Genomic DNA, 55,724 nt, shown 5'->3' with positions numbered 1-55,724 from the left:
ACCTCGACGACCCCACCGATCTCGAGTTCGACTACATCCGCAGGATCGCCGACGTCGTCGACTGCCTCGGCGAAGGCCCGCTCGACGCGCTGCACGTCGGCGGGGCGGCATGCACGCTCCCCCGCTACCTCGCCGCGGCGCGGCCGCGATCACGGCAGCTGGTCTTCGACGCCGACGGTGAGCTCGTCGCGCTCGTCCGCGAGCAGCTGGGCCTGAAGGGGCTGAAGGTCCGTGTCGGCGACGGCCGCGAAGGCGTCTCCGCCAGGTACGACGCTTCGGCCGACCTGGTCATCGTGGATGCTTTCGAACGCGGGATCCTGGCTGGCGGGCTCGCGACCGTCGAGTTCACGAACGAGATCGCGCGGGTCCTCCGCCCGGCCGGTACCTACGTCGCCAACGTGTCGGACGGGCCGAACCTGCCGTTCCTCCGCCGGTTCTTGGCGACGCTGGCGAGTTCCTTCCCCCACCTGGCGATCTTGGCCGAGCCGGGCGTCCTGCGGGGCCGCCGGTTCGGGAACATCGTGGTAGCCGCTTCCCGCGTCGAGCTTCCCGTCGCGGACCTGACCCGGCGCGCCGCTTCGTCGGCGTACCCGGCGCGCTGCGTCGCGGGAGAAGACCTGCGGCAGCTCCAGGGCAAGGCGAAACCCATCACGGACGCGGAAGCCCTGCCGTCGCCCGTGCCGCCGAAGGATGTGTTCGGGATCTTCTAGCCCCAAAAAAAGGGGACCCCGCGCACCCGTCAGAGCTTGCTTATCCTTGCTGCCTTCCGGCCCTGGGGAGGTTCACAAGATGGACGCCGCGCGGGATCCGAGGACCAGTGTAGTCACTCCCGTCCCGGCATGGAGGACAGTGGGGGGTATGAGTACTCCGACCTGGGAAGATGTCCTCAAGGCCGCCGAGGCCGTTCATCCGTTCGTGCGGCGCACGCCGGTGTTGCGCGCGGAAGTCGACGGGCGGCCGCTGGTCCTCAAGCTGGAGCATCTGCAGCGGAGCGGATCGTTCAAACTGCGGGGCGCGGTGAACGCGCTGGTGAGCGGCCCGTTGCCGGAGCGGGTGCTGACGGCGTCCGGCGGCAACCACGGGCTGGGCGTGGCGACGGCGGCTTCGCTGCTGAATCTGCCTGCGACGGTGTACGTGCCGGAGTCTGCTCCGCGGGCGAAGACGGTCCGGATCGAGGCCACGGGCGCGAAGCTCATCCGCCACGGAGCGACGTACGCCGAGGCGGCCGCGAAGGCGCTCGAAGCCGCCGCTGAGCCGGGTACGCGGTACCTGCACGCGTACGACGATCCCGCCGTCGTCGCCGGTCAGGGCACCGTCGCGGCCGAAGTGGTCCAGGACGCGCCGGACGTCGACGCGTTCCTGGTCGCGGTCGGCGGTGGCGGGCTGGTCGCGGGGACGTCGCTGGCCGGGTTGCCGACGTTCGCCGTCGAGCCGGAGCGGTGCCGCGCGCTCGGCGCCGCGCTGGAGGCGGGCGAGCCGGTGGACGTGGAGATCGACTCGGTGGCCGCCTCCGCGTTGGGCGCGACCAGGGTCGGGAACGTCCCGTTCGCCGTGCTCCGGGATCGGGTGACGTCCGTGCTGGTCAGCGACGAGGAACTGCTCGCCGCGCGGGACCGGCTCTGGGACGAGTTCCGCCTCGCCGTCGAACCGGCCGCCGCGGTCCCGTTCGCCGCGTGGCTGGCCGGGCGGACCGAAGGCGAGCTGCCCTGCATCATCCTCTGCGGCGCTAACAGTGAGTGGAGGCCCTGAGCATCACCCGGAACTCCGTGTGTCCCGGGCGGCTGGCGACGCCGACCTGCCCGCCGTGCGCGGCGACGACGGCCGCGACGATGGCCAGCCCGAGCCCGGTGCTGCCCGCAGCCCGCGACCGTGAGTCGTCGCCGCGGGCGAAACGTTCGAAGACCTCCGGGAGGATCTCCGGCGGGATCCCCGGCCCACCGTCGACAATGGACAGCGTCACCGTCGAGTCCACTATGGACAGCGAGGTGGTGACCTCGGTGCCTGCCGGGGTGTGCGTGCGCGCGTTGCCGAGCAGGTTGATCACCACCTGATGCAGCTGATCCGCGTCACCGAGGACGGTGATCGGCTCCGGCGGGACCTCCAGCAGCCATTTGTGCTCCGGCCCGGCGACATGCGCGTCGGCGACGGCGTCCGCGACCAGGCGGGAGAGGTCCACCGGCCGGCGCACCACCGGACGGCCGGAGTCGAGCCGCGCGAGCAGCAGCAGATCCTCGACCAGGCCGGTCATCCGCGTCGATTCCGACTCCACGCGGCCCATCGCGAACGCGATGTCCGGCGGCACCTCGGAGCCGGAGCGCCGGGTGAGTTCCGCGTAGCCGCGGATGGCCGCGAGCGGCGTCCGCAGTTCGTGGCTGGCGTCCGCGACGAACCGGCGCACCCGGCTTTCGCTGGCCTGCCGGGCGGAAAGCGCGTTCGAGATGTGGCCGAGCATGCGGTTGAGCGCGAACCCGACCTTCCCGACCTCGGTCCGCGGATCCGTGTCCACTTCGGACACTCGCTCGGACAACGCGACCTCGCCGCGATCCAGCGGGAGTTCGGCGACCCTGGTCGCGGTGGCGGCCAGGCGGTCGAGGGGTTTCATGGTGCGCCGCACGGTCACCGCGCCGAGCGCGCCCGCCAGCAGGATGCCGCCGACGGCGACCCCGCCGAAGATGAAACCGAGGTTCCACAACGTATCCGTGACGTCCTTGGTGGGCAGGCCGGTGATCGCGACGCCGCCGCCCGCCGTTTTCTTCGCCACCACGCGGTATTCCCCGAGCGACCCGAGGTTCACGTCGGTCGGCTTGTCACCCGTCGTCGACCGCAGCAGGGTGCCGATCTGGGTGGGGCTGATCTCGTCGTGCGGGAACGGATCGGTGACCTTCGCGTCGTAGCTGGACCGCAGCACAGCCGCGAGCACGCGTCCGTCCGGGAACACGTTCACGAACAACGAACCGGTGCTCTGCCCATACGCGCGAAGGCCCTCAGGAACCCTTTCCCCGCCGGGGCGGCCCGGTGGCGGCGGGCGGCTGGCACGCTCGCTGGTCTCGGCGAGGCGGGCGTCGAGCTGGTCGATCAGGAAGTTCCGCAACGCCAGTTCGGTGACCACGCCGACCACCAGGCAGACGAGCGCGAGCAGGCCCGCGACCTGCGCGATCAACCGTCGCCGCAGGGACCACGGCCGCCTACCCCGCGGGTTTGAGGACATACCCGGCGCCGCGCATCGTGTGGATCATCGGTTCCCTGTCGGCGTCGATCTTCTTGCGGAGATAGGAGATGTAGAGCTCGACGATATTGGCCTGGCCGCCGAAGTCGTAGCTCCACACCCGGTCCAGGATCTGCGCCTTGGACAGCACACGCTTCGGATTGCGCATGAGATAACGCAGCAGTTCGAACTCAGTGGCGGTCAACGGCACCAAGTCGCCACCCCGGTGCACCTCGCGGCTGTCCTCGTCCAGGGTCAGGTCGCCGACGACGAGCGTCGACCCGCTCGGCCCGGCGACCCCGCCCGCGCGGCGGAGCAGCGCGCGCAACCGCAGCGCGACCTCCTCCAGGCTGAACGGTTTGGTGACGTAGTCGTCGCCACCCGCGGTGAGACCGGCGATCCTGTCCTCCACCGCGTCCTTCGCGGTCAGGAACAGCACCGGCAGGTTCGGCACCTCGGAACGCAGGCGGCGCAGGACTTCCAGGCCGCTCATATCCGGCAGCATGACGTCCAGCACCACCGCGTCCGGCCGGAATTCCCGCGCGACGCGGACGGCCTCGGTGCCGTCGGCGGCGGTGCGGATGTCCCAGCCCTCCATGCGCAGCGCCATCGACACGAGTTCGGACAAGGTCGCCTCGTCGTCGACGACCAGCACCCGTACGGGGCTGCCGTCGGCACGGCGCAGGCCGGCCTTCGCGGAACCGGACGAAGGGACGTTCACACTGGTCATGGTGCCATCCTGGGCGGCGCCGATGAGGCTTCTCTGTGTGCCGCCTGTGCGTTTCCTGTGAACGATCACCCTGCCGGGGTGCGAAACACAGCGCGTGCCCACCGGCGGCACAGCTTCCGCACAGCGACGGCGCCGACCATGGCCGCAACCGAGTACAGGGAGGCGTCCAGATGACCGAACCGACCGAACCCGCCGAATGGGGTGCGCCCGCCCCGGAAGGCGAACCGAAGAAGACCTGGTCGGGTCGCAAGACCGCGATCGCGGCCGGGGCGGCGGTCGTGATCGCCGCCGGCGGTGGCGCCGCGATCTGGGCCGGGACCGCCGCGAACGGCGCCGAACGGGGCACGATGACAGGCGGTCCCGGCGGCGGCCGGGTGCTCATGGGCCCCGGCGGGGGTATGCCTCGCGACACACTGCACGGCGACTTCGTCGTCTCCGACGGCAAAGGCGGCTACAGCACCGAGCGGACGCAGACCGGGGAGGTCACCGAGGTCAGCGCGACCTCCGTCAGCCTGACCAGCAAGGACGGCTACAAGCAGGTCTACACGATCGACGCGTCGACCATGAAGACCGGCGAGCCCAAGGTCGGAGAGACGGTGATGGTGACCGCCAAGGTCACCGGGAACACCGCGACGGCGACGACCATCGGCAAACCAGGACAGAACCAGCGCGGTGGGCCGCCCGGACAGGGCCAGGACGGTCAGCGGCGCTACTGAGCCAGCTCGGCGAGCAGCGCGGCGGCCGTTTCGGCGGGTTCCTGCCCTGAGGTGTCGAGGACGACGCGATCGCCGCCGGAGCGCCGCATCCGCGCCGCTTCGGCGACCGCACGCGCGGCCACCCGGTCCCGTACGCCGGGTAGCGCGCCGCGAAGTTCATCGCCCGCCAGCAAGGCGGACTCGCCTTCGGCCCGGCGCCGGACTCGCTCGGTGAGCGTGGCGTCGTCCGCGTCGAGGTGGACGACGGTGACCGCGTCGAAGGCCCGCCGGTGCTCCGGGCGGAATTCCCGGGCCACGACGATCAGCCGCTTCGCTCCCGCGTCGCGATAGCCGCGCCAGACGGCCGAAAGGAGCGCAGCTTCCAGTGCCGGATCCGGGCCGGGGTGCGCGAAGCCGAGTTGCGCGAGATCGACGTAGGCCACGGGCATCCCGCGCTCCCAGAGATCGCGGAGCGCGCTGAACGCGGCGGTCGACTTGCCGACCGCCGTCGGGCCGGTCACCACGGTCACCGGTCCGGGCTGAGGCTGTCCCGCGTCCGGCGTGCGAACGGTTCCGGCGTCCAAGGTGCAGCGGCGGAACAGCGCTTCGACGGTCTGCTCGGGCCGCTGTCCGGTCGTGTCCATCGCCTCGCCGAAACCGGCGCGGTCGTAGACGTCCGCCACCGCGAAGAGGTCGGGCAAGGCCGCGGCGGGTGAGCCACGGCCGAGGAAGCGGCTCCGGAGTTCGTCGCGATCGCACGTCAGCCGGATGAGGGTGAGGTCGAAGTCCGGGCCCTCGATGTGCGGCTTCGCCGGGTCCACCACCCCGGACACGACGATCTGCGCGGTGCCTCGCAGGACTTCCAGTACGCGCAGCAGATTGGCCGCCTTGATCGCGTGCGCGGCGTCCCCGCCGCCGGGCGGCGGGCCGATCAGCCCGAGCTGGTCGATGTCGACATACGCGACGCTGCCGCCCGCTTGCGTCAGGCGGGTGTACAAATCCCAGGCGGTGGTCGATTTCCCGGTTCCCGGTGCCCCGGTCGTCCAGAGCACGGGTGTCTTCGCTGCCCCCATGGGTTTCGATCTTAGGAACCCCTGTCCAGCGAAATAGGGCAGAGTTGAGCGCGTGCGGGACATCAGCGGTTCGTTGGCGAGGCAGGCGTGCGCGGTCGCGGCGGTCTGCCTGATCGCCGACGCCGGGCTGTTCCTCATCGCCGGTCCGCCGCTCTCGCTGGGCTGGCAGGCTTGGGTTCTCCTGATCGGCGGCATCCTCGCGAACGCCGCGCTCGCCGGGCCTTCGCGGTATTCCGGCTGGGTTTCCGCCGCACACGGCGCGTTGCTGGCCGCCGCGCCGCTCCTGCTGTTCCCGTACGACCATTACCTGCAGGCCACCAACGCCGGCGTGCTGATCGCGGGTTACCGCGCGGGCGCCTGGCTCGCGACCAGACCCGCGGTGGCCGCCCTGGTGACGATGCTCGCCGGGCTCGTCGCCTGCAATCTCATCCCGGTCGACCGCGGCGACCGGGACTGGCGCCTGCTGGTCATCGACGTCGGCGTGAGCGGTTTGCTGCCGTGGATGGTCGGCCGCTACACGACCGCGCGGCGCGCGTACATCGCCGATCTCCAGCGCGCGGAGGAACAACGGCAGCAGCACGAAGCGGAGGCCGTCCGCCGTGCCGTCGTCGAAGAACGCACGACGATCGCCCGCGATCTGCACGACGTGATCTCCCACCACGTCAGCGCGATCGGCGTGCACGCCGGTGCCGCACGGCTCGGGCTGCCGGAGGGCGAACCCGCCGTCCGGCGTTCGCTCTCCGCCGTCGAATCGTCGAGCCGGGCCGCGATGGCCGACCTGCGGCGCCTGCTGGATCTGTTGCATGGCAAGGAGAACGGTGCCGTGCAGCGACAGCCGGGGCTGGACAACCTCGACGAACTGCTCGACAACCTCCGCACCGCCGGGCTGCCCGCGCGGCTGACCAGTCACGGCGGACCGCGCGAACTCCCGGGTTCGGTGGACATCGCGTTGTACCGCATCGCGCAGGAGGCGCTGACGAACGCGCTCCGGCACGGGGCCGGTGGGATCGTCGAGATCGACCTCGCCTACCGGCAGACGGAAGTACTCCTCACGATCACCAACGAGATCGGCCGCCCGAACGCGTCGGCCGAGTCGACGAAACGCGGTCTCGCCGGGATCAGGCAGCGGGTCGCGTTGTTCGGCGGACAGGCCGAATGCGGACCGCTCGACGACGGGCGGCACTGGCGGGTTCGAGTCGGTTTTCCTTTGGAGGCACAGTGATCCGGGTTCTGCTGGCCGACGACCACGCGATGTTCCGGTCCGGGATGCGCGCGGTGCTCGACACTCAGGCGGACTTCGAATGCGTCGGCGAGGCGGCGGACGGACGCGAGGCCGTCGCGCAGGCGGCCTCGCTGCGGCCGGACGTCGCCGTCCTCGACGTCCGGATGCCCAAATTGGACGGTCTGGCCGCGACCGAGGCAATCATGTCCGCGCGCGAGCTCGACACCCGGGTCCTCGTGCTGACGACGTATGACTCCGACGAGTACGTGTATCGCGCGCTTCGCGCCGGTGCGAGCGGGTTCCTGCTGAAGAGCCTCGCGCCCGAAGAACTCGTCTCGGCCATGCGGGTGGCCGCGCGTGGCGACGCGCTGATCGACCCGACGGTGACCCGGCGGCTGGTGTCGACCTTCGCCACCAGCATCGAACCCGCGGCCGCCGAACCGGCCGAACTGGAACGGCTCACCTCACGCGAACGCGAAGTCCTCCTGCTCGTCGCCGACGCCTCCAGCAACGCGGAGATCGCCGTGCGCCTGCACGTGGGCGAGGAGACGGTGAAGACCCACGTCTCGCGGATCCTGGCGAAGCTCGGGCTGCGGGACAGGGTGCACGCCGTCGTCTACGCCTATCGCAACGGCTTGGTGGGGAACTGACCCCGCCGGGCTTGATCGGTTCGCCGGGCGGGACACCCGATGCCAGAATCGCCACAGGGCACGTCGACGCGGGGAGCTGTGGATGAAACGCTGGGTCACGCTCACGATCGGGCTGGTCTTCCTGCTGGTCGGCGGTGTCTGGGTGCTGCAGGGCGCCGGTGTGCTGACCGGCAGTTTCATGACCGGGCAGAAGCTGTGGTTCCTGATCGGGCTCGTCGCGTTCCTGGTCGGGGTGGTGCTGGTGGCGGCCACCGCCCGCCGCACACGGCAGACCTCCGGTGAGGACCGGGCCGACTAGCCGGGGCCGTCACCGCCGGACACGCGTGCTCAGGCGATCTTGAAGATCGGGTAGCCGGGCGCGATCTCCAGCAGCTTCTCGTCCGACGCCTTCGCGTCGACACCGTCGAAGAACACCCCGACCTCGAACTTCCAGCGCTTGAGGTACGCGCGCAGGATCTCGGGCTTCTCGTGGTCGGCGAGTTCGGTGTAGGTGAACGTCTCGGTGCGGCGTCCGACGCTGAGCTGCCCCTCGCCGGCGACGCGCAGGTTCCGCACCCACTGCGTGACACCGCGCGGAGCGACCAGGTAGCGCTCGCCGTCCAGCTTCAGCAGGTTGACCGGGACGGAGCGCAGTTCGCCGCTCTTGCGACCGCGGACCGAGAGCACCCGGCTGCCCAGGACGCTGACGCCGAGCTTCGTCAGCTTGAGCACGAACTCGTTGAACGCGTTGGTCGCCTTGGCCGGCTTGACGTAGCGGATCGCGGCGGTCTCCGGGGCGGCTCCGGTGGTGGCGGCGGCGTTGGTGGTCATCTCGTCTCCTCGAAGTCTGCGAGAGCAGTGCTCTCTGTTAAGAGCAGTGAACACCAGGGCGGTGCGCCATGTCAAGAGCAGTGCTCTCATTTAGGTGCGATGCTCTACAGTGAGAGCATGGCCGCCACTCAGACCGCGCGCGAACGTGCCCGCGCCGAACTCACCCGTGAGATCAAGGACGAAGCCCGCCGCCAGCTCGCCGAAGTCGGCGCGCTCGGCCTCTCCCTCCGCGCGGTCGCGCGCGAGCTGGGCATGGTGTCGTCCGCGCTCTACCGGTACTTCTCCAGCCGCGAGGAGCTGCTGACCGCCCTGATCGTCGACGCCTACAACGCCGTCGGAGAAGCCGCGGAGGCCGCCGACGACCCGAAGAAGAGCCCGCTGGCACGGTGGGACTCGATCTGGCACGCGGTTCGCGCCTGGGCGAAGGCGCATCCGCACGAGTACGCGCTGATCTACGGTTCGCCGATCCCCGGCTACCAGGCTCCGCAGGACACCGTCGCCCCCGCCGGTCGGGTGGCCTTCGCCCTGGTCGCGGTCCTGCGCGACGCGAACCTCCGCGTCGAGACCGAGGTCGGCGAGATGCCGGTCGAGCTGCTGCACCAGCTCGACGCGCTCACCGAAATCCTCAAGGTCAACCTGGGCCCCGAGACCGCCTCCCGGCTGATCATGGCCTGGACCCAGCTGTTCGGGATGATCAACTTCGAGCTGTTCGGCCAGTACGTCGGCTCCGTCGACCCGGCGGACGCCTTCTTCGCGCACGGGGTCCGTCAGATGGCCGAGTTCACCGGGATCAAGATGACCGGCTGAGCGCGGTCCACGAGCGCATCAGCAGCTGGACGGCGTCCACGACGTCCTCGTCGCCGGTTCCCTCCGGGCTGAGGAAGCGCTGCAGCAGGAGACCGTCCTCGAGCGCGTGCAGGATCATCGCGAGGAAGGCCGGATCGGCGGGCGGTTCCGCGCCCCGCGCGGCGAGCTCGGTCCGGATCGAAGTCTCCAGCAGCGCCCTTGTCGACTTCTCGCCTTCGCCGACGAGCGGGCGGGCATCGGGATTCCGCAACGCGTAGAGGGCCAGCTCGGTGCGCAGCGTCAGCCAGCCGGCGAGGTGTTCGGCGCGCTCGACGTTCCAGGCGCGCAACCGGTCCATCATCTCGGCGAAGGACCCGACGCCGTCACGCAACGCGGCGACCTCCTCGGCCTCGCGCTGGGTGCGGCGGCGCAGCAACTCGACGACCAGCTCGTGTTTGCCGTCGAAGTTGCCGTAGAAGGCGCCGCGCGTGAAACCCGCCCGCTCGGCGATCTGCTCGACGGACGTGCCGTTGACCCCGCGTTCGGAGAACAGCTCGGCGGCCGCCGCGAGCAGGCGCTGCCTGGTCTGCTCGCGGCTCTCCTCCCGCGTCAAGCGTTTCGCCGTCACACGGCGATCTTAGAGTTCGGTCGCGGGCTTCCGTCCGGACAGCCAGACCCCGCCCGCGAGGACGGCGGCGGCGACCACGACGGCCAGTGCGGTGAGCGACCACAACGCCTGGCTCGCCAGGAACGCGGCGACCGCGCCGAAGAGAACGGCGACGAGGAGCAACGGCGTGGTCCGGACGGCTGCGGCGGCGGGGACGGTGGCCATGGGAGGTTTCCCTTCGGGGGTGGTGCGCGGAACACTCGGTTTTCGCGGAGGAGACCTCGGCGGCTCGGTGGCCTTACGCCGAGTGGCGCACGGATCACCCGTCCGGGCGAGATACCGGCGTGGCGGCTAGCGTCACGACGGGACTACATCGACGGAAAGGCGGCTCGCGGTGGAGAAGTGGGCGGAGCAGGTCGGCAGGATCCGGGTCATCGGAACCGGGGTGATGGGCCGGGGCATCGTCCAGCTCGCCGTGACGGCGGGGCTCGAGGTCGAGCTCGCCGACGCCCGGCCGGAGGCGGTCGGCGAGGCCATCGACCACGTCGGCGCGATGCTGGGCAAGCTCGCCTCGAAGGGCAAGATCACCGAGGAGGCAGCCGACTCGGCGAAGGGCAGGCTGATCGCGGCCGAAGGCCCGCTGGCCCCCGCCGACGGCGTCGACCTCGTCGTCGAAGCGGTTCGCGAGGATCTGGAGATCAAACGCGCGCTGTTCGCCGAGCTGGAACGCGTGTGCGGCCCGGACACCGTGTTCGCCACCAACACCAGCTCGCTCTCGGTCACCGAGATCGGTGCCGCGCTGACCGATCCCGGCCGGTTGCTCGGCCTCCACTTCTTCAACCCGGTCCCGCTGATGCGGCTGGTCGAGGTCGTGCCCGGCGCGCGGACCGCCGCGTGGCTGCCGCCCGCCATGACCGAACTCGTCCGCGGCTGGGGACACGAACCGGTCCTCGCCCGCGACGCACCGGGGTTCCTGGTCAACCACGCCGGCCGCGGGCTCGGCACCGAGGCGCTGCAGATCCTCTCCGAAGGGATCGCGAGCCCGGCCGAAGTGGACCGCGTCGCCCGTGACGTGCTCGGCCTGAAACTCGGCCCGTTCGAACTGCTCGACCTCACCGGTCTCGACGTCTCGCACGCCGTGCTCGAAAGCATCTGGAGCGGTTTCCACGGCGAACCGCGGTTGCGGCCGTCGTGGCTGACGCGCCCCCGCGTCGCCGCTGGGCTCTTCGGCCGCAAGAACGGTGAAGGCTTCTACAGCTATGTCGACGGGCAACAACAGGTCGAGCCGGAACCGGCCGCGCCGGAGGCCCCGAGCACTCCGGTGTGGGTCGACGACGAACGCCTCGGCACGCTGCTCTCGGCGGCGGGTATCCAGGTGGTGCACTCCGCCTACCCGGACACGGTCCTGATCGTCAGCCCGATCGGTGCGTCCACTGTGGACACCGCGCTCGCGGCGGGTCTCCCGCCGGAACGGGTCGTCGGCGTCGATCCCCTCGGCGGCTACGGGAAACGTCTGACGCTCTCGGTCCACCCCGCGCTCGACCCGGCCGCCGGCCGCACCGCCTGGGGCGCGCTCGCCGCGACCGGACTGCCGGTGACCGTGGTCCGCGACGGCCCCGCGCCGATCGCGCAGCGGCTCCTCGCGTCGATCGTCAACACCGCCTGTTTCATCGCCGGGCAACGCCTCGCGACGCCGGAGGACATCGACACCGCCGTCCGCCTCGGCCTCGGCTACCCGCGCGGGCCGCTGACCTGGGGCGACGAAGCGGGCGCGGATCTCGTGTTGCGTGTGCTGCGTGGTCTCGTCGCGAGCACGGGCGACCAGCGCTACCGGCCGAGCGCCTGGCTCACCGAACGGGTCGCGCTCGGCCTGCCGCTGACGTCGACGGGCACGTCACCGGCGGACCTCCTGCGCTAATACGTGAAGGCCCCCTTCCCGCGGCTCAGCCGAGGGAAGGGGGCCTTCACGCGCGTTTACCGCCTACCAGGCGCCGTCGGTCACGGTTCCGTTGGAGGCGTTCCAGAACACGTAGCCGCCCTGGAAGTTGTTCTGCCGTCCGCCGGTGACGACCATCTCGTCGGTGGTCGGGTAGCGCAGGTACGAACGCTCCCAGCCGCGCGCGGCCCAGCGTTTGCGGATCTCGCCCCACACGCCGTGCGCGTCGGTCGCCATCGACCAGTAGATGGAACCGGCCTTGGTGAAGTGGGTGTACCGGCCGGCACCGTCCGGCGTCGCCGCCTCGTCCATCGTCGGATAGCCCATGGGACCGGATTCCCAGCCGAGCGCCGCCCACCGGACACGGATCCGGCCGTAGATCGCCCGCGCGTCCGTCTGGACCGTGTAGTAGATCGACGCGGCGTTGCTGAAGTGGTTGTACCGGCCGAGCCCGTCAGGAGTACCCGCCTCATCGGTGCTCGGGTAGCCCAGCGGTCCCCGCTCCCAGTCGAGCGAAGCCCACTTCTGCCGGATCCTGCCGTAGATCGGGTGCGCCCCGGTGTTCACGGTGTAGTAGATCGACGTCTGCAGGACGCCGGGCCAGACCGGGAAGTGGTTGTACCGGCCGACACCGTCCGGAGTGGACTGTTCGTCGGTCGCGGGCGGCCCGAACTTCACGTGTCCGCCGGCGGCGAGGTACTTCTTGAGGATTTCGCCCTCGATCTGCTTCACGCCCGTGTCCTTCGACCAGTACAGCCGCCCGCGCTCGTAGGTGCGGAAGCGGACCGTGCCGTCGACGGCCTCGGGCGCGGTCGGCGCGCCGAGTCGTTGCGCCAGCGCGGGTTCGTCGCGGTAGCGCTTGTCGATCGGGGTGATGTAGTTCGCCGTGATCGTCAGATCCGTGGTGCCCATGGTGATCTCGGTCAGCCGCCCGGTCGCGCCGTTCGACCAGCCGGTGAAGGTCGAAGCGCCGTCCGAAGCGACCTCGGCCGCCTGGATCTCCACCTTCGCGCCTTCGACCACCATCGCCGACGAGGCCCCGCCTTCCGGCGTGATGCCCAGTGCCGCGGCGACGTTGCTGGTCAGCGTGAGCCGGTGCTCGCGAGGCTTCGCGACGTAGGTCTTCGAGACCTTGACGCCGGCGCTGTCGGTCGCCGTCGCGGTGAACTCCAGGTTGGAGTCCGTGTGATCGGTGAACGGCATGGCGAACTCGGGTCCGGTGCCGCTGTGGTCCGGATGCGCGTGGCAGACCGCGTTCTCGGGGCAGTGCCGGACCAGGGTGGTCCAGGTGACCGGGAGTGCGCCGTCCTCGGTGTCGGTCACGGTCGCGCCTACCTTGACCTCCTCGCCGACGGCGAACAGCCGCTCGCCGGGGTCGGTCATGGTCAGCTTCGGCGAGTGGTTCCCGGGCGCCACGGCGATGTCCGTGCTCCCGGACGCCTGCAGGCCGTCCTTCACCGTCAGCTTGGCGGTGAACTTCTCGGTGCCCGCCGGGTAGGCGTGGCTGACCTTGGCGCCGGCGCCGGTGGTGCCGTCACCGAAGTCCCACTCGTAGGTCAGCTGGTCGCCGTCGAAGTCGTAGGAACCGCTGCCGTCGAACGTGACCGTGCGGGTTTCGGGATTCGTTTCGGAAGTGGCGACCGCGACGGGCGCCTTGTTCCCGGTGGTGTAGCTGAGCCGGCGCAGCAGACCGCTGTAGATGTCGGCGTAGACGATGTCGCCGTTGGCCGCCGCCAGGAACTTGACCGGGCCACCGATGCCGGTGAACTTCGGCGGCGTCTCCTGCGGGCGGACGACGCGGCCCTGCGTGTCGTACTTGGCCGTCCACAGCTTCTGGGTGGCGTAGTCGCCGAAGAAGTACGCGCCCCGGTATTCCTCCGGGTACGACTCTCCATTGTAGACAATCCCGGCGGTGATGCTGTTGCCGTTGTCGACGCCCTGCCCGTGGCTGATCGCCAGCATCGGCGGGGTGTTCACGGCCGAAGCGCACTGCGGCATCGCGGAGAAACCGTCCGCGGGCTGGTTGCCTTCGAAGCAGGGCCAGCCGAGATTCGCGCCCTTCTGGACGAAGTTGATCTCTTCCCAGGTGCCCCAGCCGACGTCGCCGACCACCGGGAGACCACTGCTGGCGTCGAGGCTGAACCGGAACGGGCTGCGGAAGCCGCTCGCGAACACCTTGGAGCGCAAGGAGTTCGGGTTGGCCGCGGTGTAGTACGGGTTGTCGGGAACGCCCGCACCGTCCGCGGTGATGTGGAAGATCTTGCCGAAGATCTTGTCGAGGTCGTACACGTTGAGCGCGAACGGGTCGGCCGCGCCCTGGAACCGGGAGCTGTCGCCGGTCGAGACCCACACCGTGCCGTCGGGGGCGGCCACGACACCGGTGATGCCGTGGATGTCGGTGTTGGCGGCGCCCTCGATGAGCACCTTCTCGGCGGTCAGCCCGGTCGGCTGGGCGGTACCGGTGACCGTCCAGCGCGAAGCGCGCAGCGCGATCCCGCCGCCGGCGACGTCGACCGCGCGGGCCGTGTAGATCGTGCGGGAGGTGGCGTAGTCGGGCGCGATCGCGATTCCGACGAGCCCCAGGTCGCCTGTGCTGCGCACCGGCAGGGTGGCGATGCTCTGGGCCTGCCCGGTGGTGGACACCCAGGCGACGTTGCCCTGCTTTCCGGTGGTCAGCATCGAGCCGTCGGGCAGGTAGGCGAAGTCGGTCAGGTCGTACGGAGCCTGCCCGCTCTGCTGGTCACGCAGGACGAAGCCGGGCGGGAGCACCGGCGCCGCGGACGCGGATGTGGACGTCAGCGGCACCAGCAAGGTCACTATCAGCAACGTCACGAGGGCGTGACAGAGCGCACGGAATCTCGAAGGCATGCAAGGGCCCCTTTCCCCAGTCGAACGTCTCATCGAAGGGGCCTAGGTGGACATTTCACACTTTCGAGTGCCTTTATCGAACTGTGATCACCACCGTCGGTCGATCACCTGCCCCGTGGTCCGGTTCCAGGTGATGCAGCCGCTCTGGAAGCTGCTCTGCCGTCCGATGGGGATGCCGAACTCGTCCGTCGCCGGGTAGCGCAGGTACGACCGCTCCCAGCCGAGCGCGGCCCACCGCTGCCGGATCGCACCGTAGACCGCGTGCGCATCGGTGGCCATCGTCCAGTAGATCGAGCCCGCCTTGGTGAAGTGGTTGTAGCGGCCGACGCCGTCCGGGGTGGCGGATTCGTCCGTCGTCGGGTAGCCGAGCGGGCCGGTCTCCCAGCCGAGCGCCTCCCACCGGACCCGGATGCGGCCCCAGATCGCGTGCGCGTCGGTCTGCACCGTGTAGTAGATGGACGCCTTCTTGCTGAAGTGGTTGAACCGGCCTGCCCCGTCGGGAGTCGGGAGCTCGTCGGTCGTGGGGTAGCCGAGCGGGCCCGCCTCCCAGCCCAGCGCCGCCCATTTGACCCGGATCCGCCCGTACACCGGATGCGCGCCGGTCGACGGCGTCCAGTAGATCGACGACTGCATGGTGCCGGGCCAGGTCGGGAAGTGGTTGTAGCGGCCGACGCCGTCCGGGGTGGCGGTCTCGTCGGTCGCGGGCGGCCCGAACTTCCGGTGCCCGCCCAGCGCGAGGTACTTCTTGAGGATCTCGCCCTCGATCTGCTTCACGCCGGTCTCGGCGCTCCAGTAGAGCCTGCCGTTCGCGTACGGCCGGTAGCGCACGGTCCCGTCGGCGACCTCGGGCCCGACGGGTGCGCCGAGTCGTTGCCGCAGCGCGGGTTCCGCCTGGTAGCGCTTGTCGATCGGGGTGAGGTAGTTCGCGATCAGGGTCAGGTCGTTCGCCGGAACGGTCACGGTCACCGTGCGCGACGCCCGCCCGTCGGACCAGTTCGAGAACGTCGAGACGCCGTCCGCGGCGATCTCCTCCGCCACGACCTCGAACGTCGCGCCTTCGGTCACCATCGCGGTGCTGACCCCGCCCTCGGCCGGGATGCTCAACGCCGCCGCCACGTTGGCGGTCAGCGTCAACCGGTGCTCACGCGGCATGGCGACGTACGTCTTGCTCGCCGTCACCCCCGCACTGTCGGTCACCGACGCGGTGATCTCGACGCGGGAGTCCTGGTGGTCGGTGAAGGGCACGGTGAACGCCGGTCCACCGCCCGGCGAGCCGGGATGCGCGTGGCAGGTCGCTTCCTCCGGGCAGTGCCGGATGAGGGTGGTCCACGAGACCGGCAGCACGCCGTCCTCCGCGTCGGTCGCCGTCACCTCGACGACGACCGGTTCCCCGACCGCGAACGTCCGGGCGCCGGGATCCGTCATCACCGGTTGCGGCGAATGGTTTCCCGGCACCACGACGACGTCCGTACCGCCGGACGCGCCGAGACGGTCCGTGACGGTGAGCCGCGCCGTCGCTCTCGTGAGCCCGGCGCCGTAGGCGTGGGTCACGCGGACGCCGGTCTGGCTCGTGCCGTCGCCGAAATCCCAGTGGTAGGTCAGCGGATCGCCGTCGAAGTCGTAGGAACCGCCGCCGTCGAAGGTGACCGTGCGGGTTTCGGGGTTCGTTTCGGAAGTGGCGACCGCGACCGGTTCCGCGTTCGTCCCCGGATAGCTGAGGCGCCGCAGGTTGCCGGTGTGGATGTCGGCGTACACGATGTCGCCGTTGGCCGCGGCCGCGAACTTGACCGGACCGCCGACGCCGGTGAACTTCGGCGGCCGCTCCGGCGCGCGCACGAGCCTGCCCTGGCTGTCGTACGTCATCGTCCAGATCTTCTGCGTGACGTAATCACCGAAGAAGAAGGCGCTTTTGTATTCGTCCGGATAGGACGATCCACTGTAGACGATCCCGGCGGTGACGCTGTTACCTTCGTCGACGCCGGAACCGTGGTGGTACGCGGTGATCGGCGGCGTGTTGACCACCCCGGCACAGCCCGCCAGCCCGGAATACCCCGGTGTGGGGGCGTTTCCTTCCCAGCAGGGCCAGGCGTGGTTCGCCCCCGGCCGCACGACGTCCACCTCTTCCCAGGTGTTCCAGCCGACGTCGCCCACGACCGGCAGGCCGAGCCGCGGGTCGAGGGAGAACCGGAAGGGACTGCGGTAGCCACTGGAGAAGACCTTGGAGCGATTGGCATCCGGGGCCGCGGCGGAGTAGTACGGATTGCCGGGAACGCCGGCGCCGTCCGAGGTGACGTGCAGGATCTTGCCGTAGAGCTGATCGAGGTCGAGCGAGCGCAACGCGCCCGGATCCATCCTGGTGAAGTCGGCGGCGTCGCCGATGGAGATCCACAACGTGCCGTCGGGCGCCGTGACGAGCCCCGTGATGCCGTGGACGTCGTAGAACCCGGGAAGATCGACGAGCACCCGTTCGTTCGCGAGACCGGTGGGGACGTCCGTTCCGGTCACCGTCCAGCGCGCCACCCGCATGGTGAACGCGCCGCCGGCCGTGTCGAACGACCACGCGAGGTAGATCCGGTGCGACGTGGCGTAATCCGGCGCGATGGCGAGACCGACCAGTCCGAGGTCGCCGCCGTCGTGGACGGGAAGGTTCGCGATCGTCCTGGCCGGACCGGAGACCGGCACCCAGGCGACCTTGCCGCTCTTGCCGATGCTGAGCACGGAACCGTCCGGCAGATAAGCGAAATCGGTCAGATCGAAGGCGGCCTGACCGCTGGGCTGGTCGCGCAGGACGAAGCCGGACGCCCACGTGGGCGCTCCGGTCGCTTCCGGAGCGCCCACCCATCCCGGGAGAAGCAGGATGGAAACCGACAGTGCGACGAGTACCCGGCTCCAGATCATCGGCACTTCCCCATTTCCGGCGTGTCCTGGGCACGTCGCCGGGAGCGGGGAAGTCATTGCCGCCGGGAGCTTTCCTTTATCTCAAAGCAACCGAACCGCAATGATCCGCAGGAGAACGATGGCGCATGGCGATTCGGGTCAGGGCCGACGGCTTCTCCGGCATCTACTGGATTTGGGTGCGGCTTGATCGCGGGCCAGGTCGCCACACTCGCCCCAGATACACCAGCAGCCGCAACGGTCACAAGCGCCGCGCGTGAAGGACCCCATCCCTCGGCTCAGCCGAGGAAACTCGACCTTCACACCTTCCCCAGTACATGAAGGCCCCCTTCCTTGCGCCTAGCGCAAGGAAGGGGGCCTTCATGTACTGGGGCGTGACGTGACGCCCAGCGGTCCCGAAGCGGATCAGGCCACGACCTGCACCACATCGCCGTTCTGCAAGGTCGTGAAGTACTTCTGCGAAGCCGCCGCCGACAGGTGGATGCAGCCGTGCGAGTACACCGAGAGGCTGCCGGTGTGGAACGCGATACCCGGCAGGAAGAACACCGAGTTCGGCATCGGCGCGTCGAAGGCCTTCGAGTGGTAGTTCTTGACCTTGGCCGAGACGTGGAACACACCGGTCGGCGTGGCATGCCCCTTCTTGCCGGGCAGTTGCTTTACCGGCCCGTAGATGACCTTGCCGTCCTGCAGGAGCCACGTCTTGAGCGCGGAGAGATCCACGCAGGCGCTCACGCCCGGCGAGGCCAGTGCGGCCTTGCAAGGCACGTCGGCGGCGTTCGCGGCGGGCTTGGGCGCCGGTTTCGGCGTGGGCTTCGGCTTGGGCTTCGAAGACGTCGGCTTCGGCGTGGAACTGCTGCTCGGCGTCGGCGTCGGGGACGACGTGGCCGGGGTCGAAGACGGCGCCGACGTGGTCGTGGGCCCGCCGGCCGGGTCGCCTTGCGCGACGGCTCCGCCGCCGGGCGCGCTGCCGCCGGCGTTGCCCGAACACGCGGTCAGCACCAGCGCGGTGGCCAGTGCGGTCACCCCCACCAGGAACTTCTTCACGACCCGTACCCCCGTTTGTCCGTAGTCCGTCTGACATGGGTAAAGACGGAGCTCACCCGGTCGGGGTTGTTGATCGGCAGGTCACGATCGAGTCTCAGGGCACGCGGCCTACGACCCTCGCGTACATCCGGCCCGGGTTGGCACCCTCGTCCAGATATCCGGGCAGCGGCGGCAGGTCCCGCGCGAACACGGCCAGCCGTCCGAACAGTTCGTCCGCGTCGCGGGGCCGCCGTTCCGGGTCCTTCTCCAGCAGATCCGCGAGCAGCACGTTCAGTCCACCCGGGACACCGTCCACTTCGGCCGGGCTCTCCTTGACCTGCTTCTCGAACACCGCGTACGCCGTCGGCCCGGTGAACAGCTGCCTGCCGGTCAGCATTTCGTGCAGGACACAGCCCAGCGCGTACAGATCGCTGCGCGGCCCGGCGATCCCGCGCTGGATCTGCTCCGGCGCCATGTACGCGGGGGTGCCGAGGATCTGCCCGGCGCGGGTGAACTGGGCGACGTCGGTTTCCCGCAGCATCGCGAGCCCGAAGTCGAGCACCTTCACACTGCCGTCGGGGCACAGCATCAGGTTGGTCGGTTTGAGATCGCGGTGGCAGATGGACAGCGCGTGCGCGGCGGACAGCACGGCGCACGCCTGCGCGGCGATCGCGGCCGCCCACGGCACCGGCAGCGGCCCGTGTTCGGCGGCGAGGTCGGCGACGGTCACGCCCTCGATGAACTGCATGACCTGGTACAACCGCTCGTCATAGGTGCCGAAGTCGTACAACGTCGGCGCGCCCGCGTGTTCCAGGGTGGCGAGGATCCGCGCCTCCCGGATGAAACGCTGTTCGAGTTCGGCGTCCGGGCCGCCGGGAAGCCCGAGGAACTTCACCGCCACACGGCGGCCGAGATGCCGGTCGTGGCCCGCGTACACCGCGCCCATCCCACCCCGCCCGAGCGGCAGCTCGTCGAGTTCGTAGCGATCGGCGATAAGCACTAGTTCTCCGGGATCAACTGTCCTTCGGTAAGCCCCGCCAAGCCTAGCCTCACCAGCTCCAGACCCGATTCGGCCGCCTCGCGCAGGGCGTCCTCGAAGGCGGCGAGCCGGGTGAACGCCGCCCCGTGCGCGCGTTGCGTCTCGATCGGCAAGCGCGGGATCCGGGTGCGTTTGAGGTCGATCCTGGTCGAGGAGGTCGGCGCGATCTGCCCGGCCGCGCGCAGACAGCCGGCGAGGAACGCTGCGTCCAGCCGTTCGGGATCGGTGCGGTACTTCGACATCGTCGGCTCCGCCGTGAAGGTCTCTCCATTGTGGACATACGCGGGCACGGCGGGCGACGCGACGACGTCGCCTTCCTCCACCGATTCCGGCACGGTGAGCACCCCGGACTTCAGCAGCTCGCCGATCGTGACGTACGAGGGCTTCTCGTCGGACACGACCAGCGATGGCGGTTCCGGCCGAACACCCTCGAAACGCTTGAGGACTTCAAGGAAGGCTTCGCCCGCGTGTTCACCGCGCGCCTGATGGCGAACCGGGGAAAGGTCGATCTCCTCGTCGAGCAGATCGATGATCCGGACCGTGCCAGGTACGTCGGCACCGCGCAGATATCCCTCCACAGTGGACGGGTCAGTCGTCAGAAGAAGCCGGGACGGCGGTCGTTCCCCGGATTCCGGCCGCCGCAGCAACCAGAGATCGGCGCCGCCGACCGTGACCACGGCGCGCAAAGCACCGGCACGCAACAGGTTCCCGCGAATCCTCCGCCCCGTGCGACGGCCGGCCGCGGCGGGGGGCATGCGGATCGCGACGAGCCCGCCGGGTTTCACATGCGCGAGACAGTGCTGCACCCAGGCCAGTTCCGGCTCGCCGCGCGGCGGCTGGCCGTACACCCAGCGCGGGTCGCCGATGAGTTCGTCGTACCCCCATTCCCTTTCGTTGAACGGCGGATCGCAGACGACAGCGTCCGCGAGAACCCCTTCGTAGGAGTCCATCGACAGGGCGTCCGCGCCGTACATCTCCATGTCCGCCCCCGCGAGCAGGAGCCGGTGCGCGGCGATGCACGAAGTCGCCGGATCGTCGACCTGGCCGAGCAGCCGGGTCCCGCCGGAGGCCAGCAGCAGCGTCCCGAGCCCGCACGCGGGATCGAGCACGACACCGGGTTCGGGGCCGATGAGCCGGGACATCAACGCCGCCACCGGTTCCGGCGTGACGGACAGCTGTCGCGAGTGCGCCTCGACGTAGCGTTCGCACAGGAACTCGTAGGCCTCGCGCGCTCCTCGCTCCTCGGCGAAGCGGTCCAGCAGTCCGAGCAGTTCCGCGTCGTCGTAGCGCGGCGAGAAGCTCCACACGCCTCGACGCGAGAGATACGACCCCACCCGGCCGACGCGGTCGCCGAGCGCCAGATCGTCGCCGAGGTTTCGCAGCCGCTGCCAGACCCGGTCGCCGAGCGAGATCTCGACCGGTTTTCCCCGCTCACGCAGCCAGCTTTCGACGGCGAACAGGGAAAAGAGGGGGCTCGACGCCGTCCCGCCGACAGGCGGCGGAAAATCGCCGTAACGTCGGCGCCAGTTGCTGACGGCGGCGCGGCCGACGCCGGCGATGCGCGCGATGTCCGCCGCGGTGACGGTGGCTTGCTCCTCCATCGCCGCATCGTAACCGACAGCTGGCTATTCCAGCCCTTTGTTTGTGAACTCAGTACACAGCTGCTTTACTGGGGCTCATGAGGTACACCCTTCGGTACGCCGCCGGCTCGGACGTCGGACGGCGCCGCCAGGTCAACCAGGACTCGGTCTACGCCAGCGCCAGGATGCTGGCGGTCGCCGACGGCATCGGCGGGCAGCCGCACGGCGAAGTGGCCAGCGCCGCGGCGGTCGGCGTCCTGTCCCGGCTCGACACGGACCTCCGCGGCTTCGACCTCGCGGACGTCGACCTGGTCGAGGTACTCACCGGCGGCCTCCGCACCATCGACGACCGGCTCGCCGCGACGGCCGAGCAGGAGCCCGAGACGCGGGGCATGGGCACCACACTGACCGCCCTGCTGTTCGACGGCTCGCATTTCACGGCCGCCCACATCGGCGACTCGAAGGGTTACCTCCTCCGTGGCGGCACACTTCAGCGCTTCACCCGCGACCACACGCTCGCCCAAGCCCTCGCGGACGACGGGCGCATCGACCCGTCAGAGGTCGAGGGACATCCCCGCGGCTCGCTGTTGATGAAGGCACTCCTGAGCACCGGCAGCGGCGAAGCGGACATCTGGACCTTCGACGCCATCCCCGGCGACCGTCTCCTGCTGTGCTCGGACGGGTTAACGGCAACGGTTGTCGAAACCGTTATCAAGGACGTCCTCGGCGCCTTCCAAGATCCCGCCGAGACCGTCCCGAGGCTGATCGACCTGGCCAACGAAGGCGGCGGGCCGGACAACATCACCTGCGTCGTGGCCGACGTCCTCACCCCTGCGGCCGCCTGAGTCGCCGAAGCCGCAAACGCAGGTCAGACCCACCTTCGAGGGGGCGAAACGGCATCCGGTATCGTTCCCCACGGAGGATTGGCCGAGCGGCCTAAGGCGCACGCTTGGAAAGCGTGTTGGGTTCACGCCCTCGCAGGTTCGAATCCTGTATCCTCCGCCGTCAGCAAGGCCCCGGACGTTCCGACGTCCGGGGCCTTGTTGATTACTTAGCAGGACCTTCACTTAACAGAGTCAGTTGATCACGCTAAGTTTAATAGTGGTCGTTCCAGCCCCCGACGTCCCAAGGAGTCCGCCAAAATGGCCGGAGTCGAAGAGATCCGCGCTGGTATCGCGCTCGCGAACGAGAAGGCATCCGCGAGCATCGCCGCACTTCAGCAGGCAGCGCAGTCTCTCGAAGAAGCCCAGCTTTCGCTTTCCCAGGCCACCCAGGGCAGCACCCAGCACGAGGTGAGCCAGGCACACGGGCTTCTCGCCGAAGCCCTGCAAGGCATCACCGGCATGCAGAGCACCATCCAGGCGGGCATCTCGTCGGCCGAGTCGTACTCGACCCGTCTCTGACATGTACCTCGAGGAACTGCACCAGCTGCTGACGGCCGTCCAAACCGGCCTCGCCGACGGACGCGCCCATGCCGAGCGGGCCAGGGGCCTGCTCGAAGAGTCCAGACGCGCCATCGTGGAACCCCAGGCCCAAGCCGTGCCGTGGGTGCCGCCGCAGCTGGCGCAGGCCGACGAGGGAATGGAAAACCTCCTGACGCGCCTTTCCGCCGCTGACGACCTGGTCAGCGGTTACCAATCCCGTCTCTGAGATTGGCCAGCCGGTATGGGCAGCAAAGCGAGTGAACAGCGCAATCGGGTCGCCACGGCGCTCGAACGGGTCCGGCATCAGATCGGGCTCGTCCTCGGCGCCGCTGCCGGCGCCCGCCAAGCCGCCGAGGCGGAACTGGCCAAACTGCAGCTGGAACAGCACATCGTCCGGGTGGGGATGAACAACTCCACCTCGGAGCAGTACACCGAATGGTCGCGGCATCCCGCCGCGAACGAGGTGTTCGGCCTGCTGGGCAGCGTGCGCGGCCAGTTCTACGCCGACTGGGAAGCGGGCCCGAACGCGTTGCGCGAACTCGTCGCGAACAACGCGCCGGGGCCCGCGAGCCAGCAACCGGGCAACTGGCTCGGCCGCGTCGGCGGGAATCCCGGCATCACCGCGCCCGGGCTGTGGTGCGTCGGCTCGGCGACGGTGCCGGGCCAGGATGTCCCGCGCACCTTCGACGTCGCGATCCCCTTGCTCGACGAGTCGCATCTGTCCATCACGTCGGCACCGAAGACCAGGGCCGCGGTGGACGGCATCGTGCAGAACCTGCTGATGCGGATCCTGAGCACGTTCGAACCCGGCGCGGTGCGTATCCATCTGTGGGACGTCGGGCAGCTGACCGCGATCCTCCCCGACCTGTATCCGCTGAGCCGCACCAGTGCGCTCACCCTGTACGACCCAGGACGGCTCGAGGACCTCCTCGACGAACTGGCCGGGCACATCCGCCGCATCCACGCGACCGGGATGCAGGCGGGGCACACGTCGTTGCGGGAGATCCGGCGGGCGAGCGGCCAGCGCGTCGAACCGTTCCGCGTCGCGGTGCTCTACGGCAACGGCGAAACCCTCGAACCGGAGCGCGCCCGCGAACTGAAACGGGTCGCCACCGGGGCGCTGGCGGCCGGGATCTGCCTGATCCTGATCGACGTGCCGACCATGCTGTCGACGTCGGTCGAATCGCTGAGCCTGCACGACGAACGGCACGCGACGAGCAGCATGACCGGCCCCGACCTCGTCGTCGACCTCGATCCGCCGATGCCGTCCGGGCAGGTCATCCGCGCCGCCGGGCGGATCGCCGAGGCGCTGATCGCCAAACAGGGCGGGCCGCGCGCGTTCGCCGACCTCCTGCCCACCGAACTGGGCAAGGAGAGCTCGGCGCGGGAGCTGCGGGCGCCGGTCGGGTTCTTCGAGGGCGAGGCGGTGGAGGTCGTCATCGGCGACGCCAGCCCGCACGTGCTCATCGGCGGGCCGAGCGGTTCGGGAAAGACGAACTTCCTGTATTCGCTGCTCGGCAGCCTCGCGGCGCGGTACTCGCCGGACGAACTCGCGCTGTACCTGCTGGACTTCAAGGAAGGCGTGTCGTTCGCCGGGCTCGCGCCGGGGCGGCGGGACGCCAGCTGGCTGCCGCACGCCAAGCTCATCGGGGTCAACGTCAACACCGACCGCGAGTTCGGCCTGGCGCTGCTGCGGTACCTCGCCGACGAGCTGCGCCGCCGGTCGGCCGCCGCGAAACTGCACGAGGTCACCAATCTCGCGGATCTGCGCGAGCAGGACCCCGGCGGGCACTGGCCGCGGATCGTCGCGGTGATCGACGAATTCCAGTACCTGTTCGCCGGCCGCGACGGCGTGACGGCGACCGCGACGCAGCTGCTGGAGGACATCGCGCGGCGAGGCCGGTCGCAGGGCATCCACCTGGTGCTGGCGAGCCAGGACGTCGCCGGGATCGAGGCCTTCTGGGGCAAACCGGCGGTGTTCGAACAGTGCACGCTGCGGATCGCCATGCCGAAGGCGCGGCGGGTGTTGTCCGAGACCAACAACGCGGCCGTCTCCGCGCCGAAGTGGCACGCGGTGATCAACCACGATTCCGGGGTGGCGCACGGGAACCAGCTCGCCCACGTGCCGGACGCGAGCACCAAGGACGTCTTCAACAAGCTGCAGCACCGGCTCTGGGAGCAGTACTCGGAGTCGTTCAAGCGGCCCCGGTTGTTCGACGGCGCGCATTCCCCGGTGCTGGAACAGTTCCCGGCGTTCACCGATCTGAAGCCGACGGACAAACCGCGGGCGTTGCTCGGCCAGTCCATCGACGTCGACGAGGCCGCCTGCGGGGTCGAGCTGCCGAAGGCACCAGGGCGGAACGTCGCCGTCCTCGGCGCGGCCACGGCGGAGGCACTGTCCATCATGGACTCCGCCGCTCGTTCGCTGGCCCGCCAGTATCACCGCGAGTCGGTGGAGTTCGTGCTCTCGTGCCCCATCGAGGCGTCCGTCCCCGCCGTGGCCGAACTGGCCGAGCGCCTGCGCGCGGAGGGACACCAGGCGACCCTGGTCGACGATCTTCCCGCCCGGGTAATCGATATCGCGGAGAATCTGTCCTCTTTGGACAAAGCGCGGGTACTGCTGCTGTACGGCGTCGACGCGTCGATCCCCGCGCTGGAGGCGAAGGCGCCCGGACAGCTCAAGAGCGGTTTGGATCAGTTGCGGGTGCTGCTGAAGCAGGGCCCGACGCACGGTGTCCACACCATCGGCTGGTGGCGCAGCATCGCCCGGCTGAAGGACACGCTCGGTTTCGCGGGCACCGACGACATCGGATCCTGGGCGGCGTTGGACGTCCAGGGCAACGAACTGTCGCCGTTCGCCGCCGGGCAGGTCGTGCACTGGTCACCGCGGCCGGGCCGCGCGCTGTTCTTCGACCGCACCACGCACGGCGCCCCTGAGGTGATCATCCCGTTCCAGCGTCCGGAAGGGCTTCTCGATGGATGACGGCATCACCGCGGCCATGCGGTACAAGGAGATCGTCGGCCTCGCGCGCGCTTCGGCGGAGAACCTCCGGAACTGGGAGATCGGCCGCGCGGACGAACTGGAGGCCCGGCTCGCCGAGGTGCACCAGGCCGTCGCGGACGCCGCCGAACGCGAGCAGCGTGCCGTCGACCGGTGCACGCGCTGGTGGAAGATGGCGCAGCACAACGTCGAAGGTCTCTCGTGGCTGCCGGAGGACGAGGAACCGCGTCCGGTGCCGACCGCGCGGGCCGGGTACCTGGAGAAGTACCTGGAAGAGGTCAAGCCGAGCTACCAGGAACTCGTCCAGGCCGTCCTTTCCCTCGGGTGGCGCGCCAAACGTTCCTGACCGCACCCGCGTTTCGTCCTCTGGATGCGGTACTTGCGCGTGCAAGTACCGCATCCAGAGGACTAATTGCGGGTCAGGGGCGCCCGAAGATCTTCTCCAGGTAGTCCGCCAGGTCCCAGAACGCGTCCTGGACCGGGTTGCCCGCGCTCGGCCGGAAACGCAGCACCTGCGGGTCGTGGTCGCTCGCCTGCTTCGCGAACTCGGCGTTCAGGTGCACGACGTCGTAGTCGAGACCGCGTGGTGCGTTCGACGCCAAGATGTGGTCGAGCACCTGCGACTGGCCCTCGAAAACGTAGCTGTACCGCTCGTTTTCGGGCAGCGACGCGATGAGGTCCTTCAGCGCCCCACCGGCGGTCAGCGTCTTCACGGCGGGAGAGAACGGGTAGTCGTTCAGGTCACCGGCGACGACGATGTTCGCGTTCTTGTCCGAAGCGAGCAGCTTGTCGACGAAGCCGCGGAGCAGGGTCGCCTGCTTGGCCCGCTGCACCTCGGAACTCCGGACCGGCGGCTGGTTGCGGCCGTGCGTCGGCTGGTCGCCGCCCTTGGAGTTGAAGTGGTTCGCGATGACGAACACGGTGCGCCCGTGGAAGACGAACTCGCCGACCAGCGGTTTCCGGCTGGCTTCCCACGCCTCGTTCCCGGGCTCGACGCGGCCGGGCGAGACGGTCAGGTGGGTCTTGCCGCGCTCCTTGACCACGCCGACCGGGGTGGTCGCGTCGCCGCCCGCTCGGTCCACAAAGGACACCCGAGTGGGGTTGAACAGGAAGCCGACACGGATGTTCCCGCCGGGCTGGCCGCCGTCCTTGCCGTTCTCCGGGTCGATCTGACGCCATTCGTAGCGCGGGCCACCGGCGGCGACGATCGCGTCGGTGAACTTCTTCAGCGTCTGGTCCGCGGCGACGGTGCCGTCGTTCGTCGGCCCGTTGTTGTCCTGGATCTCTTCCAGGTTCAGGATGTCCGGCTTCGCGAGGTTGGTGGCGATGGCCTTCGCCAGCTCACCGAACTTCTCGTCACTGTCCAAAGCGGACAGATTCTCGACGTTGTAGGTCGCCACGGAGAGCTCACCACTGCGCTGCGCACGGGTGCTCTCGCGCTGCAAGCCGTTGTCCTTGGCGGCGCCGAGCTTCGTCGCGAACAGTGTGTAGCCGCCGAAGTTGCTGTACTCGACCGGGCCGGACGTCTCGCCGGTGAGCACGTCACCGGTGTTGACCTTCGGGAACGGCTGCTGGGCGAACGGGATCAGCGAAGCGACCTTGAGTACGCCGGTGTTGAGCCGGTCGTAGTCCAGGTACACCGCGCCACCGCGGACGCTCGGGTTCTGCTTCGGCTTGGTGGTCACGTAAAGCTCGTTGAACGACGACGTCGGGCCGACGACGCGTGCGTCCGAGACGCTGACGATCTCGCTCTCGTGCGTCTCCCAGAAGTCCAGCGAGTACTTCGCGGGCTCCAGCGGCAACGGCTCGATGCTGCCGCCCGGCGCGGGCGCGACGGTGTCCGGGACCGTGTCCGGAGTGACGACGGTGGGCGCGGGCAGGGCGTTCCCGCTGGAGCCGACCGTCCACTGTGCACTCGTCAGCTCGGTGAGCGACTGGTACGGCGAGCTCGCGGGCGCGTCCGGGTAGAACTCGCGGACGGTGCCGGTGGCGGTCACCGCGTCACCGACGGCCACGGCGGGCGTGGTCGAGCCGGTGAAGACGAACAGCCCCTCGCTGGTGCGCGGGTCGGCGTCGGGCGCGAGGTCGGTGATCCAGAACCCGCGCGCCGAGCCGAAGCTCCGGATCGCGGTGACGACGCCGGTGACCCCGGCGACCTTCCGGTCCTTGAGCGGCGAGATCCGCGTGGTGCCCTGGATGTCGTGGATCTTGGCGTCGACCGGCGGCGGGCCGGTCTCGCCCGGCGTCTCACCCTTGCCGTTGGTCGGCGTGGGCGCGCCGGAGGTGAAGTCGGCGGCGTTGTCGTCGGTGTCCGCGAGCGTCGTACCCCTGGCGACGGACGCGGTGTTGGACGGCGCGGGCGCCGCGGCACCCTCACGGATGACGGCGGTGGAGCCGAAGCCCACCAGATCCTTGATGCGGCTGTCGGCGGCGCAGTCGGCGGCGGTCTTGCAGGTCAGGGCCGTGGTGCCCTGGACGAGCGCGATGGTGCCGGCGGTCGCGGACAGGGCCAGCGAACCGGTGGCGTCCGGCGTCGGCAGCGCGACCGTGCCGCCCGAGCCCTTCGCCTGCGCGATGAGGTACCGCGCGCCCGGCGCGACGCTGCCGGTCAGCGGCGTGACCTGCCAGCTGTTCCCCGACGCGGGCGCGTACTGGACGCTGAAGCCGTCGAGGCTCACGGCGGCCGCGCCGCGGTTCGCGAGTTCGACGAAGTCGTTGGTCAGCGTGGCGCCCGAGTTGCCGCCACCGCCGTAGACCTCGGCGATCACGGCGTCGGCGCTGGGCGCGGCGAGCGCGGCCGGAGCGGTCATGCCGCTCACGACCAGGCCCGAGGCGACGGCCACGGTCAGGGCCCGTCTCCGGGCAGCACGTCGGGATGTGGTCACGCTGAGTCCCCTTTTCGCAAGATCGGTCGAGGCATACTCCCCCGAACAAGTGAAATGAGGAAGACGTCAAGACAACGATTCGTCACCACTAGCCCGTTCGGATCCTCGCGTGAGAAGATCGAACTCCGCCGCCTGCCACACACCAGGAGGCGTTTTTCATGCGCGGACTGCTTTGCGCGCTCGTCGCGGCCGGTCTCGTGATCCCGGTTCCCGCGGCGACCGCCGCACCACCACCCGGCAAGGTCGCGTTCGACGTGATGACCCCGGCGAGCACCGTCGCGTCCCGCACCGACCGGCGGCCGAACGCGGGCGGGGTCTTCGACCCGGTCGCGCGCAAGACCTTCATCTCGTGGTCCGGCAAGGCCGCGGACACCTACGTCCAGGCCTACGACCACCGGACCGGCGTCTGGACGGCGCCGAAGAAGATCGCCGACGGCGAGTCCGATCCGCACAACTACCCGACGATGCTGCTGGCGGGCGACGGGCATCTGCTGATCTTCCGCGGCATGCACAACACGCGGACCGTGATCAGCCGCGCGCCGCGCGCCCATTCCCTCGACGGCACCTGGACCGACACCGAGGTGCCCGAGGGCGATTCGGCGAGCTACCCGATGCCGGTGAAGACCGTCGACGGCACGCTTTTCCTGTTCTACCGCGAGACCACCAACGAACTGGACCCGGCGGCGAACTCCGACTTCCGCCCGATGAAGTACCTCGTCTCCCGCGATCACGGGAAGACGTGGAAGAACTCCGTGCAGCTGACGGGAAAGCCGTGGGCGTTCGGCTCGCTGGGCCGGGCCGACCACATGGACGAGATCTACGTCGGGCAGCTGCGGTACGTGCCGTCGTCCGGGCGGATCCACTTCGCCTACACGCTCGCGGGCGGCGGGCCGTCGCAGCACAAACACGACGTCTACCACCGGAACGTCTACCACCTGTCGTTCGACGTGCGGAGCCTGCACTTCTTCTCCGCGGCCGGCCGCGACCTCGGCACGCAGGTCGACGACGCCGAGCAGGAGCGGTATCTCAAGGTCGTCGAAACGCCGCTCGAACTCCCCGGCGGGCTCAAGTCGCCGGACTACATCCTGCAGGTCGGCACCCAGCGCGACGGCAAACCGTTCGTCACCTGGTTCCAGTTCGACGCCGCGGGCTCGCCGCGCGATTTCGCGGGCGCGTGGAACGGCCGCAACTGGGAAGTGCGCGAAGTCGCGAACGGACTCCGATTGCGTGAGATCGAGCAGCTCAATGGCGGCACTTGGCGCGTTTACGGAACACGCGACGGACAACCGGGCATCGAAACGTTCTTGCTCGGGAACGGTCGCGGCTGGACGCCGGAAACCTTGATCACCACGCCGAAACCGGTCCAGCGCGTCGAAGTGATCACCGGTTTCCGGGACCCCGCCCGCATTCTGGCGACCGGCGCGTCCAGTGCCCGTGACGTCTCCGTGGCCGACGGTGACATTTATGTCGCGGGAGCCCCGCGGAAATAGCCCATTGGTGTTCCGCTGCCTTAAATGAACCTCAAGTCCGGGTCCAACCCGGCATTTCCGGAGCTACCTTGGCGACGTGAGCGAGGACACAAATCCTCCCTCACGTCGCCGGAGGAGGTGTCCGATGAACTGGCTCATCGTCGGTACGGCACTGGTTCTGCTGCTGACCACCGCCTTGGCCGTCGACCTGCGCGACCGGAAACGCGGCGGACGCCCGGTGGCCCCGTTCGGCGGGGCACGGCTCGACGCCGTCCTGCGCGAGGCCGACCTGGGCGAACGACTTCTGGACGCTCACCGGGGAGGGTGAGCCGGGGGAACTGGGGGCGCACCGCCGGTGCACGGGACCCGTCGGGGGAGGACGGAGCCCGTACACCGGCGGTGCGTCATTTCCGCCTCGCGGCACACGCGTGACTGAAGACGTGACTCGCGTGATCAGAGCCGGATCTCGCGTGCTTGGGCGCCGCACACACGAGATACGCCTCCAAGCAGTCGAGCTCTCCGGATCCGTCATGTCCATCGAGGCTGATCCGGTTTTTGAACCGCCGGAAGGTCACAGCCGTATCACAGGGCGGAGGGGCCGGTTTTCCCTGACTACGGAGGTATCGATGCGACGGCGACTGCCGATGGCCCTGTTCGCGCTGGTCGTCTGGGTGCTCGCGGGCTGCTCGACGGCCACGGGCGCCGCCCCGGCGACACCGGGCGCCAACCAGGCCGACATCACCTTCTCGCAGCAGATGGTGCCGCACCACCAGCAGTCGATCCAGGTCGCGAACCTGGCCGCGGAACGCTCGGCGTCCGAGTACGTGAAGGCCACCGCGGCCAAGATCGTCAAGGCGGAGTCGGCCGAAGTCCAGACGATGACCGCGTGGCTCCAGTCGTGGAACGCGGCCGTGCTCCCCGCGGCGGGCCACGCCGGGCACGCGATGCCGGGGATGATCACCGAAGGGCAGGTCGCGTCGCTGCAGAACCTGACCGGCGCCGAATTCGACAAGATGTGGCTCCCGCTGATGGCCGAGCATCTGCGCAACGGCGTCGCGATGGCCAAGACCGTGCTCTCCTCCGGCGAGCACGCCGAGACGAAAGCGCTGGCACAGGAGATCGTCGAGAACCAGACGGCGGCGATCGACGAGATCACCTCGCAGCTTTCTTGACCCCCTGAAGACACCGGAAGGCCCTCCGGTATTGTTCTCGGCGGTGGCGTGTCCGAGCGGCCGAAGGAGCACGACTCGAAATCGTGTGACGGTTAATACCCGTCCGTGGGTTCAAATCCCACCGCCACCGCAGCGAAGAGCCGGTCTCCACGGAGACCGGCTCTTCTGTGTTCGCGGCTACTTGTTGAACTTGTCCTTGAGGTCCTGCACGCCGCCTTCCGCGCGGTCGCGGAGGTCGTGCCCGGCCTCCTTGACCTCGCCCTCGGTCTGGTCGGCCCGGCCGGAGTTCGCGAGGTCCTGGTTGTCGGTCTTCTCGCCGAGCTTCTCCTTGGCGGCGCCGATGGCCTGCTCGGCCTTGTCCTTCGCCTTGTCGAAAACGCTCATGGCGGATGTTCCTCCTTCGACTGCGGCCACCGTCTGCGGCCACCTCTCCGGAGGGTTACCCGTGTCCCGGGGTCCGACACATCCTTCACCCGGTGCGGTTACCCCGCTGCCCGTGGAAGAAGTCTTCGAGCAGGGCCGCGCATTCGGCCTCCAGGACCCCGCCGACGACCTCCGCGCGGTGGCTGAGCCGCCGGTCGCGGACGACGTCCCACAGTGACCCCACGGCCCCGGTCTTGGGCTCCCAGGCGCCGAAGACGACCTTCGCGACCCTCGCCATCACGAGGGCGCCGGCGCACATCGTGCACGGCTCCAGCGTCACCGCGAGCGTGCAGCCTTCGAGCCGCCAGCCGTCGCCGTAGATCTTCGACGCGGCCCGCAGCGCGAGGATCTCCGCGTGCGCCGTCGGGTCGCCGAGTTCTTCGCGGGCGTTGCGCGCGGAAGCGAGCGGGGTCCCGTCCGGAGACAGGACGACGGCGCCGATCGGCACGTCTTCGCCCGCACCTCGCGCCGCGACGATCGCCGCCCGGACGGCGGCGATGTCGGCGGTGGAGGCGGCGGGGCTCAGATCTCGTCCAGGATCTTGGTGAACTCGGCGGCGAAGCCGCATCTCTGCGCGACCATCTGGAGTTGTTCGTCCGGATAGAGGTCGACCTCGCCGACGATCACCTGCAGCTCCGCCCCGGGCAGTCCGAGGTCGGACAGGATCTCCAGGTCGCCTTCCGGCCAGACCGCGTCGTCGTCCTCGTCCGGCGGGTCGACTCTCAGCACGTCGAGGACGTCGGCGGCGATGTCGTAGTCGAGCGCCGCGGCGGCGTCGGACAACAGCAGCGACGGGCCTCTGGGGCTCGGCCGGACGATCACGAAGAACTCGTCGTCCACCGCCAGCAGCCCGAACGCGGCCCCTGTCGAACGCAGTTTGCCGAGCTCGGTGATCGCAGCGTCGAGCTCGCCGAGCGCCCCCGGATCAAGGGAACTGCACCGCCACCGACCGTCCTCCCGCACCACGGCCACCGCGAACCCCGTGATCGGCTCTTGCACCGCCATGCGCACACCGTATTCCGCCCGCATTCGGAACGCACGCACGGTGCACCCGAAGCGCCGCATGCGCCACTATCGAGACATGACCGGACCCACCGACCTGCCCACCCTCCCCGACGCGCGCTTCGCCGGTTTGCTGGACGAAGCCCGCGCTCTCCAGACGAAAACCGTAGAGCTCCGCCGGGAGATCCACCGGAATCCGGAGATCGGCCTCGACCTGCCGAAGACCCAGGCCTCGATCAAAGCCGCCCTCGATGGCCTGCCGCTGGAGATCACCGAGGGCAAATCGACCACCTCGCTGACCGCCGTCCTCCGCGGCGGGAAGCCGGGCCCGGCGATCCTGCTCCGCGGCGACATGGACGCGTTGCCGCTGCACGAGGACACCGGGCTCGACTTCTCTTCCGAAGACGACGGCGCGATGCACGCCTGCGGGCACGACACCCACGTCGCGATGCTGGCGTCGGCCGCGCGGCTGCTCTGCGAGCACGTCGACGAGCTGGCCGGGTCGGTGGTGTTCATGTTCCAGCCCGGCGAGGAGGGCGAGCACGGCGCGCGCCACATGATCCACGAGGGCGTGCTCGACGCCGCGGGCGAACGTGCCGAGAAGGCGTTCGGCCTGCACATCTTCACCTCGGCCGCGTCCGGCGTCGTGCAGACGCGACCGGGCCCGATCATGGCGTCGGCCAACAGCTTCCACGTCACCGTCACCGGCAGGGGCGGGCACGGCTCGGCGCCCCACCAGGCGATCGACCCGGTGCCGGCGGCGGCCGCGATGGTGAGCGCGCTGCAGACGATGGTGACCCGCAAGGTCAGCGTGTTCGAGCCCGCGGTGGTGTCGGTGACCCGCATCGAGACGGGCACGACGACGAACATCATCCCGGAGACGGCGTTCCTCGAGGGCACGATCCGCACGCTGTCCGAGCGGACGCAGGCGTTCGTGCGCGAGGAACTGCCGCGGGTGTGCGAGGCGGTCGGCGCGGCGCACGGCGTCAAGGTGAGCGCCGAGGTCCTCCCCGGCTACCCGGTCACGGTGAACGATCCCCAGGTCGCGGCCCGGGTGCTGGAACTGGCGGGCGAGGTCCTCGGCGCCGGGAACTCCGAGCTCATGGAGAACCCGGTGATGGGCGCGGAGGACTTCTCGTACGTCCTGCAGCGGGTGCCGGGCGCGTTCGCGTTCCTGGGGGCCTGCCCGCCCGGCGCCGATCTGGCCACGGTGGAGGCGAACCACTCGAACCGGGTGGTCTTCGACGAGGACGCGATGGCCAACGGCGTGGCGATGTACGCCGCGTTCGCCCTGGACGCCCTTCGCTAGTCATTACACAACAGCGTTGATTTAATGGGTGCCATGAGCGATGACACCCTGGCCGTCCTGGCCGCACAGGAGGAGCGTCTGGTCTTCAGCCGGTTCGACAACGAGACCGCGCTGAAGCTGGGCGCCCACCTGCTCGCGGCCGCACGGGACCGCGCCCTCCCGGTGACGGTCTCCGTGCGCCGCGGCGGGCAGCGGCTGTTCCACGCGGCGTTGCCGGGCACCTCGGCCGACAACGACGCGTGGATCGACCGCAAGAGCCGCGTCGTCGACCGTTACGGGCACAGCTCGTTCTTCGTCGGCGAACAGTTCCGCGCGAAGGGCACGACGTTCGAGGCCGACTCCCGCCTCGACCCGGATCTGTACGCCGCGCACGGTGGCGTGTTCCCGGTGATCGTCGAGGGAGTCGGCCCGGTCGGGACCGTCGGCGTCTCGGGGCTGCCGCAGGCCGACGATCACGCGTTCGTCGTCGAGCAGCTGGAGATCTTCCTCGCCACATTGTCCTAAGTGGACTGTCCGGCTCCGTATGGTGGGTCGTGAGTGATGGCGCGACTCGCGTGATCAGGGACGTGACTCGCGTGACCGGAAGCCGCACTCGGGGTGTTCCGCCGCTGATCACGCGACATCCGGCTCCAAACACGCGAGTTCCGGCTTCGATCACGTGGATCCGGCGCCACTCACGACCCACTTGAGTCAAGCGTCCCAAGATTCAGGACAAGCGTCCCGTCGTGCTACCGTGGGACGTCACATCATATATCAGATCGGACATGCCAGTGACCTCACGGTTCGACGAGCGGAAACGGCGGCTATCCGGGGTCGTGGCCATCCCGGTGACCCCGTTCGACGCCGGCGGCGCCGTGGATTCCGAGGCCTACGGGCACCTCGTCGACCGCGTGATCAGCGCCGGCGTCGACGTCGTGACGCCGAACGGGAACACCGGCGAGTTCTACGCGCTGGACGAGACCGAGGCGCGGCACTGCCTCGAAGTGACGGTCAAGGCCGCGGCGGGGCGGGCGAGTGTGGTCGCCGGGGTCGGGCACGACGTCCGGACGGCGATCGGCGCGGCCCGGCACGCCGGGGACGCGGGCGCCGGCCTGGTCATGATCCATCAGCCGGTGCATCCGTACGTCTCGGCGGAGGGCTGGGTCGAGTACCACCGCGCCATCGCGGCGGCGGTCCCGGAGCTGGGCGTCGTGCTGTACGTGCGCGACGCGCGCATCGAAGGCGAGCAGCTGGCCAGGCTCGCCGATGCCGCGGAGAACGTCATCGGCGTGAAGTACGCGGTGCCGGATCCGGTGCGCTTCGCCTCGGTCGCGCGGGGCGCGGGGATCGACCGTTTCGCGTGGATCGCCGGGCTGGCGGAGCTGTCGGCGCCGGGCTACTTCGCCGTCGGCGCGACCGGGTTCACCTCCGGGCTGGTGAACGTCGCGCCGTCGCTTTCGCTGGAGATGTTCCATGCGCTGCGAAACGGCGACTTCGCCGGGGCGATGGTGGTTTGGGAGCGGATCCGGCCTTTCGAGGAGCTGCGCGCCGCGGACGGCAACGCCAACAACGTGAGCGTGGTCAAGGAAGCGTTGGCACAGCTGGGTTTGTGCCGTCCCGACGTCCGGCCGCCGAGCCGCGCGCTGACCAGCGCGGAGCGAGAGCGGGTCTCCTCGGCGCTGGACGGCTGGGGCGTTTTCTGACCGTGTCCGCGCCCACTGGGGCGGGCGCGGACACGGTGACAGGTCAGAGGTCGTGGCCATCGACGATCGCGGCGTGGCCCTGATGGGCGCCTCGGGGCGCGCCGTGCGGCGCGGCGGGCGGCTGCTCACCGGCGAAGCCGGTGGGACCATGAGCGCGAAGAACGATGTCTGGCCGGTGCTCCTGTCTCCGATCGATTCTCGCGACCGGACGGAACCGGGGGAAATTTCCCTCGATGTCTTCGACTGTACGCCAGATCGTGCTGCTTTGGTGAATTGCTTCCGCTCCGCCGTCGTGGGACGCTGGAAGAAGACCACGGAGCGTCCGTGGCGTGTTGCGGTACCAGTGCCTCTTCTCGGCCGAACCAGACCCTTTCGGTGTCTTGAAACCCGTTGCTGGATTGCCCACCTTCACGAACCAGAACGGTGTGATCTCCCATGACCTCCACACAGACGAGGCAGGGCAGCGACTTCGCCGAACTGTCCAAATTGGTCAAGGAAGCAGGCCTCCTCGATCGGCGGCGCAAGTACTACGCGGTGAAGATCGCCTTGAACCTGCTCGCTTTCGCGGGCGGCTGGGTCGCCTTCGCACATCTCGGGGACTCCTGGTGGCAGCTGTTCATCGCCGCCTTCTTCGCGATGATGTTCACCCAGCTCTCCTTCATCGGCCACGACGCCGGGCACAAACAGATCTTCCGTGGCCGCAAGGCCAACGACATCACCGGTTTCGTCCACGGTGGACTGACCGGGCTGAGCTACGGCTGGTGGATCGGCACGCACAACCGCCATCACGCCAATCCCAACCACGAGGACGAGGATCCGGACGTCAACCTCGCCGCGCTCATCTTCACCAAGGCGCAGGGCGCCGAGCGACGTGGTTTCCTGCGCTGGATGGCGAAATACCAGGCGTTCCTGTTCTTCCCGCTGCTGTTGCTGGAAGGCCTGAACCTGCACGTCTCGAGCGTGACGGCGATCTTCCAGCGCGGCTTCAAGCGGCGGAAGATCGAATCGGCGCTGATGCTGGCCCATGTCGCCGCGTACCTGACCGCGGTGTTCGTGGTCCTCTCGCCCGGTGTCGGCTTCGTCTTCATCGCCGTGCACCAGTGCCTTTGGGGCGTGTACATGGGCTGCTCGTTCGCCCCGAACCACAAGGGCATGCCGACGCTGTCGGCCGGTCACAAGCTCGACTTCCTGCGCAAGCAGGTGCTCACCTCGCGCAACGTGCGCGGCGGTCCGGTCGTGGATTTCGCGCTCGGCGGGCTCAACTACCAGATCGAACATCACCTGTTCCCGAACATGGCGCGGCCGAACCTCAAGCACGCGCAGGTGATCGTGCGCGAGTTCTGCGCGAAGCACGGCATCGACTACGCCCAATGCGGCTGGGCGGCGTCCTACGGCTACGTGCTCCGGCATCTGCACGCGGTCGGGGCGCCGTTGCGCGGTCACCCGGTGGCGGCACGATGACCTCCGTCCAGTCCCTCGGCGACGTCGCCGAGCCGGCCGCCGACGACCGCTGCCCGGTCTGCCCGCATCCGCTGTCCGCGCACGACACGATCGCCCGCCGCTTCTGCACCGCGACCGCGGCAGGCCACTTCAGCCGCGGCTGCACCTGCGCCACGAACCCCGAAACAACCGAATAGAGGATCACCATGAACGCCGACACCGTCCCCGTCTCCCGCTACGAGATCCGGGTCGACACCGTGAAGAAGATCGTCAACGAACACACCGACCTCGACAACGAGGCGGCGTTCGCGCTGGCCGTGCACATGGTGCGGGCGCTCGACACCGTCCCGGAACCCGTGCGCTGACCCTGTGGCCGGGGTTACTCGCGCGTTAACAAGGCGTCAGCGAGGCCTCGCGAAGCGTCAGGGAGACGTTGCCGCGGCGGCCGGGCCGGGTCGATCGGAGTTGTGCTGAGGAGGCACTGACCGATCGACGCGGAGGTAACCGTGACGCTCAGCGAGCTCCTGCCCAGCCTCGGCTGCGAGGCCGCCGACCACCTCGAACCCGGGATCTGGCCACGGAGCACCCGGCTCGGGCCCGGCGGGGAACTGCTGTTCGCGGGCGCGCCGGTGTCCCACCTCGCCGCGAGGTTCGGGACACCGGCGTACCTGCTCGACGAGGACGAGGTCCGGCAGAACGCCCGCGCGTACCGGAAGGCACTGCCCGACGCCGAGGTGGCGTACGCGAGCAAGGCCCTGTGCACCCGCGCGGTCCTGCGCTGGGTCGCCGAGGAAGGCCTTTCCCTCGACACCTGCTCGGCGGGTGAGATCGCGGTGGCACGATCGATCGGCTTCCCCGCCGAGCGGATCCTGCTGCACGGCAACGCGAAAACCCCCGAAGACCTCAAAGCCGCGTTGTCCTACGGCGTCCGCCGGATCGTGGTGGACTCGCTCGACGAGATCGAGCAGCTCGGCGCGCTGGCCACCGGCGCGCAGCAGGTGCTGATCCGCGTGACCCCCGACGTCGCCGCCGGCACGCACGCGGCGATCACCACCGGCACCGAAGGGCAGAAGTTCGGCTTCTCGCTGCGCGAGGAGGTCCGCGACAACCTCGGGCGTGCCGTGTCCGCCGTGCTCGCGCAGCCCGGGCTCCGCCTGGCCGGGCTGCATTGCCACATCGGTTCGCAGGTGTCACGGGTGGACTTCTACGAACTGGCCGCCCGCAAGATGATCGGGGTGCTCGTCGCACTCCGCGAGAGCCACGGTGTCACCCTGCGCGAACTGGATCTCGGCGGCGGGCACGCCGTGCGCTATCTGCCCGGCGACACGGGTTTCGACATCGACGGTTATGTGCGCCGTCTGCGTGTCGCGCTCGCGTACGAATGCACCTCGCACGGCTTCCCCCTGCCGAAGCTGACGATCGAACCCGGCCGCGCGATCGTCGGTCCGGCCGGGATCACCGTGTACCGGGTCTGCGCGGTGAAACGCGGCTCGCGCACTTTCGTCGCCGTCGACGGCGGGATGAGCGACAACGCGCGGCCGGCGCTCTACGGGGCGGCGTACACCGCGCGTCTGATCGGCAGGCGCAGCCGTTCCGCCCGTCGGCCGATGACGGTGGTCGGACGGCACTGCGAATCGGGCGACGTCCTCGCCGACGGGCTCTCGCTCCCCGACGACGTCCGCCCCGGCGATCTGCTCGCCGTCCCGTGCACCGGGGCATACCACCACTCGCTCGCGTCGAATTACAACCTCGTCGGCAGGCCGCCGGTGGTCGGCGTCTCCCGCGGCACCGCGACGCTGCTCGTCCGCCGCGAAACCGAGGAAGACCTGCTGAAACGCGACCTCGGCTGACGCGTCATCCGAAAACCTCGGCACCCGCCCTATCGCACGACAGAATCCTTCGCGCGAAGGCGCCGAGAAAGAGAATCACGACAAACAACTTAACGGCGGTAGCATTCTGGACACTTATCGATACGCTGCGCGACAAGAATCGCATGCCGAAACAAAGGGAGGGACGGCATGGGTGACGAACCACGCGCGCAGATGGAGCAGCGCACACCTAGAGGTTTGGACAATACCGATCGCACTCTGATCGCTCTACTGCAAGTCGACGGGCGGGCCTCGTTCACGGCCTTGGCCAAGGCCGTCGGGCTGTCGGAGGGCGCCGTGCGGCAGCGCGTCCAGCGACTGCTGCGGGACGAGACGATGCAGATCGTCGCGGTCACGGATCCGGCGAACGTCGGGCTCGGCCGTCAGGCGATGGTCGGGATCAAGGTGCAAGGCGATCCGCGGGCGGTCTCCGACCAGCTCTCCGGAATGCCGGACGTCCACTACGTCGTACTGACCGCGGGAGGCTACGACCTGCTCGCCGAGGTCGCCTGCCGGGACGACGAACACCTCTTGAGTGTGCTGAACGACGACATCCGGCCCATCCCGGGTGTCGTCAGCACGGAGACCTTGGTCTACTTGAAACTCGCAAAACAGACATATGCCTGGGGCAACCTGACCAGATAGGCCCTGTTGGGTCGTGAGTGGCAAGGACGGTTAGAACCGTCCTTGCCACTCACGACACGTTGGCACCCGCTAGACGCAGTGCAGGTAAGCGTCGGGAGTCCGCCGCCCGGAATCAAGACCGCGGAGGACTTTCGGCAGCAACCCGCTGTACAGGACCCCGAGCCGCTGCGTCGCCCGCGTCAGCGCGACGTACAGCTCCGCCTCACCGCTCGGGCCTTCCGCGAGGATCCGCTCCGGCTCGACCACCAGGACGGCGTCGTACTCCAGCCCCTTCGTCGCGGACGGCGCGATCGCACCGGGCACTCCCGGCGGCCCGATGACGACCGACGTCCCCTCGCGTCCCGCCTCTTCGCGGACGAACTCGGCGACGGCGTCCTCCATGTCCACTTCGGACAGTCGGCGCGCCCACGGGCGAATTCCGCACGAGCGCACCGATTCCGGCGGCACGACACCCGGCGCGAAACTCGCCAGCAGTGACGCCGCGACCGCCATGATCTCCGACGGCGTCCGGTAGTTGACGGTCAGTTTCCGGTACACCCACCGATCGGCGACGTACCGGGAGAGCATCGCGTCCCACGACCGCGCGCCGGACGGCGACCGGCGCTGCGCCAGATCCCCGACGACGGTGAACGACCGGCTGGGACAGCGCCGCATCAGCACCCGCCAGTCCATTTCGGACAGTTCCTGTGCCTCGTCGACGACCACGTGCCCATAGGTCCATTCCCGGTCGGCGGCGGCGCGTTCCGCCAGATCCCGCTCGTCGCGTTCGGCGAACCGGTCCGCCAGTTCCTCCGCCATCAGCACGTCCGTCGGCCGCAGCGCGAACTCGTAGTCGTCGTGGTCGTCTTCGACCTCGACGATTTCCAGCACCCGCTCGGCGTATTCCTTGCGCGCCAGCCGCCGCCGTTCCTCCGCCCGGCGCTCGGCGGTGCGGTCCCGGCCGAGCAGTTCGACGGCTTCGTCCAGCAACGGCACGTCGGACACCGTCCACGCGTCCGCGTCCTCACGGAACAGCGCCGGATCGGCCCCGGCGGCCCGCAACCGCTCCGGCGACGCGTAGAGGTCGGCGAGCAGCCGCTGCGGCGTCAGCGACGGCCAGAGCCGATCGAGTACCGCGCCGAGCTCCTCGCTCGCTTCCAGGTCCCGGCGGGCGTTCTCGAGCATCTCCGGCCGGGTGTGCCGATCGTCCTCCGGGAGCCAGCCCGCGCCGATCCGGTCGACCGCGCGCACGGCGAGGGAGGCGATCACCGTGCGTTCGAAGACGGCCTTGGCCTCGTTGTGCAGCAGGCCGCTCTCCCTGGCCACCCCACGCGCGGCGGCCGCGATCCCGGCGTCCAACGGCACGGTGACGTCGTCGAGCTCGATCGGCTCCGGTTCGGCGGGCAGTTCCTGCCGGTCCGCCACCGCGGCCGCGAGCACGTCCAGGATCGCCAGCGAACCCTTGATCCGCTGGACCGCCGGCGGGTCCTCACGTTCGGCGCGCAGACCGGCGACGAGGTCGCCGGGTGTCGCGAAGACGGCGCTGGTCTCGCCGAGCGACGGCAGGACCCGGCCGATGTGGTCGAGGAAGCCGCTGCTGGGCCCGACCACGAGCACGCCGCGGCGTTCCATGCGCTCCCGTTTCGTGTACAGCAGGTACGCCACGCGATGCAGCGCCACCGCCGTCTTGCCGGTGCCGGGACCGCCTTCCACGACGACGACCCCCGGGTGATCGAGCCGGATGATCTCGTCCTGCTCGGCTTGGATCGTCGCGACAATGTCCCGCATCCCCTCGCCGCGTGGCGCGTTGACCGCGGCCAGCAGCGCGACGTCACTCCGTTCCCCCGCCGTTCCCGGACGGCCGAAGACCTCGTCGGTGAAGTCGAGGACCTCGCGCCCGAGGGTGCGGAATTGACGGCGCCTCGCCATTCCTTCCGGCGACGCGCCGGTCGCGCAGTAAAACGCGCGCGACGCCGGCGCACGCCAATCCAGCACCAAGGGTTCGTAGTCGTTCTCTTCGTCGAAAAGGCCGATCCGGCCGACGTACGAACGTTCTCCCGAAAGGGCGTCCAAACGGCCGAAACAAAGACCCTCGTCGGCGACCTTCAGCCTGGCCATCTCGCGAGCCTTCGCACCGACGGACACCTCGCGGTCGGACAGCGCGAAGCCTTCTCCGCGCAGTGCACCGGCATACGCCTCGCTCACGCGCACGCGTTCGGTGTCCAGCCGCCCGTAGAGCGACGCCACGTACTGCCGCTCGGATCGCAATTCCTCGTCGTACCCCTGATTTGACAAGTTCCCCTCACAGCGGTTAGACTGACAACACATTCGGCGTACTGATCAGTGAATCTGAATCAGGCGCCGATTTTTTATTGTCCCCCGCTTGTCAAGAGACCCCCCGCATTCCCCCGGAAACGACCGTGCGCGATAATGGGGACGGTCGTCCACCATTACCGCGCACGATCCGCGCGAAACTCAGCCGAGCATGAACTCACGGGGGTCCAGCGCCCTGCCCACCACGCGCACGTCGCCGAGCCAGCCGTGGAACGCCTGCTCGACGATCGAGTCATAGGCGTAGGCGCCGATCAGCCACGAGCCGCCGGGGTTCGCGATCCCCGCCGCGGTCGTCTTCGGATTCCGCAGCACCGGGCAGCCGTCGACGTAGAGCGTCGTCCGCCTGCCGTCGTTGACGGCCGCGACGTGGATCCATTCCCGCAACGCCAGTTCGTGCCCCCAGCAGGTGGAGATCCCGTTCTGGTTCACCGGGAACACCGCCCACTGGAACGCGGCACCGTCCGAAAGGGACAGTGTGGCCGACGGCTCGCCGGGATCGTCGCCGGTCTTGCCCGCCTTGCCGCCCGAGCCCTGCCTGCCGAAGATCGCCGCCCAGGAATGCTTGCCGTCCTTGAAATCCTCGGGCAGTTTCACGAACGCCTCGACGGTGTAGCCGCGGGCGAACGTCTCCGCGTTCATCGGCGCCGAGTCCGCCGTGCGCAGATACCCGCCGCGAGCCGGTTTCTTGCCGCCGTCGAACCGGAGACTCGACCTCGACGGCTGCCGCGTGGAGAACTCGCCGGAGAACCGCAACGCCTCGGGCGCACTCCCGGGCAGGGTCACCCGGACCAGGTCGTTGCCCCGGCCCGAAAGGTCACGGACTCTGTCGACAGGCGCGCCGTCACGGCCCTCGAACCGCCAGTACGCCACGGTCCCGCGGATCAGCTGGCGTTCGGCAGGCCGCGCGGGCGGGACCGGGACCGGCGCGAACCCCGCGAACCTCGACTCGAAGTCGATCTCCAGGCTGAAGTAGTCCGCCGGGCCGGTGCGTTCGATCTCCTGCCGCTGCAGCTCGTTCAGCCGCGGCGCCTGGTCCGCGAGCCACGGCGAGACCGTGCGGACGTCGATCACGTTGCGCGCGAGGTCGAACCGGTAGAGCCGGATCATCGCGCTGCCGCCGTAGTACCGGTCCTGGTAGTTGGTGATGTGCAGATGGACGTCGTGGCCCGCATTGTTCTGCTTCACCATGCGTCCGGGCGGCCAGTAGTGCCCGTTGAGCGTCAGGAAGATCTGGTCGTTGCCCGCGACCAGTTCGTCCCACACCTTCTGTCCGAACTCCGAGAACTGCGCCTGCCCGGCCTCGTCGGCCCATACCAATTCATGGATGGTCAGGATCGCCGGAAGCCGCGGATTCCGCGCCAGCACCGACCGCGCCCACTCCAGCCCGCCCGCCGACGGCCGCCAGTCGAGCGCGAGCAGCAGCCACTCACGCCCGCCCGCACGGAAAACGTGGTGGCTGTTGTAGCCGTCCGGGCTCGCGCCGCGAAAGGTCCGCGAACCGCGCTGCCGCTGCGGCCCGAAGGCGTCGAGGTACGGCGTGCGGCCGCGCTGGTCGTCGGTCGAGGACTTGATGTCGTGGTTGCCCGCGAGGGTGCTGTACGGGAACCGGCGCCGGTCCAGATGCTGGAAGGACCGGCTGATCTGGTCGAACTCGCCCGGCTGCCCGTTCTCGGTGAGGTCGCCGAGATGCGCCAGGAAGACGATGTTCTCGTCGCCGCCGGTGACGTACCGCAGCGTGGCGTCCAACGGCGCGGGGTCGCCGCGGTCGGCGTCGAAGAGGTACTGGGTGTCGGGCAGGACCGCGAGGGTGAAGCGGCCGTCTTCGGTGTCCGGGCCGCGACCGAAGGCCGCCGAGGCGGCGGGGGCACCGAGCGCGGGTAACGCGGAGACCGCCGCACCGGCGCCGAGCAGGCCCGCGCCGCGCAGGAAGGTCCGTCTGGATGAGTCGTTCACGGCCGCAACCTACGGTCGCGGAGGCAACGTGTCCCGAACCGCGGGTGAACACTTGCCCCGCTCGGTAGCTTCGTCCCATGGGGAACGTCAAACGCTGGCCCGTGCTCGCCGGGGTCGGTGTGGTGGTGGCCGCGGCAGGCTGGTGGATCGTGGACGAGATGCCGACGGTGGACGACGCCGTCGCCCGCGAGGCGCTGCCGCCGATCGACGAGCATCTGCGCGCGTGGACGACGGCGGCCGCCCACTCCGACGACCCGGACGTCCGTTGGGTGTGCACGCAGAAGGTGATCGAGACCAGGCCGGACGGCGACCGGGTCAAGATCGGCCTGGTCGCGAGCTGCGACGAGGTCGCGAAAGAGGGCGGCGGGCTCGTCACGCGCGGCGGATTCCGGCGGCAGGCGATGGTCTACCGCGTGGAACGGACCCCCGGCGGGTTCCGCGTGCTCGACCGGAAGTTCGCGGAGGACGGCGCCGGCTACTCACGTTCGGTCAAGGAGATGTTCTCCTGGGTCGGCGCCCGCCGGGTACTCGACGGCGCGAGCCCGGACGATCCGAAGTCGGTGTCGGCCGCCGCTTTCGGCCTGCCCGAAAGCACGCCGGTGCGCACGGGGCGGTGATCAGTCGCCGTTGCGGTCGATCTTCTTCGGCACGACGAACCACATGACGACGAACAGCACCGCCGACACCACGCCGAGGATCGTCATCGCGATCGGGCCGTAGACGACCTTGGCGATGAGCGCGACGGTCGTGGTGATGGCGGCCGCCAGGCAGGCGAGGCCCGCCAGCACGGAACGGTTGCCGACGGTGAGGATCCGCTCACGGTTCCCGGTGCGGAACAGCAGCCGGTGCCACGCGGCGGGCGCTGTCAGGAGCACCGTCGAACAGACCGTGAGCAGGACCGCCGTCAGATGGACGGCCTTCTCGAACCCGCTCGCCTCGTGGAACTCGTCCGTGAACACCACCGTGAGCAGGAAACCGAAGAGGATCTGGACACCGGCCTGCGCGACCCGCAGCTCCTGCAGGAGCTCACTGACGTTGCGGGTCAGGCGTTCGTTCTTCGTCTCGCCGGTGTGCTCGACCATGCGGCGGCTCCAAGACCATCGGTTGACGCCTGACCTTTTCATGCCAGCCGAGCGACGTGACCGACACGACCACCACGGCGAGGCCCAGCCACTGAGTACCCGACAAATCGGCGTTCAAGCACAATACGCCGATCACGGCCGCGGTGACCGGGAACGCGAGCTCGGCCAGCGTCGCCCTGGCGGCCGGAGTCGACCGCAGGCCCAGGTAGTACAGACTCAGCGCCAGCAGGCCGGGGACGAAGGCGAGCAGGCCGAGCCCGAGCGCGTTGTCCCAGCCGACCGCGAACTCGCCGCCCTGGTAGGCCACGATGCCCGCCGCGACCGGGAGCCCGACGGTGAAGCGCAGGGTGGTGACCTCCTTCGGTGCCAGTTCGGTGGAGAGCAGCCGTCCGAGCACCGTGCCCGCCGCCCACAACGCGGCCGCGCCGATCGCCAGCAGCGCCGCCTTGGCCGCGGCGAGCTGGATGTTCAGCGGATCCTTGAACGCCAGCAGCCAGGCGCCGAGCAGCGCCGGGATCGCGAAGAAGGCGTAACCGGGGCGGACCCGCTCACTGAGTACGAAATACGCCGCCAGCACGGCGAACACCGGCTGGAGCTTCTGCAGCACCAGCGGCGTCACCGGGTCGCCCAGTTTGAAGGCCGCGGTGAACATCGCGGTCGCGAGCGCGGAGGATCCGCCGCCGATGGCGAGCACTGCCAGCCATTCCCGCGGTCCGGTCCGGCGCAGCGCGCGGAAAGCGCCGGGAATGAAGGGACTCAGCACGAGCACCACCAGCAGGTGCTCCCAGAAGACCACCGTGGCCGCCGGAAGCGCCTCGGCCAGCGGAAGCCGAAGAAGCCCGTCGGTACCCCAAAGCGCGGCGGCGACCGCGACCAGCCAGGTGCGATCCGGAGGATTGCTACTCACTTGTCCTGCCCATAGTTTGAGAATGATCGCCCGACGGAGTGACCGCTCTGGCGTGTCCGATTCGTGCCGACTAGGCAAGGGGCATGCGCCCCGTCCCCGCACTCGCCCTCGTCCTGTCCGCGGCCGCCTTGGCCCTGACCGCCGGCGCCGGGCCGGCCACCGCCGTCCCCGGCTCCCGGGTCCACGTGATCACCGCCAAGAGCGGTTTGACCATCTACAAACCCGAACTGGTGCCACCCGGCGCCCGCGCGCACGTCTTCGGGTTGACGTCCAAGGCCCATGGCACGTCGACCGCGGTCCTCGTGACCGGCCTGCTGCCCAACCGCGAATACGGCGCCCACGCGCACACGAAGCCGTGCGGCGCCACCGGTGATCTCGCCGGCCCGCACTACCAGAACGTCGAAGACCCGGTGAAGCCGTCGGTGGACCCGGCCTATGCCAACCCCCGCAACGAGATCTGGCTCGACCTCACCTCCGACGCCACCGGCCGCGGCGTCGCCGTGTCCAAAGTGGACTGGACGTTCACCGACCGGCGCGCGAACTCGATCGTGATCCACGAAACGCATACGCACACCGACCCGGGCCACGCCGGGACCGCGGGGGCCCGGCTGGCCTGTGTGACGGTCGGCTTCTAGCAGTGTTTTCTAAAAACCCCAGGTACGTTCGGGCCGGATCCTGATCCGGACGCTGTACTCCCGGTCGAACTTCGGGACGTCGTAGTCGATCGCCGGGTAGTGCTTCTCGTACTTGGCGAGGAAGCCCGGCTGCTCCGACGCGAGACCGTCCGGCAGGATCTCGGCCTTGCCGCCGATCACCAGGATCGAGCCCCCGTGCTCGTCGCTGTTGAAGTGGAGGCTGACCTCGGAGTTGGCTTCGATGTGGCGGGTCTTCGCCGTGTCCGGCTGGCTGAAGACGATGAAATCGTCACCGTCGAGCACGAACCACACCGGGCGGGGCGAAGGGCGTCCCTTCGGGCTGATCGTGGTCAGCCAGGCGACGTTCTCCTTCGCCCGCTCGGCGAGCCGCGGATCGGGTTGGTAGGTCATGAACCGACCAACCACGATCCCGCGGCTTTTCTTCCACGTCCGCTCAGCGAGACGCGACGAGCTTCGCGTACCGCGTCCCCGCGCCGAGCAGCACCAGCCCGGCGATGAGGAACGCGGCGACCCTGGCCAGGCCGTCGAGCGCGGAGAGGTCGAACAGGACCAGCTTCAGCACCGCGGCGCCGACCAGCACGAACCCGATCACCCGCAGGTTGATCGCCGAGATGCCGCGGATGAGCAGGACCAGCGCGGCGACCGTCCACGACACCGTGATCACCACGTGGCCGACGAGGAAACCCGACCGGCCGGGAACGGACAGGAGCGCGCCGCACAACACCAGCGCGCCCGCGCCGTAGAGCCCGCAGACCCCGGCGAGGAGCCACGGCACCACGTTCTCGGCCGCGGCCTTGAACAGCCCCAGCCGGTGCGAGACCCACGGAAGCGTGATCGAGGCGGCCAAGATCGCCAAGGCCACCAGGAACGCGGCGGCGAGGTCGGCGTCCGGACGGTTGCGGACCAGGAAGAACAGCGTCGGCGGGACGTCGAGGACCAGCGCGATCATGCCGCCGATGACGGCGAAGCCGAGGCCTCCGAAGAGCGCGACGTGCTTCTTCGTCCACAGCGCGACCAGGGCCAGCAAGACCGCTTCGCCGATGAGGATCCCCGAACGGGCACTGCCGTCGAACAGCGTCATCGTCGTCTGCAGGGCCGCGACGAGCCCGGCGGCGCCCGCGAGCTCGCCCGTCCAGCCGTCGAGCCACTGCCCGACGGCCCACACCGCGAGCAGCACCAGCGCGACCGAGGCGGTGACGAGCACGGCCTGGGTCTTCGGCAGGAACAGCGCGGCGAGCAACGACGGGGCGGGGGCGACGGCGAGCAGGGCGAGCCCGGCGGCGTCTCCCGGCCGCTTGAGGGTGACGATCAGGGCCAGCGCGAGAGCGGTACCGCCCGCGGCCAGCGCGGCGGCGGTGTTGGCCGTGCTGCCGCCGAAGCCGACGAAGGCCGTGCTGCAGACCGAGGCGAGCAGCGGCGGAATCCCGGCCGCGACCGCGACCGACGGCCAGGACTGGCGCAGCTGCACCGGCGTCGAAGCGACCTGGACCACGAGCAGGAACGCGACCAGCTGCGGGGTGAACCCCTGCGTGATGATGGGCGCGCAGATCACGCAGCCGAGCACGACGGCCGTCGCGAGCAGCGACGACTCCCACCGCACGGCCAGCAGCAACCCGCAGACCGCGATCACGAGCCCGATCGCTAGACCGGCGTAGGCCGGGAGGTACTCGTACATCGTCGTCGCGGCGATGGCGTCGAGGTACAGCGCGCCGATCCCGGTCGCGGCGAGCGCGAACGCACCCGTGCGGCCCGCCGGCGTGCGGTGAAGGCGGAGGCCGATCCCGACCAGCGCCGCGCCGAGCACGGCACCGCCGATCACCCGCGGCACCGGGCCGAACCAGCCACGCTGGATCGCGAGCACGAGGAACAGCACGATGCCGAGCAACGTGACCGCGCCGCCGATCCAGGCCAGCAGCCTGCTGCCGGCGCCCTCCTTGCCCAGCTTCTCGGCGAGCGACACCTTCGGCGCGGGCTGGTACGGGCGGTAGGGCTGCTGCGGCTGCTGGTACTGCTGACGGTATTGCTGCTGCCATTGGTGCTGCCACTGCGCGTACTGGGCCTGCTGATGCTGCTGGTGGTACTGGGCTTGGTACTGAGGGTGCTGCGGGTGGGTGAAGTAGCGCGGGTACGGCTGCTGGGGCACGTGGGGCTGCTGCGGCTGGGCCTGGTGCGACTGTTCGGCCTGCGGCTGGGTTGCCTGCGGTGTCGGCGGCTGCTCTGTCTGCTCGGCCTGCGGTGCCGTGGCCTGCTCTTCCTGCTGCTCGGCGGGCTTCTCCGCCTGCTCAGGTGCCTCTTCGGGCTTCGGCTCGGCCTCGGACTGGACGGTCCGCAGCTCGGTGCCGACCCGCGCGAGGCGGGCCCCAAGGTCGTCGATCTCCCCGGCGAGCCTGAGGAGCACATCCCCATCGGTGGTCATGGCGATCAGCATGCGGCCTGAAGCCCGCCGAGGGATCCGTAGCACTACTCAATCGTGATGACGATGTGGTCGCGACCTGCAAGATCATCGCGATCCGGCCCACACCCGGAGTGCTCGCAAGAGGTCGATGTACCGGAAGCCCGGCCAGTTGACGTCGCAGAAGTACAGCCGGGAATCCTTGGCCTGCCAAAGCAGGAATCCGGACAGCCGGACCTCACCGCTGGTGCGGATGATCAGTCCGGATCGGGACTGCCGACCGTGTACAGATGCGCGGAAAGAGCGTCCACGGAGACGGACTCCGCGATCTCCACCAGGGACTTGCCGTCCGCCGCCCCTTCGAGCACGAGATCGCGGACGGCGTCGACGATCTCCTCGCGGCTTCCGTACCCGATCGCCAGAGTCAGCTCAGGCCCTGTCGCGCCCCGAGTGTCCTCTTCGGCCTGTTTCAGCACTTCGGCCGTGGACGACGGCAGCATGTCGAGCCGTCCCACAGGCGCGACGCGCCAGTTCGCGCCCGGCGCGGTGAGCCGCTCACGGACGACGTCCTCGATCACCTGCATCAAGAAGGCCATCTCCGGCGATGCGCGCTTCGTCAGGTTGTCGACCGAAGCGAGGTACACCGTCACGTGCCCGATGCCGAGGCCTTCGCACCACGACATCAGCCGGGCGATGTGCTGTGCACCGTGACGATGCCCCTCGCGGACGTCCTCGAAGCCCATCGCGCGGGCCCAGCGGCGGTTGCCGTCGATGATCACGCCGACGTGGCGGGGCAGAGGCCCCTGCAGGAGTCGAGCGCGGAGCCGTCGCGCGTAGAGGTCGTCGAGTCTGGTCCGGACGCTCATGAAGGCGAAGCTACCGTTCTTCACCCGGCTGAGTGGTCCACAGCGCGCTGATCGGCAGGCACGCGAGGCCTTCCCCGAAGGGAAGCTGCTGGTCACCACAGTAGAGGACAAAACCGGCACGAAAGCGGTCACCCAGGCGTCGTTGAAGGACCCGGATCGAACGAAAATCATCGGTCCGGACGGTTTCAGCGGCCTTCACCTCGACGGCGACCACACGACCGGCATTGTCCTCCAGAACCGCGTCGACCTCGTAGCCGTCGCGGTCCCGATAGTGATGCAGACGAGGCATCGTCTGACTCCACGTGATCTGGCGCGCGAGTTCGCCGATGACAAATGTTTCGACGAGTCCGCCGGTCGTAGCGTCGTTGGTGACGCCGGAGACCAGGTGCCCGGCCAGGCCGGCGTCGTTGAAAACCAGCTTCGGCGTGGCGACCGCCCGCGTCGTCGCGTTCGCCGACCATGCCGGAATCAATCGGATCAGGTAGATCAGTTCGAGGAGTCCGACGTAGTCGCGGACCGTCGACGCGGGGAGAGCGAGATCAGAGGAAAGCCGGCTGTAGTTGAGCAACCCGCCGGACTGTGCCGCGAGCGTCCCGATGAGGCGCCGCATATCGGAGATGCGTTGGATGTCCGCCACTTGATGCACATCCCGGCTCATGATGTCGTCGAGGTAGGACCTGAAGAACTGAGCACGGCGCCGTGGAGTTTCGCGACGTACGGCCTCGGGATACCCGCCGCGCGCGGCGAGAGCCAGGTAATCACGGCGACGCAATGTCGAAGATGCCGCTCGCAATAAGCTCCCGTGTTCGAACGCGGCGTCGACGAAACCGTCGGGACCACCAGTGATTTCCCCCTGCGACAAGGGGAAAAGTTCGATCGTTTCCGAGCGTCCCGGCAGAGAATCCGGAAGCTGGCTCAATCCGAGAAGCCTGGCGGAGCCGGTCAGCAGAAATCGCCCTGGACGGGGATCCCGGTCCACAATGTGCTTGATGGTCAGCCACAATTCCGGGACTCGCTGGACCTCATCGATGAGCATGGCACCCGGCGCGTCCAGAAATGCGACTGGATCGGCGTCGGCCGAAGCCCTGGTCCGCGGATCGTCCAGGTAGCGTCGCACGCCATCCGGCTGATAGTCCCGCAAACACAGCTCGGCAAGAGTGCTCTTGCCGGTTTGACGGGCTCCATTGAGGATGACGACACGCGTGTCGCCGAGTGCCTCCGCAACCATGTCAGCGGCTCTGCGCGGGAGGTAGCCATCAGCGCTGTGCACAGCTCAACGGTACCATTCTCCGTGGATCTGCCGATCCTATCGTCGCTGATCTGCCGAAGATCGTGTCGCTGATCTGCCGACGGCAGGCCCGTGGATCTGCCGATACGAGCACTCCACTCGCGTCGGCAGCCCGCCCGGAGACTCATCGGCCGGCCGACACCGGAACTTGAGATCTACCCCGGCGCACGGACCACTCATGACTAGGCTGAACACGAAGTGTGGCGCCGCGGGCGCCACACGAGTCGCAAGGCCAGGTGCGCCCGGGGAATACCGGGACCCTGGCCTTACGCATGTCCGTGGTCAACTTGCCTTCGAGCCCGAACGGCCCCGGCGGCGATGTCACAGAGCACCGTGGGGAGCCGAACGTCAGACCCGGACGCCGGAAGTTTCCCCATACTGGCTGGATGAACCCCGGCGAAACGCTCCTCAGCACGTCCCGCACCTTCCAGCTGTGGCGATACGGCGTCGGGCACTCGGAGTTGTTCCTCCGGTCCGGGTTCAGGCCGCAGAGCGAGCCTGTCGAGCTCTACTTCGAAGGCGTTCGATCGATGCACTTCGACGACCTCGACTTTCCCGAGCTGACCGTATGGAGAGACGAAGACGTGACCGTCGAGAACGACACGGCCCGCTTCCACCGCCTGCGGATCGAGCTGAGATCACCGAAACACACGGGCGTGGTCGTCGCCAGCCGCTTGACCTACATCGACGGGACCTATCCCGACGGGCAAATGAAATGGACTGTGACCGCTCCTGGCGGCGAGGAAATCGGCGGCGGACCACGGCCCACCTGCGAGTGACAGACACCACAGGCGACAATGGAGGGCGTGACAGCCACCCTGAGCAAGCCCAGCCTGAAGATCGGCCCCTACGAGGTCGATCCGCCGGTCGTGCTCGCTCCCATGGCGGGCATCACCAACGTCGCGTTCCGGCAGCTGTGCCAGGAGTACGGCGCCGGCATCTACGTGTGCGAGATGATCACCGCCCGCGCGGTGGTCGAACGGCACCCCGGCACCATGCACATGATGACCTTCGGCGAGAACGAAAAGCCCAGGTCCATGCAGCTGTACGGGGTCGATCCGAAGACCATGGCCGAGGCCGTCCGCATCATCACCGGCGAGGGGCTCGCCGACCACATCGACAGCAACTTCGGCTGCCCGGTGGCGAAGGTGACGCGCAAGGGCGGCGGCGCGGCGTTGCCGTTCAAGCGCAAGCTGTTCGCCGACATCGTGCGCGAGTCGGCGAAGGCCGCGGCCGACGCGGGAGTGCCGTTCACGGTCAAGTTCCGGGTGGGCATCGACGACGACCACCTGACGTACCTCGACGCCGGGCGCATCGCCGAGGCCGAGGGCGCGGCGGCGGTCAGCCTGCACGCGCGCACCGCCGCGCAGCGTTACTCCGGCCAGGCCGACTGGACGAAGATCGCGGCGCTCAAGGAAGCCGTCACCAGCATCCCGGTGCTCGGCAACGGCGACATCTTCTCCGCCGAGGACGCGCTTCGCATGGTCGACGAGACCGGTTGCGACGGCGTCGTCGTCGGACGCGGTTGCTTGGGCAGGCCGTGGCTGTTCGGCGAGCTGGAAGCCGCCTTCGCCGATCGCCCGCAGCCGACGCCGCCGAACCTCGGCGAGGTCGCGAAGGTGCTGCGCCGCCACACGGAACTGCTCGTCGAACACGACGGCCACGACAAGGCCATGCGCGACATCCGCAAGCACATGGCTTGGTACTTCATGGGTTTCCCGGTCGGTTCGGAGCTGCGCCGCGGCTTCGCGATGCTCTCCAGCATGGACCAGCTCGACGACCTGATCGCCAAGCTCGACCACGACGCGCCGTTCCCCACCGCGGCCACCGGTCCGCGCGGGCGGCAGGGTTCGCCGGGCAAGGTCACGCTGCCGCACGGCTGGCTCGACGACCCGGACGACGACTGCGTCCCCGAAGCCGAGGACATGCACTCGGGCGGGTAGCCGCCCCCGTAAAGTCGGCGTCGTGATCGAGCAGCTGAGCATCCCCACCGCGGCCGGTTCCTTCGACGCCATCGCGGCGGGCCCCGAAGACGGCCGTCCCGTCCTGCTGCTGCACGGGTTTCCCGAGGCCGCGGTGGAGTGGGAGCACCAGGTCGCGACGCTCGGCGTGCTCGGTTATCGCGCGGTCGCCCCGGATCAGCGCGGCTATTCTCCGGACGTCCGGCCGGAACAGGCCTCCGAGTACGGGATCGACGACCTCGTCGGTGACGTCATCGCGATCGCGGATCGCTTGGAGTGGAACGAATTCGATCTCGTCGGACACGACTGGGGCGGCGCGGTCGCGTGGTGGACGGCCGACGCGCATCCCGGCAGGCTCCGCAGTCTCGCCGTGATTTCGACGCCGCATCCGGCGGCGCTGGCGGAGGCCATGAAGACCGACGAGGACCAGCATCTCCGTTCGGCGTACATGACCGAATGGCGGCAGACCCGCGTCACCGAACGGCGGATGCTCGAGAACAACGCCGACGCGCTGCGCCGCATGTTCGACTGGAAAGTGCCGCCGAGCAAGATCGACGAGTACATCCAGCGTCTCTCCGAGCCGGGCGCGCTGACCGCCGCGCTCAACTGGTACCGCGCCGGCCGTCCCGGCGGGAAGATCGGGCCGATCGAGGTTCCGACGCTCTACATCTGGAGCACCGAGGACGCCGCCTTCGGTTCGACGGCCGCGCTCGACACCGCGAACCGGGTCACCGGCCCGTACCGCTTCGAGATGATCGAGGACGTCTCACACTGGGTCGTGGAAGAGGCTCCCGAGGCCGTCACATCTTTGCTCGTGGAGCACCTTTCATCCCACTAACAGGGGTAACTCTGGTCGCGGTACCGGTTACAGCGAGCCTGCTGGTTCAGTGGGTCCGATGAACAACATGACCGAAGTGGACACCGAACGCATCGTCTACGTCACCGAGGACGGCGAGCCGACCGGCGAAACCGCGCCCAAGCTGGCCGCACACCACGAACACACCCGGCTGCACCTGGCGTTCTCCTGCTATCTGTTGCGCGGCAGCGACCAATCCCTGCTGATCACCAGCCGCGCCGCCACCAAGAAGGTGTGGCCTCGCGTGTGGACCAACAGTGTCTGCGGGCACCCCGCACCGGGTGAACCGATCGAGGAGGCCGTCCGGCGTCGCGCCGCCTTCGAGCTCGGGCTGCCGCGGCTGAACGGGCTCCGGTGCGTCCTTCCGGCCTACCGTTACTCCACTCCGCCGTTCGAAGGTGTGGTCGAGAACGAGTTCTGCCCGGTCTTCGTCGCCTGGGTCGACGACGATCCGGAGCCGCACCCCGACGAGGTCGGCGAGTGGCGCTGGCTGAGCTGGAACGATTACGCACTGTTGCTGAATGACGATGTGACTGACGTGAGTTACTGGGCGAAGGATCAGTTTTCGCAGCTCAAGGACGCCGAGCCGTTTTCATCCTTATGAAAGGACACTTCGGTGCGTGACAATGGCGCCGAACCGTCGTCCTCTTGAGCGATATTCACTTTGGCCCGTACTCATACCTCAAGAGATCCCTCCTATACGACGAAAACCAATTCGTGGCGGAGGTGAGCGTGGCAGCCGACGACGAGGCCGCGCTCCCACCGGGCGCGCCGACCACCGATCTGCTCAGTCTCCACGAGTCGATCGCCGGGGTATTGGCCACTCAGGGCGACTGGCGGCGCGCGTATCACCACCTCAAATCCGCCTTCGACCTCGCCAGGGCCGGCAGCCTGCGGGACACACTGACGTCCAGTTACAACCGTCGCTACCTCGACCAGTGGCTGCACGGCCCGGCCGTCGACCACCGCGGCCCGCCCGGCGTCGCGATCGCGCTGGTCGACCTCGACCTGTTCAAGGACGTCAACGACACTTTCGGGCATCTGGTGGGTGATCGGGTGCTCCGCGAGGTGGCCGACCTGCTGCAACAGGGCCTTCCGCCGGAGGCGTTCTGCGCCCGCTACGGCGGTGAGGAGTTCGCGCTCGTCATCCCGGACGTCGACGCCGCCCGCGCCGTGCGCATCGCCGACACCGCCCGTATCCGGGTGGCCCGCCATCCGTGGCGCCGCATCCGCCCGGGCCTGTCGGTGACGATCAGCGTGGGGCTCGCGCACGAAAGCCGCATGGAGCCGGATCTCGCGGCCGAACCGGAACGGCAGTTGCGCAGTGCCGACGCTTTGTTGTATATGGCGAAAAGGGCGGGACGAAACAAAGTGGCCTATCGGGATAGGGAAACGTCGCGCACGATTCCGCATCCGATGAACGCGGCGGAGTCCGCGGGCGCTTAGCCCACTCGCCGCCACTCACACAGTCAACCGTCGCACTCTGCGTAGCGGTTTCGCACCTTTTAACGCAGCTTTAACCACGACCGCTCACCCGATCGCATGGACCGTTCGGCGCTTCTCGGTACCTTGGGTGAAGAAAATTCCGGGATGGTTGTCGTCACGAACCTGAGGTGTCCGTACGATAACGAAAGAGCTTCGACGCCAGGCCTGAAAGGAGACCGAGTGCCCGACGAGCACCACACCCCGGGGACCGGTCGCCACAGCAACACCGACAGGAATGCCGGTGAGCGCGGCCGCCGGGCCCGACGCCGCTCGATGGACACCCACGGCGGGATCAGCGTTTCCGACGTCGTCGCACGTCATACCGGTGAACGCCCGACCTTCGACCCCTCCGCCGAAGCACCCGCTCCGCGTCGTCTCCGGCAGAGCGAGCCGTCGCCGGAGCCTCCGAGACCCGGTGCGCAAGCCGGTCCTTCGCGTCGGCGAGCCCTTCGGCCATGTGCCCGGCCCACGCCCGTACCGGTGGCTCCGCTTCGATGGCGACGACGCTGGCGACGCGCTCGGGACG

53 protein-coding genes, 2 tRNA genes, 1 other RNA gene and 1 pseudogene (1 of these 57 running past the window's edge) are annotated in these 55,724 nt (G+C 69.1%); 33 read left to right on the top strand and 24 right to left on the bottom strand.

All coding sequences use genetic code 11. From position 1 onward, the window contains the following. A protein-coding gene (locus ACSMFO_RS38000; protein ID WP_436462280.1) for a spermidine synthase crosses the window boundary here: on the top strand, positions 1–710 show its 3' portion. Its footprint begins 124 nt before the window's first position; only the last 710 of its 834 coding nucleotides appear in the window; the start codon falls outside the window, past its left edge; its stop codon occupies positions 708–710. A 7-nt stretch (positions 711–717) separates the two neighbouring features. Here ACSMFO_RS38000 and ffs read toward each other — a convergent pair. Continuing rightward, an RNA gene (ffs, locus tag ACSMFO_RS37995) (signal recognition particle sRNA small type) lies at positions 718–812 on the bottom strand. A gap of 46 nt (positions 813–858) precedes the next feature. Between ffs and ACSMFO_RS37990 the strand changes: the two genes are divergently transcribed. Further along, entirely contained in the window at positions 859–1,749 is an 891-nt protein-coding gene (locus tag ACSMFO_RS37990; protein ID WP_436462279.1) for a serine/threonine dehydratase, read from the top strand. Here the strand turns inward: ACSMFO_RS37990 and ACSMFO_RS37985 are convergent. Then, complete coding sequence (locus ACSMFO_RS37985) at positions 1,727–3,208, bottom strand: sensor histidine kinase (RefSeq protein ID WP_436462278.1); 1,482 nt, start codon at positions 3,206–3,208, stop codon at positions 1,727–1,729. The genes ACSMFO_RS37990 and ACSMFO_RS37985 overlap by 23 nt on opposite strands. Beyond that, positions 3,186–3,935: a response regulator transcription factor gene (locus ACSMFO_RS37980; RefSeq protein WP_037334910.1), complete on the bottom strand. Its 750-nt coding sequence runs from the start codon at positions 3,933–3,935 to the stop codon at positions 3,186–3,188. Before ACSMFO_RS37980 ends, ACSMFO_RS37985 begins: the two co-directional genes overlap by 23 nt. Positions 3,936–4,105: 170 nt before the next feature. Here ACSMFO_RS37980 and ACSMFO_RS37975 point away from each other — a divergent pair, with 170 nt between their 5' ends. Beyond that, a complete protein-coding gene (locus ACSMFO_RS37975) occupies positions 4,106–4,651 on the top strand; it encodes a hypothetical protein (RefSeq protein ID WP_037334908.1) in 546 nt (181 codons plus the stop codon). On the opposite strand, the gene ACSMFO_RS37970 is transcribed toward ACSMFO_RS37975, so the two are convergent. Then, entirely contained in the window at positions 4,645–5,703 is a 1,059-nt protein-coding gene (locus ACSMFO_RS37970) for a hypothetical protein (protein ID WP_436462277.1), read from the bottom strand. The two genes, ACSMFO_RS37975 and ACSMFO_RS37970, sit on opposite strands and share 7 nt — an antisense overlap. 52 nt (positions 5,704–5,755) lie before the next feature. On the opposite strand from ACSMFO_RS37970, the gene ACSMFO_RS37965 reads away from it, so the two are divergent. The 3 genes from ACSMFO_RS37965 (at position 5,756) to ACSMFO_RS37955 (ending at position 7,873) form a co-directional block, all read left to right on the top strand. Further along, the gene (locus ACSMFO_RS37965) at positions 5,756–6,925 is read left to right on the top strand and encodes a sensor histidine kinase (RefSeq protein WP_436462276.1); all 1,170 of its coding nucleotides are present in this window, start codon (positions 5,756–5,758) and stop codon (positions 6,923–6,925) included. Further along, complete coding sequence (locus tag ACSMFO_RS37960) at positions 6,922–7,575, top strand: response regulator transcription factor (protein WP_350584312.1); 654 nt, start codon at positions 6,922–6,924, stop codon at positions 7,573–7,575. The genes ACSMFO_RS37965 and ACSMFO_RS37960 overlap by 4 nt, the downstream gene beginning before the upstream one ends. Before the next feature lie 82 nt (positions 7,576–7,657). Further along, positions 7,658–7,873, top strand: a complete 216-nt coding sequence (locus tag ACSMFO_RS37955; protein WP_016337955.1) for a hypothetical protein — start codon at positions 7,658–7,660, stop codon at positions 7,871–7,873. 29 nt (positions 7,874–7,902) lie between these two features. Here ACSMFO_RS37955 and ACSMFO_RS37950 read toward each other — a convergent pair whose 3' ends face one another. Further along, positions 7,903–8,385 carry a nitroreductase/quinone reductase family protein gene (locus ACSMFO_RS37950; RefSeq protein ID WP_436462275.1) on the bottom strand — a complete coding sequence of 161 codons (483 nt, stop codon included), beginning with the start codon at positions 8,383–8,385 and terminating at the stop codon, positions 7,903–7,905. Positions 8,386–8,502: 117 nt separating this feature from the next. On the opposite strand from ACSMFO_RS37950, the gene ACSMFO_RS37945 reads away from it, so the two are divergent. Beyond that, positions 8,503–9,192 (top strand): TetR/AcrR family transcriptional regulator, encoded by a 690-nt coding sequence (locus ACSMFO_RS37945; RefSeq protein WP_436462274.1) that lies wholly within the window; start codon positions 8,503–8,505, stop codon positions 9,190–9,192. Here ACSMFO_RS37945 and ACSMFO_RS37940 read toward each other — a convergent pair. Together ACSMFO_RS37940 and ACSMFO_RS37935 are read right to left on the bottom strand one after the other, a co-directional pair. Further along, on the bottom strand, positions 9,176–9,799 hold the full coding sequence (locus tag ACSMFO_RS37940; protein WP_436462273.1) for a TetR/AcrR family transcriptional regulator: 624 nt from the start codon (positions 9,797–9,799) through the stop codon (positions 9,176–9,178). The genes ACSMFO_RS37945 and ACSMFO_RS37940 overlap by 17 nt on opposite strands. 9 nt (positions 9,800–9,808) lie before the next feature. Continuing rightward, positions 9,809–10,003 (bottom strand): hypothetical protein, encoded by a 195-nt coding sequence (locus ACSMFO_RS37935; protein ID WP_038521226.1) that lies wholly within the window; start codon positions 10,001–10,003, stop codon positions 9,809–9,811. A gap of 169 nt (positions 10,004–10,172) precedes the next feature. Between ACSMFO_RS37935 and ACSMFO_RS37930 the strand changes: the two genes are divergently transcribed. Beyond that, positions 10,173–11,696 (top strand): 3-hydroxyacyl-CoA dehydrogenase, encoded by a 1,524-nt coding sequence (locus ACSMFO_RS37930; RefSeq protein WP_436462272.1) that lies wholly within the window; start codon positions 10,173–10,175, stop codon positions 11,694–11,696. A gap of 63 nt (positions 11,697–11,759) precedes the next feature. Here the strand turns inward: ACSMFO_RS37930 and ACSMFO_RS37925 are convergent, their stop codons facing one another. The 5 genes from ACSMFO_RS37925 to ACSMFO_RS37905 form a co-directional block, all read right to left on the bottom strand. Next, positions 11,760–14,582: a PQQ-dependent sugar dehydrogenase gene (locus tag ACSMFO_RS37925; protein ID WP_436462271.1), complete on the bottom strand. Its 2,823-nt coding sequence runs from the start codon at positions 14,580–14,582 to the stop codon at positions 11,760–11,762. A gap of 87 nt (positions 14,583–14,669) precedes the next feature. Next, positions 14,670–17,480, bottom strand: coding sequence for a PQQ-dependent sugar dehydrogenase (locus ACSMFO_RS37920; protein WP_436462270.1), 2,811 nt, complete (start codon positions 17,478–17,480; stop codon positions 14,670–14,672). A gap of 402 nt (positions 17,481–17,882) precedes the next feature. Then, the gene (locus tag ACSMFO_RS37915; protein ID WP_436462269.1) at positions 17,883–18,521 is read right to left on the bottom strand and encodes a L,D-transpeptidase; all 639 of its coding nucleotides are present in this window, start codon (positions 18,519–18,521) and stop codon (positions 17,883–17,885) included. A gap of 94 nt (positions 18,522–18,615) precedes the next feature. Further along, on the bottom strand, positions 18,616–19,500 hold the full coding sequence (locus tag ACSMFO_RS37910; protein ID WP_038521243.1) for a serine/threonine-protein kinase: 885 nt from the start codon (positions 19,498–19,500) through the stop codon (positions 18,616–18,618). Beyond that, a complete protein-coding gene (locus tag ACSMFO_RS37905; protein ID WP_436462268.1) occupies positions 19,500–21,140 on the bottom strand; it encodes an N-6 DNA methylase in 1,641 nt (546 codons plus the stop codon). Before ACSMFO_RS37905 ends, ACSMFO_RS37910 begins: the two co-directional genes overlap by 1 nt. Before the next feature lie 77 nt (positions 21,141–21,217). Here ACSMFO_RS37905 and ACSMFO_RS37900 point away from each other — a divergent pair, with 77 nt between their 5' ends. The 6 genes from ACSMFO_RS37900 to ACSMFO_RS37875 all read left to right on the top strand — a co-directional run bounded on the left by ACSMFO_RS37900 (position 21,218) and on the right by ACSMFO_RS37875 (position 25,890). Beyond that, positions 21,218–21,964, top strand: a complete 747-nt coding sequence (locus ACSMFO_RS37900) for a PP2C family protein-serine/threonine phosphatase (RefSeq protein ID WP_436462267.1) — start codon at positions 21,218–21,220, stop codon at positions 21,962–21,964. 72 nt (positions 21,965–22,036) lie between these two features. Next, positions 22,037–22,121 (top strand) — tRNA-Ser (locus ACSMFO_RS37895). 140 nt (positions 22,122–22,261) lie between these two features. Further along, complete coding sequence (locus ACSMFO_RS37890) at positions 22,262–22,522, top strand: hypothetical protein (protein ID WP_005167132.1); 261 nt, start codon at positions 22,262–22,264, stop codon at positions 22,520–22,522. 1 nt (position 22,523) lies between these two features. Next, positions 22,524–22,769 carry a hypothetical protein gene (locus ACSMFO_RS37885; protein ID WP_395876022.1) on the top strand — a complete coding sequence of 82 codons (246 nt, stop codon included), beginning with the start codon at positions 22,524–22,526 and terminating at the stop codon, positions 22,767–22,769. A gap of 15 nt (positions 22,770–22,784) precedes the next feature. Continuing rightward, a complete protein-coding gene (locus ACSMFO_RS37880) occupies positions 22,785–25,526 on the top strand; it encodes an FtsK/SpoIIIE domain-containing protein (RefSeq protein ID WP_436462266.1) in 2,742 nt (913 codons plus the stop codon). Continuing rightward, on the top strand, positions 25,519–25,890 hold the full coding sequence (locus ACSMFO_RS37875; RefSeq protein WP_436462265.1) for a hypothetical protein: 372 nt from the start codon (positions 25,519–25,521) through the stop codon (positions 25,888–25,890). Before ACSMFO_RS37880 ends, ACSMFO_RS37875 begins: the two co-directional genes overlap by 8 nt. Before the next feature lie 73 nt (positions 25,891–25,963). Here ACSMFO_RS37875 and ACSMFO_RS37870 read toward each other — a convergent pair whose 3' ends face one another. Continuing rightward, the gene (locus tag ACSMFO_RS37870; RefSeq protein ID WP_436462282.1) at positions 25,964–28,354 is read right to left on the bottom strand and encodes an endonuclease/exonuclease/phosphatase family protein; all 2,391 of its coding nucleotides are present in this window, start codon (positions 28,352–28,354) and stop codon (positions 25,964–25,966) included. A gap of 233 nt (positions 28,355–28,587) precedes the next feature. On the opposite strand from ACSMFO_RS37870, the gene ACSMFO_RS37865 reads away from it, so the two are divergent. The 4 genes from ACSMFO_RS37865 (at position 28,588) to ACSMFO_RS37850 (ending at position 31,200) form a co-directional block, all read left to right on the top strand. Then, the gene (locus ACSMFO_RS37865) at positions 28,588–29,919 is read left to right on the top strand and encodes a BNR-4 repeat-containing protein (protein WP_436462264.1); all 1,332 of its coding nucleotides are present in this window, start codon (positions 28,588–28,590) and stop codon (positions 29,917–29,919) included. Between the two features lie 124 nt (positions 29,920–30,043). Further along, positions 30,044–30,226 carry a hypothetical protein gene (locus tag ACSMFO_RS37860; protein ID WP_037334852.1) on the top strand — a complete coding sequence of 61 codons (183 nt, stop codon included), beginning with the start codon at positions 30,044–30,046 and terminating at the stop codon, positions 30,224–30,226. 298 nt (positions 30,227–30,524) lie between these two features. After that, positions 30,525–31,070 (top strand): DUF305 domain-containing protein, encoded by a 546-nt coding sequence (locus ACSMFO_RS37855; protein ID WP_436462263.1) that lies wholly within the window; start codon positions 30,525–30,527, stop codon positions 31,068–31,070. 42 nt (positions 31,071–31,112) lie between these two features. Next, positions 31,113–31,200: transfer RNA gene (locus ACSMFO_RS37850), tRNA-Ser, on the top strand. A 47-nt stretch (positions 31,201–31,247) separates the two neighbouring features. Here ACSMFO_RS37850 and ACSMFO_RS37845 read toward each other — a convergent pair. The 3 genes from ACSMFO_RS37845 to ACSMFO_RS37835 all read right to left on the bottom strand — a co-directional run bounded on the left by ACSMFO_RS37845 (position 31,248) and on the right by ACSMFO_RS37835 (position 32,498). After that, positions 31,248–31,454, bottom strand: coding sequence for a CsbD family protein (locus ACSMFO_RS37845; RefSeq protein ID WP_063271745.1), 207 nt, complete (start codon positions 31,452–31,454; stop codon positions 31,248–31,250). Between the two features lie 85 nt (positions 31,455–31,539). Then, positions 31,540–32,061 (bottom strand): nucleoside deaminase, encoded by a 522-nt coding sequence (locus ACSMFO_RS37840; protein ID WP_436462262.1) that lies wholly within the window; start codon positions 32,059–32,061, stop codon positions 31,540–31,542. Next, positions 32,016–32,498, bottom strand: coding sequence for a tRNA adenosine deaminase-associated protein (locus ACSMFO_RS37835; RefSeq protein WP_197684721.1), 483 nt, complete (start codon positions 32,496–32,498; stop codon positions 32,016–32,018). The genes ACSMFO_RS37840 and ACSMFO_RS37835 overlap by 46 nt, the downstream gene beginning before the upstream one ends. Before the next feature lie 76 nt (positions 32,499–32,574). On the opposite strand from ACSMFO_RS37835, the gene ACSMFO_RS37830 reads away from it, so the two are divergent. From ACSMFO_RS37830 to ACSMFO_RS37795, 8 genes are all read left to right on the top strand, one after another. Further along, on the top strand, positions 32,575–33,804 hold the full coding sequence (locus tag ACSMFO_RS37830) for a M20 metallopeptidase family protein (RefSeq protein WP_436462261.1): 1,230 nt from the start codon (positions 32,575–32,577) through the stop codon (positions 33,802–33,804). Positions 33,805–33,837: 33 nt separating this feature from the next. Then, positions 33,838–34,308 carry a heme-degrading domain-containing protein gene (locus ACSMFO_RS37825; protein ID WP_436462260.1) on the top strand — a complete coding sequence of 157 codons (471 nt, stop codon included), beginning with the start codon at positions 33,838–33,840 and terminating at the stop codon, positions 34,306–34,308. Positions 34,309–34,568: 260 nt separating this feature from the next. Continuing rightward, positions 34,569–35,486 (top strand): dihydrodipicolinate synthase family protein, encoded by a 918-nt coding sequence (locus tag ACSMFO_RS37820; protein WP_038521271.1) that lies wholly within the window; start codon positions 34,569–34,571, stop codon positions 35,484–35,486. 435 nt (positions 35,487–35,921) lie between these two features. Next, the gene (locus ACSMFO_RS37815) at positions 35,922–36,947 is read left to right on the top strand and encodes a fatty acid desaturase family protein (RefSeq protein ID WP_436462259.1); all 1,026 of its coding nucleotides are present in this window, start codon (positions 35,922–35,924) and stop codon (positions 36,945–36,947) included. Then, positions 36,944–37,123 carry an RGCVC family protein gene (locus ACSMFO_RS37810; protein WP_436462258.1) on the top strand — a complete coding sequence of 60 codons (180 nt, stop codon included), beginning with the start codon at positions 36,944–36,946 and terminating at the stop codon, positions 37,121–37,123. Before ACSMFO_RS37815 ends, ACSMFO_RS37810 begins: the two co-directional genes overlap by 4 nt. 9 nt (positions 37,124–37,132) lie before the next feature. Continuing rightward, positions 37,133–37,291, top strand: a complete 159-nt coding sequence (locus ACSMFO_RS37805) for a DUF6307 family protein (RefSeq protein ID WP_167551730.1) — start codon at positions 37,133–37,135, stop codon at positions 37,289–37,291. A 141-nt stretch (positions 37,292–37,432) separates the two neighbouring features. Next, complete coding sequence (gene lysA / locus ACSMFO_RS37800; RefSeq protein ID WP_436462257.1) at positions 37,433–38,776, top strand: diaminopimelate decarboxylase; 1,344 nt, start codon at positions 37,433–37,435, stop codon at positions 38,774–38,776. A 168-nt stretch (positions 38,777–38,944) separates the two neighbouring features. Beyond that, a complete protein-coding gene (locus ACSMFO_RS37795) occupies positions 38,945–39,439 on the top strand; it encodes an Lrp/AsnC family transcriptional regulator (RefSeq protein WP_037334827.1) in 495 nt (164 codons plus the stop codon). 69 nt (positions 39,440–39,508) lie between these two features. Here the strand turns inward: ACSMFO_RS37795 and helR are convergent, their stop codons facing one another. Both helR and ACSMFO_RS37785 read right to left on the bottom strand, forming a co-directional pair. Further along, entirely contained in the window at positions 39,509–41,713 is a 2,205-nt protein-coding gene (gene helR, locus ACSMFO_RS37790; protein ID WP_436462256.1) for an RNA polymerase recycling motor ATPase HelR, read from the bottom strand. Positions 41,714–41,893: 180 nt separating this feature from the next. Next, positions 41,894–43,705 carry a LamG-like jellyroll fold domain-containing protein gene (locus ACSMFO_RS37785; protein ID WP_436462255.1) on the bottom strand — a complete coding sequence of 604 codons (1,812 nt, stop codon included), beginning with the start codon at positions 43,703–43,705 and terminating at the stop codon, positions 41,894–41,896. Positions 43,706–43,782: 77 nt separating this feature from the next. On the opposite strand from ACSMFO_RS37785, the gene ACSMFO_RS37780 reads away from it, so the two are divergent. Then, the gene (locus ACSMFO_RS37780) at positions 43,783–44,322 is read left to right on the top strand and encodes a hypothetical protein (RefSeq protein WP_436462254.1); all 540 of its coding nucleotides are present in this window, start codon (positions 43,783–43,785) and stop codon (positions 44,320–44,322) included. Here the strand turns inward: ACSMFO_RS37780 and ACSMFO_RS37775 are convergent, their stop codons facing one another. Next, positions 44,323–44,787 carry a DUF6328 family protein gene (locus tag ACSMFO_RS37775; RefSeq protein ID WP_038521290.1) on the bottom strand — a complete coding sequence of 155 codons (465 nt, stop codon included), beginning with the start codon at positions 44,785–44,787 and terminating at the stop codon, positions 44,323–44,325. Continuing rightward, positions 44,732–45,694, bottom strand: a complete 963-nt coding sequence (locus tag ACSMFO_RS37770; RefSeq protein WP_073845758.1) for a DMT family transporter — start codon at positions 45,692–45,694, stop codon at positions 44,732–44,734. Before ACSMFO_RS37770 ends, ACSMFO_RS37775 begins: the two co-directional genes overlap by 56 nt. 83 nt (positions 45,695–45,777) lie before the next feature. Here ACSMFO_RS37770 and ACSMFO_RS37765 point away from each other — a divergent pair, with 83 nt between their 5' ends. Then, on the top strand, positions 45,778–46,329 hold the full coding sequence (locus ACSMFO_RS37765; RefSeq protein WP_436462253.1) for a superoxide dismutase: 552 nt from the start codon (positions 45,778–45,780) through the stop codon (positions 46,327–46,329). A 9-nt stretch (positions 46,330–46,338) separates the two neighbouring features. Here the strand turns inward: ACSMFO_RS37765 and ACSMFO_RS37760 are convergent, their stop codons facing one another. The 4 genes and pseudogenes from ACSMFO_RS37760 to ACSMFO_RS37745 form a co-directional block, all read right to left on the bottom strand. Next, on the bottom strand, positions 46,339–46,740 hold the full coding sequence (locus ACSMFO_RS37760; protein ID WP_038521298.1) for a TIGR03667 family PPOX class F420-dependent oxidoreductase: 402 nt from the start codon (positions 46,738–46,740) through the stop codon (positions 46,339–46,341). A gap of 43 nt (positions 46,741–46,783) precedes the next feature. Beyond that, on the bottom strand, positions 46,784–48,778 hold the full coding sequence (locus ACSMFO_RS37755; RefSeq protein ID WP_436462252.1) for a DUF2339 domain-containing protein: 1,995 nt from the start codon (positions 48,776–48,778) through the stop codon (positions 46,784–46,786). A 72-nt stretch (positions 48,779–48,850) separates the two neighbouring features. Beyond that, positions 48,851–49,608, bottom strand: a pseudogene (gene uppS, locus ACSMFO_RS37750) (polyprenyl diphosphate synthase). Positions 49,609–49,618: 10 nt separating this feature from the next. Continuing rightward, on the bottom strand, positions 49,619–50,878 hold the full coding sequence (locus ACSMFO_RS37745) for an ATP-binding protein (RefSeq protein ID WP_436462251.1): 1,260 nt from the start codon (positions 50,876–50,878) through the stop codon (positions 49,619–49,621). A gap of 290 nt (positions 50,879–51,168) precedes the next feature. Here ACSMFO_RS37745 and ACSMFO_RS37740 point away from each other — a divergent pair, with 290 nt between their 5' ends. From ACSMFO_RS37740 to ACSMFO_RS37720, 5 genes are all read left to right on the top strand, one after another. After that, positions 51,169–51,675 (top strand): hypothetical protein, encoded by a 507-nt coding sequence (locus tag ACSMFO_RS37740; RefSeq protein WP_436462250.1) that lies wholly within the window; start codon positions 51,169–51,171, stop codon positions 51,673–51,675. A gap of 18 nt (positions 51,676–51,693) precedes the next feature. Continuing rightward, on the top strand, positions 51,694–52,839 hold the full coding sequence (gene dusB / locus ACSMFO_RS37735; protein WP_436462249.1) for a tRNA dihydrouridine synthase DusB: 1,146 nt from the start codon (positions 51,694–51,696) through the stop codon (positions 52,837–52,839). Between the two features lie 22 nt (positions 52,840–52,861). Beyond that, entirely contained in the window at positions 52,862–53,695 is an 834-nt protein-coding gene (locus ACSMFO_RS37730; RefSeq protein WP_436462248.1) for an alpha/beta fold hydrolase, read from the top strand. Between the two features lie 58 nt (positions 53,696–53,753). Continuing rightward, on the top strand, positions 53,754–54,317 hold the full coding sequence (gene idi / locus ACSMFO_RS37725) for an isopentenyl-diphosphate Delta-isomerase (protein ID WP_360087140.1): 564 nt from the start codon (positions 53,754–53,756) through the stop codon (positions 54,315–54,317). A 113-nt stretch (positions 54,318–54,430) separates the two neighbouring features. After that, positions 54,431–55,159 (top strand): GGDEF domain-containing protein, encoded by a 729-nt coding sequence (locus tag ACSMFO_RS37720; protein WP_436462247.1) that lies wholly within the window; start codon positions 54,431–54,433, stop codon positions 55,157–55,159. Positions 55,160–55,724 lie beyond the last annotated feature (565 nt).

Origin of the sequence: Amycolatopsis sp. w19 (assembly GCF_051373225.1) — a bacterium.
Lineage (GTDB): Bacteria > Actinomycetota > Actinomycetes > Mycobacteriales > Pseudonocardiaceae > Amycolatopsis > Amycolatopsis japonica.
Note: the sequence above shows the minus strand (reverse complement) of the source record. Positions and strands in the feature narration are given on the sequence as shown.

Excerpts from the sequence above, each read along its gene's own strand:
- ACSMFO_RS37885 (WP_395876022.1), top strand. The coding sequence starts at position 22,524 with ATGTACCTCGAGGAACTGCACCAGCTGCTGACGGCCGTCCAAACCGGC.
- ACSMFO_RS37955 (WP_016337955.1), top strand. The coding sequence starts at position 7,658 with ATGAAACGCTGGGTCACGCTCACGATCGGGCTGGTCTTCCTGCTGGTC.
- ACSMFO_RS37840 (WP_436462262.1), bottom strand. The coding sequence starts at position 32,061 with ATGCGGCTTCGCCGCCGAGTTCACCAAGATCCTGGACGAGATCTGAGC.
- ACSMFO_RS37875 (WP_436462265.1), top strand. The coding sequence starts at position 25,519 with ATGGATGACGGCATCACCGCGGCCATGCGGTACAAGGAGATCGTCGGC.
- dusB (WP_436462249.1), top strand. The coding sequence starts at position 51,694 with ATGGAGGGCGTGACAGCCACCCTGAGCAAGCCCAGCCTGAAGATCGGC.
- ACSMFO_RS37980 (WP_037334910.1), bottom strand. The coding sequence starts at position 3,935 with ATGACCAGTGTGAACGTCCCTTCGTCCGGTTCCGCGAAGGCCGGCCTG.
- ACSMFO_RS37740 (WP_436462250.1), top strand. The coding sequence starts at position 51,169 with ATGTCCGTGGTCAACTTGCCTTCGAGCCCGAACGGCCCCGGCGGCGAT.
- ACSMFO_RS37855 (WP_436462263.1), top strand. The coding sequence starts at position 30,525 with ATGCGACGGCGACTGCCGATGGCCCTGTTCGCGCTGGTCGTCTGGGTG.
- ACSMFO_RS37820 (WP_038521271.1), top strand. The coding sequence starts at position 34,569 with ATGCCAGTGACCTCACGGTTCGACGAGCGGAAACGGCGGCTATCCGGG.
- ACSMFO_RS37755 (WP_436462252.1), bottom strand. The coding sequence starts at position 48,778 with ATGCTGATCGCCATGACCACCGATGGGGATGTGCTCCTCAGGCTCGCC.
- ACSMFO_RS37905 (WP_436462268.1), bottom strand. The coding sequence starts at position 21,140 with ATGGAGGAGCAAGCCACCGTCACCGCGGCGGACATCGCGCGCATCGCC.
- ACSMFO_RS37780 (WP_436462254.1), top strand. The coding sequence starts at position 43,783 with ATGGGGAACGTCAAACGCTGGCCCGTGCTCGCCGGGGTCGGTGTGGTG.
- ACSMFO_RS37835 (WP_197684721.1), bottom strand. The coding sequence starts at position 32,498 with ATGGCGGTGCAAGAGCCGATCACGGGGTTCGCGGTGGCCGTGGTGCGG.
- ACSMFO_RS37970 (WP_436462277.1), bottom strand. The coding sequence starts at position 5,703 with ATGGGGGCAGCGAAGACACCCGTGCTCTGGACGACCGGGGCACCGGGA.
- ACSMFO_RS37805 (WP_167551730.1), top strand. The coding sequence starts at position 37,133 with ATGAACGCCGACACCGTCCCCGTCTCCCGCTACGAGATCCGGGTCGAC.
- ACSMFO_RS37865 (WP_436462264.1), top strand. The coding sequence starts at position 28,588 with ATGCGCGGACTGCTTTGCGCGCTCGTCGCGGCCGGTCTCGTGATCCCG.
- ACSMFO_RS37880 (WP_436462266.1), top strand. The coding sequence starts at position 22,785 with ATGGGCAGCAAAGCGAGTGAACAGCGCAATCGGGTCGCCACGGCGCTC.
- ACSMFO_RS37900 (WP_436462267.1), top strand. The coding sequence starts at position 21,218 with ATGAGGTACACCCTTCGGTACGCCGCCGGCTCGGACGTCGGACGGCGC.
- ACSMFO_RS37925 (WP_436462271.1), bottom strand. The coding sequence starts at position 14,582 with ATGCCTTCGAGATTCCGTGCGCTCTGTCACGCCCTCGTGACGTTGCTG.
- idi (WP_360087140.1), top strand. The coding sequence starts at position 53,754 with ATGAACAACATGACCGAAGTGGACACCGAACGCATCGTCTACGTCACC.
- ACSMFO_RS37760 (WP_038521298.1), bottom strand. The coding sequence starts at position 46,740 with ATGACCTACCAACCCGATCCGCGGCTCGCCGAGCGGGCGAAGGAGAAC.
- ACSMFO_RS37975 (WP_037334908.1), top strand. The coding sequence starts at position 4,106 with ATGACCGAACCGACCGAACCCGCCGAATGGGGTGCGCCCGCCCCGGAA.
- ACSMFO_RS37860 (WP_037334852.1), top strand. The coding sequence starts at position 30,044 with ATGAACTGGCTCATCGTCGGTACGGCACTGGTTCTGCTGCTGACCACC.
- ACSMFO_RS37845 (WP_063271745.1), bottom strand. The coding sequence starts at position 31,454 with ATGAGCGTTTTCGACAAGGCGAAGGACAAGGCCGAGCAGGCCATCGGC.
- ACSMFO_RS37920 (WP_436462270.1), bottom strand. The coding sequence starts at position 17,480 with ATGATCTGGAGCCGGGTACTCGTCGCACTGTCGGTTTCCATCCTGCTT.
- ACSMFO_RS37795 (WP_037334827.1), top strand. The coding sequence starts at position 38,945 with ATGGGTGACGAACCACGCGCGCAGATGGAGCAGCGCACACCTAGAGGT.
- ACSMFO_RS37775 (WP_038521290.1), bottom strand. The coding sequence starts at position 44,787 with ATGGTCGAGCACACCGGCGAGACGAAGAACGAACGCCTGACCCGCAAC.
- ACSMFO_RS37945 (WP_436462274.1), top strand. The coding sequence starts at position 8,503 with ATGGCCGCCACTCAGACCGCGCGCGAACGTGCCCGCGCCGAACTCACC.
- ACSMFO_RS37990 (WP_436462279.1), top strand. The coding sequence starts at position 859 with ATGAGTACTCCGACCTGGGAAGATGTCCTCAAGGCCGCCGAGGCCGTT.
- ACSMFO_RS37825 (WP_436462260.1), top strand. The coding sequence starts at position 33,838 with ATGAGCGATGACACCCTGGCCGTCCTGGCCGCACAGGAGGAGCGTCTG.
- ACSMFO_RS37830 (WP_436462261.1), top strand. The coding sequence starts at position 32,575 with ATGACCGGACCCACCGACCTGCCCACCCTCCCCGACGCGCGCTTCGCC.
- ACSMFO_RS37815 (WP_436462259.1), top strand. The coding sequence starts at position 35,922 with ATGACCTCCACACAGACGAGGCAGGGCAGCGACTTCGCCGAACTGTCC.
- ACSMFO_RS37810 (WP_436462258.1), top strand. The coding sequence starts at position 36,944 with ATGACCTCCGTCCAGTCCCTCGGCGACGTCGCCGAGCCGGCCGCCGAC.
- ACSMFO_RS37985 (WP_436462278.1), bottom strand. The coding sequence starts at position 3,208 with ATGTCCTCAAACCCGCGGGGTAGGCGGCCGTGGTCCCTGCGGCGACGG.
- ACSMFO_RS37870 (WP_436462282.1), bottom strand. The coding sequence starts at position 28,354 with ATGACCGCTCCGGCCGCGCTCGCCGCGCCCAGCGCCGACGCCGTGATC.
- ACSMFO_RS37890 (WP_005167132.1), top strand. The coding sequence starts at position 22,262 with ATGGCCGGAGTCGAAGAGATCCGCGCTGGTATCGCGCTCGCGAACGAG.
- ACSMFO_RS37765 (WP_436462253.1), top strand. The coding sequence starts at position 45,778 with ATGCGCCCCGTCCCCGCACTCGCCCTCGTCCTGTCCGCGGCCGCCTTG.
- ACSMFO_RS37950 (WP_436462275.1), bottom strand. The coding sequence starts at position 8,385 with ATGACCACCAACGCCGCCGCCACCACCGGAGCCGCCCCGGAGACCGCC.
- ACSMFO_RS37935 (WP_038521226.1), bottom strand. The coding sequence starts at position 10,003 with ATGGCCACCGTCCCCGCCGCCGCAGCCGTCCGGACCACGCCGTTGCTC.